General features: G+C 60.7%; 54 protein-coding genes and 2 pseudogenes (1 of these 56 running past the window's edge). 30 read left to right on the top strand and 26 right to left on the bottom strand.

Going from position 1 to position 56,708, the window contains the following annotated elements; translation table 11 throughout:
- A protein-coding gene (locus ATY75_RS15465; protein WP_088938270.1) for an acyltransferase crosses the window boundary here: on the top strand, positions 1 to 952 show its 3' portion. The gene continues 140 nt to the left of window position 1, outside the view; only the last 952 of its 1,092 coding nucleotides appear in the window; its start codon lies off the left edge, out of view; it ends in the stop codon at positions 950 to 952.
- Here the strand turns inward: ATY75_RS15465 and pdxA are convergent.
- The 4 genes from pdxA to ATY75_RS15445 all read right to left on the bottom strand — a co-directional run bounded on the left by pdxA (position 927) and on the right by ATY75_RS15445 (position 5,525).
- Positions 927 to 1,934, bottom strand: a complete 1,008-nt coding sequence (gene pdxA / locus ATY75_RS15460; RefSeq protein WP_088938269.1) for a 4-hydroxythreonine-4-phosphate dehydrogenase PdxA — start codon at positions 1,932 to 1,934, stop codon at positions 927 to 929. The two genes, ATY75_RS15465 and pdxA, sit on opposite strands and share 26 nt — an antisense overlap.
- A gap of 14 nt (positions 1,935 to 1,948) precedes the next feature.
- Positions 1,949 to 3,082 carry an iron-containing alcohol dehydrogenase gene (locus tag ATY75_RS15455; protein ID WP_088938268.1) on the bottom strand — a complete coding sequence of 378 codons (1,134 nt, stop codon included), beginning with the start codon at positions 3,080 to 3,082 and terminating at the stop codon, positions 1,949 to 1,951.
- 344 nt (positions 3,083 to 3,426) lie between these two features.
- Positions 3,427 to 4,611, bottom strand: a complete 1,185-nt coding sequence (locus ATY75_RS15450) for an exo-alpha-sialidase (protein ID WP_088938241.1) — start codon at positions 4,609 to 4,611, stop codon at positions 3,427 to 3,429.
- Positions 4,612 to 4,622: 11 nt separating this feature from the next.
- Positions 4,623 to 5,525 (bottom strand): dihydrodipicolinate synthase family protein, encoded by a 903-nt coding sequence (locus ATY75_RS15445; RefSeq protein ID WP_088938267.1) that lies wholly within the window; start codon positions 5,523 to 5,525, stop codon positions 4,623 to 4,625.
- 307 nt (positions 5,526 to 5,832) lie between these two features.
- On the opposite strand from ATY75_RS15445, the gene ATY75_RS15440 reads away from it, so the two are divergent.
- From ATY75_RS15440 to ATY75_RS15410, 7 genes are all read left to right on the top strand, one after another.
- A complete protein-coding gene (locus ATY75_RS15440; protein ID WP_088938240.1) occupies positions 5,833 to 7,470 on the top strand; it encodes an ABC transporter substrate-binding protein in 1,638 nt (545 codons plus the stop codon).
- Positions 7,471 to 7,602: 132 nt separating this feature from the next.
- The gene (locus tag ATY75_RS15435; RefSeq protein ID WP_064841815.1) at positions 7,603 to 8,559 is read left to right on the top strand and encodes an ABC transporter permease; all 957 of its coding nucleotides are present in this window, start codon (positions 7,603 to 7,605) and stop codon (positions 8,557 to 8,559) included.
- Between the two features lie 2 nt (positions 8,560 to 8,561).
- Positions 8,562 to 9,521, top strand: a complete 960-nt coding sequence (locus ATY75_RS15430; protein ID WP_088938239.1) for an ABC transporter permease — start codon at positions 8,562 to 8,564, stop codon at positions 9,519 to 9,521.
- The gene (locus ATY75_RS15425; protein ID WP_064841817.1) at positions 9,518 to 10,525 is read left to right on the top strand and encodes an ABC transporter ATP-binding protein; all 1,008 of its coding nucleotides are present in this window, start codon (positions 9,518 to 9,520) and stop codon (positions 10,523 to 10,525) included. Before ATY75_RS15430 ends, ATY75_RS15425 begins: the two co-directional genes overlap by 4 nt.
- Positions 10,525 to 11,517, top strand: coding sequence for an oligopeptide/dipeptide ABC transporter ATP-binding protein (locus ATY75_RS15420; protein WP_088938238.1), 993 nt, complete (start codon positions 10,525 to 10,527; stop codon positions 11,515 to 11,517). Before ATY75_RS15425 ends, ATY75_RS15420 begins: the two co-directional genes overlap by 1 nt.
- The gene (locus tag ATY75_RS15415) at positions 11,514 to 12,578 is read left to right on the top strand and encodes a four-carbon acid sugar kinase family protein (RefSeq protein WP_088938237.1); all 1,065 of its coding nucleotides are present in this window, start codon (positions 11,514 to 11,516) and stop codon (positions 12,576 to 12,578) included. Before ATY75_RS15420 ends, ATY75_RS15415 begins: the two co-directional genes overlap by 4 nt.
- Before the next feature lie 21 nt (positions 12,579 to 12,599).
- The gene (locus ATY75_RS15410; protein WP_088938236.1) at positions 12,600 to 13,364 is read left to right on the top strand and encodes a FadR/GntR family transcriptional regulator; all 765 of its coding nucleotides are present in this window, start codon (positions 12,600 to 12,602) and stop codon (positions 13,362 to 13,364) included.
- An 81-nt stretch (positions 13,365 to 13,445) separates the two neighbouring features.
- Here ATY75_RS15410 and ATY75_RS15405 read toward each other — a convergent pair whose 3' ends face one another.
- The 5 genes and pseudogenes from ATY75_RS15405 to ATY75_RS15390 form a co-directional block, all read right to left on the bottom strand.
- Entirely contained in the window at positions 13,446 to 13,724 is a 279-nt protein-coding gene (locus ATY75_RS15405) for a hypothetical protein (RefSeq protein WP_245317583.1), read from the bottom strand.
- Positions 13,725 to 13,758: 34 nt separating this feature from the next.
- Positions 13,759 to 13,847: pseudogene (locus tag ATY75_RS35065) on the bottom strand (DUF2934 domain-containing protein); the annotation flags it as partial.
- 73 nt (positions 13,848 to 13,920) lie between these two features.
- Positions 13,921 to 14,448: a DUF4142 domain-containing protein gene (locus ATY75_RS15400; protein WP_064841821.1), complete on the bottom strand. Its 528-nt coding sequence runs from the start codon at positions 14,446 to 14,448 to the stop codon at positions 13,921 to 13,923.
- Between the two features lie 122 nt (positions 14,449 to 14,570).
- Positions 14,571 to 15,029, bottom strand: coding sequence for a YetF domain-containing protein (locus tag ATY75_RS15395; protein WP_088938235.1), 459 nt, complete (start codon positions 15,027 to 15,029; stop codon positions 14,571 to 14,573).
- 10 nt (positions 15,030 to 15,039) lie between these two features.
- Positions 15,040 to 16,269 (bottom strand): protein-L-isoaspartate(D-aspartate) O-methyltransferase, encoded by a 1,230-nt coding sequence (locus ATY75_RS15390; RefSeq protein ID WP_064841823.1) that lies wholly within the window; start codon positions 16,267 to 16,269, stop codon positions 15,040 to 15,042.
- Positions 16,270 to 16,557: 288 nt separating this feature from the next.
- Here ATY75_RS15390 and ATY75_RS15385 point away from each other — a divergent pair, with 288 nt between their 5' ends.
- The 3 genes from ATY75_RS15385 to ATY75_RS15375 all read left to right on the top strand — a co-directional run bounded on the left by ATY75_RS15385 (position 16,558) and on the right by ATY75_RS15375 (position 19,084).
- Positions 16,558 to 18,456, top strand: a complete 1,899-nt coding sequence (locus ATY75_RS15385) for an APC family permease (RefSeq protein ID WP_088938234.1) — start codon at positions 16,558 to 16,560, stop codon at positions 18,454 to 18,456.
- Positions 18,457 to 18,530: 74 nt separating this feature from the next.
- On the top strand, positions 18,531 to 18,770 hold the full coding sequence (locus ATY75_RS15380; protein WP_088938233.1) for a hypothetical protein: 240 nt from the start codon (positions 18,531 to 18,533) through the stop codon (positions 18,768 to 18,770).
- A 50-nt stretch (positions 18,771 to 18,820) separates the two neighbouring features.
- Positions 18,821 to 19,084, top strand: coding sequence for a hypothetical protein (locus ATY75_RS15375; RefSeq protein ID WP_088938232.1), 264 nt, complete (start codon positions 18,821 to 18,823; stop codon positions 19,082 to 19,084).
- A gap of 51 nt (positions 19,085 to 19,135) precedes the next feature.
- Here the strand turns inward: ATY75_RS15375 and ATY75_RS15370 are convergent, their stop codons facing one another.
- Complete coding sequence (locus tag ATY75_RS15370; RefSeq protein WP_088938231.1) at positions 19,136 to 19,936, bottom strand: SDR family NAD(P)-dependent oxidoreductase; 801 nt, start codon at positions 19,934 to 19,936, stop codon at positions 19,136 to 19,138.
- Positions 19,937 to 19,947: 11 nt separating this feature from the next.
- A complete protein-coding gene (locus ATY75_RS15365; protein WP_088938230.1) occupies positions 19,948 to 21,117 on the bottom strand; it encodes a zinc-dependent alcohol dehydrogenase in 1,170 nt (389 codons plus the stop codon).
- 300 nt (positions 21,118 to 21,417) lie between these two features.
- On the opposite strand from ATY75_RS15365, the gene ATY75_RS15360 reads away from it, so the two are divergent.
- The 3 genes from ATY75_RS15360 to ATY75_RS34615 are packed head-to-tail and all read left to right on the top strand — an operon-like array spanning position 21,418 to position 22,003.
- Positions 21,418 to 21,639: a hypothetical protein gene (locus ATY75_RS15360; protein ID WP_088938229.1), complete on the top strand. Its 222-nt coding sequence runs from the start codon at positions 21,418 to 21,420 to the stop codon at positions 21,637 to 21,639.
- Positions 21,636 to 21,833: a hypothetical protein gene (locus ATY75_RS33935; RefSeq protein ID WP_143535307.1), complete on the top strand. Its 198-nt coding sequence runs from the start codon at positions 21,636 to 21,638 to the stop codon at positions 21,831 to 21,833. The genes ATY75_RS15360 and ATY75_RS33935 overlap by 4 nt, the downstream gene beginning before the upstream one ends.
- A complete protein-coding gene (locus ATY75_RS34615) occupies positions 21,830 to 22,003 on the top strand; it encodes a hypothetical protein (protein ID WP_171899849.1) in 174 nt (57 codons plus the stop codon). The genes ATY75_RS33935 and ATY75_RS34615 overlap by 4 nt, the downstream gene beginning before the upstream one ends.
- On the opposite strand, the gene ATY75_RS15355 is transcribed toward ATY75_RS34615, so the two are convergent.
- Both ATY75_RS15355 and ATY75_RS15350 read right to left on the bottom strand, forming a co-directional pair.
- A complete protein-coding gene (locus tag ATY75_RS15355) occupies positions 21,990 to 23,036 on the bottom strand; it encodes a Gfo/Idh/MocA family oxidoreductase (RefSeq protein WP_088938228.1) in 1,047 nt (348 codons plus the stop codon). The genes ATY75_RS34615 and ATY75_RS15355 overlap by 14 nt on opposite strands.
- Positions 23,033 to 24,022: a zinc-binding dehydrogenase gene (locus tag ATY75_RS15350; protein WP_088938227.1), complete on the bottom strand. Its 990-nt coding sequence runs from the start codon at positions 24,020 to 24,022 to the stop codon at positions 23,033 to 23,035. Before ATY75_RS15350 ends, ATY75_RS15355 begins: the two co-directional genes overlap by 4 nt.
- Before the next feature lie 178 nt (positions 24,023 to 24,200).
- On the opposite strand from ATY75_RS15350, the gene ATY75_RS15345 reads away from it, so the two are divergent.
- From ATY75_RS15345 to ATY75_RS15275, 15 genes are all read left to right on the top strand, one after another.
- Entirely contained in the window at positions 24,201 to 25,304 is a 1,104-nt protein-coding gene (locus ATY75_RS15345; RefSeq protein ID WP_190241363.1) for an NAD-dependent epimerase/dehydratase family protein, read from the top strand.
- Positions 25,301 to 27,343, top strand: coding sequence for an NAD-dependent epimerase/dehydratase family protein (locus tag ATY75_RS15340; RefSeq protein ID WP_088938226.1), 2,043 nt, complete (start codon positions 25,301 to 25,303; stop codon positions 27,341 to 27,343). Before ATY75_RS15345 ends, ATY75_RS15340 begins: the two co-directional genes overlap by 4 nt.
- Positions 27,344 to 27,381: 38 nt before the next feature.
- Positions 27,382 to 28,452 carry a glycosyltransferase family 4 protein gene (locus ATY75_RS15335; RefSeq protein WP_088938264.1) on the top strand — a complete coding sequence of 357 codons (1,071 nt, stop codon included), beginning with the start codon at positions 27,382 to 27,384 and terminating at the stop codon, positions 28,450 to 28,452.
- 2 nt (positions 28,453 to 28,454) lie between these two features.
- Positions 28,455 to 29,585, top strand: coding sequence for a glycosyltransferase (locus tag ATY75_RS15330; protein WP_088938225.1), 1,131 nt, complete (start codon positions 28,455 to 28,457; stop codon positions 29,583 to 29,585).
- Positions 29,582 to 30,673: a glycosyltransferase gene (locus ATY75_RS15325; RefSeq protein WP_088938224.1), complete on the top strand. Its 1,092-nt coding sequence runs from the start codon at positions 29,582 to 29,584 to the stop codon at positions 30,671 to 30,673. Before ATY75_RS15330 ends, ATY75_RS15325 begins: the two co-directional genes overlap by 4 nt.
- Positions 30,670 to 31,770 carry a glycosyltransferase gene (locus ATY75_RS15320; protein WP_088938223.1) on the top strand — a complete coding sequence of 367 codons (1,101 nt, stop codon included), beginning with the start codon at positions 30,670 to 30,672 and terminating at the stop codon, positions 31,768 to 31,770. Before ATY75_RS15325 ends, ATY75_RS15320 begins: the two co-directional genes overlap by 4 nt.
- Positions 31,771 to 31,782: 12 nt before the next feature.
- Positions 31,783 to 32,829: a UDP-glucuronic acid decarboxylase family protein gene (locus ATY75_RS15315; RefSeq protein ID WP_088938222.1), complete on the top strand. Its 1,047-nt coding sequence runs from the start codon at positions 31,783 to 31,785 to the stop codon at positions 32,827 to 32,829.
- Positions 32,830 to 32,849: 20 nt separating this feature from the next.
- On the top strand, positions 32,850 to 33,584 hold the full coding sequence (locus ATY75_RS15310; RefSeq protein ID WP_088938221.1) for a TIGR04290 family methyltransferase: 735 nt from the start codon (positions 32,850 to 32,852) through the stop codon (positions 33,582 to 33,584).
- A 30-nt stretch (positions 33,585 to 33,614) separates the two neighbouring features.
- Positions 33,615 to 34,529 (top strand): cytochrome c, encoded by a 915-nt coding sequence (locus tag ATY75_RS15305; protein ID WP_088938220.1) that lies wholly within the window; start codon positions 33,615 to 33,617, stop codon positions 34,527 to 34,529.
- Positions 34,530 to 34,686: 157 nt separating this feature from the next.
- Positions 34,687 to 35,796: a helix-turn-helix domain-containing protein gene (locus ATY75_RS15300; protein ID WP_088938219.1), complete on the top strand. Its 1,110-nt coding sequence runs from the start codon at positions 34,687 to 34,689 to the stop codon at positions 35,794 to 35,796.
- A 175-nt stretch (positions 35,797 to 35,971) separates the two neighbouring features.
- On the top strand, positions 35,972 to 36,379 hold the full coding sequence (locus tag ATY75_RS15295; protein WP_088938218.1) for a response regulator: 408 nt from the start codon (positions 35,972 to 35,974) through the stop codon (positions 36,377 to 36,379).
- A 33-nt stretch (positions 36,380 to 36,412) separates the two neighbouring features.
- Entirely contained in the window at positions 36,413 to 36,808 is a 396-nt protein-coding gene (locus ATY75_RS15290) for a response regulator (RefSeq protein WP_088938217.1), read from the top strand.
- 175 nt (positions 36,809 to 36,983) lie between these two features.
- A complete protein-coding gene (locus ATY75_RS15285) occupies positions 36,984 to 38,003 on the top strand; it encodes a chemotaxis protein CheB (protein ID WP_088938216.1) in 1,020 nt (339 codons plus the stop codon).
- 61 nt (positions 38,004 to 38,064) lie between these two features.
- Positions 38,065 to 42,042, top strand: a complete 3,978-nt coding sequence (locus ATY75_RS15280) for a CheR family methyltransferase (RefSeq protein ID WP_245317581.1) — start codon at positions 38,065 to 38,067, stop codon at positions 42,040 to 42,042.
- Positions 42,035 to 42,418: a response regulator gene (locus tag ATY75_RS15275; protein ID WP_088938215.1), complete on the top strand. Its 384-nt coding sequence runs from the start codon at positions 42,035 to 42,037 to the stop codon at positions 42,416 to 42,418. The genes ATY75_RS15280 and ATY75_RS15275 overlap by 8 nt, the downstream gene beginning before the upstream one ends.
- Before the next feature lie 25 nt (positions 42,419 to 42,443).
- Here the strand turns inward: ATY75_RS15275 and ATY75_RS15270 are convergent, their stop codons facing one another.
- The 12 genes and pseudogenes from ATY75_RS15270 to ATY75_RS15215 all read right to left on the bottom strand — a co-directional run bounded on the left by ATY75_RS15270 (position 42,444) and on the right by ATY75_RS15215 (position 53,797).
- Positions 42,444 to 42,707, bottom strand: coding sequence for a hypothetical protein (locus tag ATY75_RS15270; protein ID WP_088938214.1), 264 nt, complete (start codon positions 42,705 to 42,707; stop codon positions 42,444 to 42,446).
- Positions 42,708 to 42,842: 135 nt separating this feature from the next.
- A complete protein-coding gene (locus ATY75_RS15265) occupies positions 42,843 to 43,265 on the bottom strand; it encodes a c-type cytochrome (protein WP_088938213.1) in 423 nt (140 codons plus the stop codon).
- Positions 43,240 to 44,142: a cytochrome c oxidase assembly protein gene (locus ATY75_RS15260; protein WP_088938262.1), complete on the bottom strand. Its 903-nt coding sequence runs from the start codon at positions 44,140 to 44,142 to the stop codon at positions 43,240 to 43,242. The genes ATY75_RS15265 and ATY75_RS15260 overlap by 26 nt, the downstream gene beginning before the upstream one ends.
- Positions 44,139 to 44,741 carry a cytochrome c oxidase subunit 3 gene (locus ATY75_RS15255; protein ID WP_088938212.1) on the bottom strand — a complete coding sequence of 201 codons (603 nt, stop codon included), beginning with the start codon at positions 44,739 to 44,741 and terminating at the stop codon, positions 44,139 to 44,141. Before ATY75_RS15255 ends, ATY75_RS15260 begins: the two co-directional genes overlap by 4 nt.
- Positions 44,738 to 46,651, bottom strand: a complete 1,914-nt coding sequence (gene ctaD, locus ATY75_RS15250) for a cytochrome c oxidase subunit I (RefSeq protein ID WP_088938211.1) — start codon at positions 46,649 to 46,651, stop codon at positions 44,738 to 44,740. Before ctaD ends, ATY75_RS15255 begins: the two co-directional genes overlap by 4 nt.
- Positions 46,648 to 47,631: a cytochrome c oxidase subunit II gene (gene coxB / locus ATY75_RS15245; protein WP_088938210.1), complete on the bottom strand. Its 984-nt coding sequence runs from the start codon at positions 47,629 to 47,631 to the stop codon at positions 46,648 to 46,650. The genes ctaD and coxB overlap by 4 nt, the downstream gene beginning before the upstream one ends.
- Positions 47,628 to 48,221 carry a c-type cytochrome gene (locus ATY75_RS15240; protein ID WP_088938209.1) on the bottom strand — a complete coding sequence of 198 codons (594 nt, stop codon included), beginning with the start codon at positions 48,219 to 48,221 and terminating at the stop codon, positions 47,628 to 47,630. Before ATY75_RS15240 ends, coxB begins: the two co-directional genes overlap by 4 nt.
- A gap of 16 nt (positions 48,222 to 48,237) precedes the next feature.
- The gene (locus ATY75_RS15235) at positions 48,238 to 50,640 is read right to left on the bottom strand and encodes an FdhF/YdeP family oxidoreductase (protein ID WP_088938208.1); all 2,403 of its coding nucleotides are present in this window, start codon (positions 50,638 to 50,640) and stop codon (positions 48,238 to 48,240) included.
- A gap of 222 nt (positions 50,641 to 50,862) precedes the next feature.
- On the bottom strand, positions 50,863 to 51,387 hold the full coding sequence (locus ATY75_RS15230) for a sigma-70 family RNA polymerase sigma factor (RefSeq protein WP_088938207.1): 525 nt from the start codon (positions 51,385 to 51,387) through the stop codon (positions 50,863 to 50,865).
- Between the two features lie 382 nt (positions 51,388 to 51,769).
- Positions 51,770 to 52,009, bottom strand: a complete 240-nt coding sequence (locus ATY75_RS15225; RefSeq protein WP_190241362.1) for a hypothetical protein — start codon at positions 52,007 to 52,009, stop codon at positions 51,770 to 51,772.
- A 404-nt stretch (positions 52,010 to 52,413) separates the two neighbouring features.
- Positions 52,414 to 53,381, bottom strand: a pseudogene (locus tag ATY75_RS15220) (DUF3618 domain-containing protein); the annotation flags it as partial.
- Positions 53,381 to 53,797, bottom strand: a complete 417-nt coding sequence (locus tag ATY75_RS15215; RefSeq protein ID WP_088938206.1) for a phage holin family protein — start codon at positions 53,795 to 53,797, stop codon at positions 53,381 to 53,383. The pseudogene ATY75_RS15220 and the gene ATY75_RS15215, both read right to left, overlap by 1 nt.
- A gap of 61 nt (positions 53,798 to 53,858) precedes the next feature.
- Between ATY75_RS15215 and ATY75_RS34610 the strand changes: the two genes are divergently transcribed.
- Positions 53,859 to 54,260 (top strand): hypothetical protein, encoded by a 402-nt coding sequence (locus tag ATY75_RS34610; protein ID WP_190241361.1) that lies wholly within the window; start codon positions 53,859 to 53,861, stop codon positions 54,258 to 54,260.
- 425 nt (positions 54,261 to 54,685) lie between these two features.
- Here ATY75_RS34610 and ATY75_RS15205 read toward each other — a convergent pair whose 3' ends face one another.
- A complete protein-coding gene (locus tag ATY75_RS15205; protein ID WP_088938205.1) occupies positions 54,686 to 55,711 on the bottom strand; it encodes an HWE histidine kinase domain-containing protein in 1,026 nt (341 codons plus the stop codon).
- Positions 55,712 to 56,708 lie beyond the last annotated feature (997 nt).

Genomic DNA, 56,708 nt, shown 5'->3' with positions numbered 1-56,708 from the left:
GAGATATGCCCCCTCCGCTTATGTGGCCGTCGACTTTTTCTTCGTTCTCAGCGGGTTTATTATCGCGGAGATTTACGGAAAACGGCTTTCGCGCGGTCTGCCATTCCAGTCGTTCATGGCGGCTCGAATCAAACGTCTTTATCCGCTCTATCTGATCGGAATTTTAGTCGGTCTCGCTCAAATCATACTGCTGACAAGCTGGGGGCTGAGAGGACAAAGTGTCATTGACCTCATGGTGTCGACACTTGCCAACGGGGCTTTTCTGCCTAGCCCGATGTATTTCCTTCAAGCAAGCCCGATGCAGGGGATGTTTCCAATCAATGGTCCAGCGTGGTCGATGTTCTGGGAGCTGTTGATCAACATATTCTTCGCAGTATGGCTTTTCCGGCTCTCCATCCGCGCCCTTTGCCTCGTTGCCTTGCTCTCGGCTGCATTTTTGGTTTTTGTCGGTTTGAAGTACGGCATGTTGAACATCGGCTGGGAGTGGCCTTCCGCCATCGGTGGACTTCCGAGGGTGATGTTTTCATTTACCGCAGGGGTGGTGATCAGCCGTCTGTTCGGCGGCATGCCCGCCTGGAGGAAGGGATGGACCGCCTTAGTGCCATGCCTGCTTCTGATGATCTGCATCGCAGCGCCGGTCCCTTCCGTGCTGCGGCCTTATTACGATTTGATGTTCGCGATGGCCCTGGCGCCGCTCATCGTGATGCTTGGCCTGTTTTTGGAGATGCCGGCAAAATTGGAGGCGTTGGCGACATGGATCGGGTATATCTCCTACCCCGTCTACATCCTGCACCGCGGTGTGATCGGCGTTTTCAAGCCGGTTGCCGGCTCGATCGGGGTGAGTGGCCCTCTCGCCTTCTTCGTGCTTCTCGGCGCAGTCGTCTGTTTCGCCTATGTGACCGCTCGTCTCCTAGACAAAACGATGGCTAGACGGACACGCCGGGCTCGATAACATCCCGCCGCGGCGAGCGCGCCATCAGCCGGGCATAGGCGATGGCCGAGAGCATGTTGACGTGGTTGGCCTTGCCCGTGCCGGCAATGTCGAAGGCGGTGCCGTGATCGACCGAGACGCGGTCGATCGGCAGACCGAGCGAGACGTTGACCGCCGTCTCGAAGGCGACGAGCTTGATCGGGATGTGACCCTGGTCGTGATACTGGGCGATGACGAGATCGAAGGCGCCATTATAGGCGCGGGCGAAGACCGTGTCGGCCGAGATCGGCCCGACAACATCGATGCCCTTTGCCTGCGCCTGCTCGACGGCGGGTGCCAGGAATTCCGTGTCCTCGGTGCCGAACAGGCCGTTTTCGCCGCAATGCGGATTGAGGCCGGCAACAGCGATGCGCGCTTTCTTGCCGAGCCGCAGGAAATGCCGGTGGCCGGCTTCGATGGTGGCGAGAACCCGCTCCGTCCTCGCGCGCTCGATCGCCCCTTTCAGCGAGATATGGGTGGAGACATGGATGGTGTTCAGCCGCTCGGAGGCAAGCAGCATGAAGGAGCTCTTCGAGCCGGTGAGATGGGCGAGGAGCCCGGTATGGCCGTCATGGTGATGGCCGGCAAGGTTCATCGCCTCCTTGTTGATCGGCGCGGTGACGATGACATCGGCTTCGCCGGACATGGCGAGATCGACGGCGCGGGTGATATAGCGCACCGACGCGTCGCCCGCGACCGGGCTGACCTTGCCGATCTCGGGCAGGGCCGCGCCGAGCGGAACTTCATCGACGGCGATCCTGTCGTCGCCGGCGGCATCGGCGGGGCCGAACCGCAGGCCGGCGCCGGTGGCGCGGTCGGCGCGCTCCAGCGCTTCGACATTGCCGACGATGACGAAGTCGCGGCGCTCTTCTTTGGGAAGGGCCGCCAGGGCCTTGACGATCACTTCGGGGCCGACGCCAGCGGGATCACCGAGCGTCACGGCGACTTTCGCATTCCTGTCCATCATCAAAATCCCTTCTAGAACGCGGCTGCGTAGATCGAGCGAATGTCGGCGCGCGTCAGGTCGCGCGGATTGTTGTCGAGCAGACGGCGGATGGCAAAGGCGTCGTCAGCCATGGCGTCGAGATCGCTTTCCGGCACGCCGAGGGCGGAGAGTTTCATCTCGATGCCGAGTTCGGCGCAGAAAGCATAGGCCGCATCGAAGACGGATGCTGAGTTTTCCGAGGCCTGACGCCCAAGCGCCTCCATCACCGCTTTCGTCTTCTCAGGCGCAGACGGCGTGTTGAAGGCAAGCACATGCGGGAAGATCAGCGCATTCGCCGCACCATGCGCGACATGCCAGCGCGTGCCGAGGGGGTAGGCAAGCGCATGGCCGCCGGCGGTGTTGACCGGACCGAGGCAGAAGCCGCCGTAAAGCGAGGCGAGCGACAAGCCGGCGCGCGCTTCGGCGTCGTTGCCGTCCTTGACGGCGCGGGCGAGATATTTACCGACCAGCCGCGTTCCCTCGATCGCATAGATGTCGACCATCGGATGGGCCTTGCGGTTGGTGAAGGCCTCGACGCAATGCGCCATCGCGTCGACGCCGGTGGCGGCCGTCGTGCGCGCCGGCACGGTGAAGGTCAGGCCCGGGTCGATGACGGCGATATCGGCCAGCATGTGCAGGCTTTCCACCGCAAGCTTGGCCATCGTCCTGGGGTCGGTGACGAGTGCGCGGATGCCGGCCTCGCTGCCGGTGCCCGAGGTCGTCGGTACCTGGGCGAGTGCGACCTTGCGCGGCCCATGCACCTTGTTCGGGCCGACGACGTCATGCAAGGTCTGTGCGGAGCCGGCAAGAACGGCGGCAAGTTTTGCCAGGTCCATGGCGCTGCCGCCGCCGAAGCCGACGATCAGCTCGGCGTCGGCGCCGTTTGCCGCCGAGAGCACCTTTTCGAGGTTTGCCGTATCCGGCTCGGGCGTCACTTCGGCAAAGACCGTCACCTCGCCCTTCAATTCCAGCAGGTCGATGCGCGAGGCGTTGAAGGCATCGGAGATGACAAGCGTGCGCCGATAGTCTTTCTCGGCAGCCCATTTGCCGAGCTTTGCCGCCGTGCCGATGCCGAATTCGATCAGATGCGGCCGAACGATCGTGATTGGCGAATCCAAGCTGGCCATGAACCAGTCCTCCTGCGAGATCTTGCGGCGATAGTGTCGCTCCATTTATTGTAAAGTTGTAAGATCAATGTCAAGCCGGCATTCCACGGTGCGGAAATTTTTATCGTCCGATATGTGGTCCGTTACGCTTCGAGCTATCTTGCGCCTGCAATAATATACATAAATCAGCATGTTAATTGATTGATGCCGATGGAAATGCTTGCCGGCCATGAAGGACCGGCGATCATTCCCCGGTCTGCGCGTCTTGTCAATTTCCTGCCGCTTGGCTGGTGCTGAGCCTGCGGCCCAGCATCTTTTCGCGCGCGATTGGATGCAGGTTTACAATTTTCCGGCTGCCGCGTCGCTTACGGCAGCGATTGCGGGGCGAGGCGCACATATTTGATGGCGCGCCGGTAATAGGTGTAGGCGATGTGGAGCGTGCCGTCGCCGCCCTGGATGATCGAGGGATAGGAGAATTCACGGTTCAGCGAATCCTTGGAATTGTTGCTAAGGCAGAAGCCGTCGCCGGTATCGAGATCGACGCGATACGCAAAACTCTTGGCCCCATCCCCCGAGATCGCGAGGCTGAGCGGCGCCCGCGGAACACCCCAGATTGCCTTGCGGCCGATATCGGCGACAGTGGCGGTTTCTCCTGCTTCGGCACCCTCGATTTCGTCGTAAAGAGATTGGCGGCGCGCATCCGATGTGCTTGCGTTCGCATGGTTGTAAACCATTGCGATTGCTCCATCATTCAGGACAGTGGCCTGGATCGAGGAGTTGTTGTTCGGCAGTTCGGTCGGCTCGGGTACGCTCCAGGTTTCGCCGCCATCGGACGATCGACTGGAAAGAATGTTTTCGGCGAAGCGATTGCGATAGAAGGCGATCATATCGCCGCCGCCGAGCGGCAGGATATTCATGTGCACGGCGCCGATGCTGTCTGCAATATCGCGCATCTGCCAGCTCGCGCCGCCGTCGCGCGAGATCAGCACCGCTGCCGTATCCGCATCGCCGCTCCAGCGCTGGCCGTTAAGACCGACGCAGCGGAAGACCGGCAGCAGCCAGTCGCCCCCGCCGTTGACGACGATCTGCTGGCGAACGAAAGTGCCGGGGCTGTCGCAGAGGATGCGGACCGGGCCGAAGCTTCGACCGCCATCGTCCGATATGCGGCATTTGACAACGGAGCCGTCCTGATTGCCCGAGGTCTGCGAGGTATAGAGCAGCCAGGTCTTTCCGTCCGGAGCATTGAAAATCAACGGGTTTTGTTCGGATTTTTCCGGATCGTCGCTCATCTTCTCCGGCTCGGACCAGCGTTCGGAGCCCGGCGTCAACCGCGACATGTAAATCGAAATATCACCCATGCCTTCCATCGTGCCGCCGAACCAGACGCAGCTCAGCGTGCCATCAGGCAGAAAGGCGAGATTTGCCGCGTGGTTCTGGATGCAGGGGGAGGGCAGATAGGCATCGGCGCGGCCGGCGACAGAGGGATGGGGGGTAACGATCCCGGTCATCAAAGCGGGCACGGCTTCCGAAGGCAGGCCGGTGAAACTCATGGCGGATCTCCTCAGGGCAGCTTGGCGTAGCTTTCAGCGAGCGCGGCATAATCCGTCTCGCCGAGCGGCGTCAGCGGGGCGCGCGTGCGCTTCCAGGCGGGATTGCCGGTCTTTAACCCCACCATTGCCTTGATGGTCGGGATCTGGACGTAGGAATTGGACAGCGTGCGATAGGCGTTGATGCGCGCCTGCGCCGCCTCGACATCGGCGGCGCGCGCCTCGTCATGGACATGCTCGTAGACGGTGCGCAGCGAATCCGCCACCAGATTGGAGGTGGCCGTAATGCAGCCGGCGCCGCCGGCCTTCATCAGCGGCAGCAGCAGCGGATCGGCGCCCGCCAGCACCGAAAAACCGGGATGGGCGGCGATGATGGCCTGCATGTTATTGAAATCGCCGGCAGATTCCTTGATCCCGACGACAGTTTCCGGGAAAGCCGCGATCAGCCGGCCGATCAGCGGAATGGAGAGCGGCACGCCCGAGACCTGCGGAATATGATAGAGGATGACCCGCAGACGCGTGTCGGCGACCTTTTCCAGCACCTGTGAATAGGCGGCGAAGAGGCCGTCGTCGGAGACGCCCTTGTAATAGAAGGGCGGCAGCATCACCACCTTGGTGACGCCGAGCGACAGTGCGTGCCGGGTCAGTTCGACGGTCTCCGGAATGGCGACGACGCCGGTGCCAGGCAAAAGCCTGTCGGCCGGAATGCCGGCCTTCACAGCCGCTTCCAATATGGCGCGGCGCTCGGCGCCGGAGAAGGAATTGGCTTCGCCAGTCGTGCCGAGCAGGGCCACGCCATGACATCCCTCGGCCAGCAGCTGCCGGCAGTGATCGATGAAAAGGGGAAGGTCCGGCGTATTGTCTGCCGTCAGCGGCGTTGCGGCGGCGCTGAAAACGCCTGTAATCCTGTGGCTCATTTCGCCCTCCTCGGTGCGTCCCGTCTGTTCCGGCTGCACGGGCAATTGTCGTTCGTCTGTCGCGATGGATTGCAAAAAATTTTCCATCGCAACACTTTTGTCAAGAAGACAAAATGCTCTCATCCCGGAAGTAAAAATTATCCATTTGTTATTGCTGTGATATTTTTCGTCCTAAATTTTGCTGCAACATAAAATGCGATTTTTTGTTGACAAATTTACAATAACAAGAGAACGATATGGGACGGATTGTGCTGCGCCTGGCAGGTGCAGGGAGAGCGCTGCCGAATTCACCGTGGGAGGGAATGCCATGTCTTTTGATCAATCTGAGAAAACCAATCTATCGCGTCGCAACGCGCTGAAGCTCGGTCTGGCGGCCGGCGTTGGCCTGACCGTGTTCGGGATGAATGCCCGCATCGTGCTGGCCGATGAAGGCCAGGTCCTGAAGGTCGCCCATCCGGCCTTCGACCAGGACTGGTCGCCGCTGCGCGGCGGCGGCAGGACGTTCCGCTGGAATTCGATCTGGTGGGCGGCGCCGATGTATTTCGACAGCCAGGGTAATATCAAGCCTTACGTCTTCGCCAGCTGGGAATCGGCCGACAACACGGTGTGGACCTTCAAGATCGATCCCAAGGCTGTCTTCTCCGACGGCAGCAAGATCACCGCGGCCGACGTCAAGGGATCGTGGGAAGTCGCTTCGATGCCGAACACCAAGAGCCAGCGCGCCGACCAGGTGCTGAGCAAGGTCAAGGGTTATGCCGAAATCGCTGCCGGCTCCGGCAACGAGCTGACGGGCGTCGCGACCCCCGACGACGGCACGGTGGTGGTGACGCTCGCCGCCGCCGACCCGATCTTCTTCATGCGCCTGGCAAACCACATCGCGCCGATCACCAAGGCGTCGCAGTCGCGCGGCAGCGACGGCGAGGAGATCATCGACTGGTACAAGCCGGAGAACAAGCCGGTCTTTTCCGGCCCGTTCAAGCTGACGAGCATCGATATCGATGCCGGCAAGATCACATTCGAGCCGAACGAAAACTTCTTCGGGCAGAAGCCGAAGCTTGCCCGCATCGACATCACCTCGATCGAGGACAATGTCACCGCGACATCGCTGATCAAATCCGGTGAGTTCAACGCCCATACCGAGCTCGTCACCTCGACGATCATCCAGGATCTCGGCCCGGAATTCTCGGCCGGCCCGCTGATCCCGACCAGCCAGCACTTCTGGTTCAACATCTCCCGCGCGCCGATGGACGATCCGAAGGTCCGCCAGGCGCTGATCATGGCGGTCGATCGCGACGGGTTGTTCAAGGCGTCCTATCCGGATGGGCCGCACAAGAAGGCCGACCAGATCCTTAACTCGGTTCCCGGCGCCGACAATTCCGGCTTCGAGCCCTTTCCCTATGATCCGGCAGCCGCCAAGAAGTTGCTTGCCGAATCGAGCTATGGCGGGCCCGAACGCCTGCCGAAGCTCCTGTTTGTCGGCATCTCGGCGCCGGCCATCCAGGCCGCCGCCCAGTTCATCGCCGAGCAGTGGCGCCAGAATCTCGGCATCACGGCCGTCGACATGAAGCCGCAGCAGGACGCCTATGCCGGTCCGGACCAGAACTCGGTCCAGATTTTCCGCGACGACGTCGGCACCCGCGTTCCCGACGCCGTTTCCTATCTCACGGGCAGCATCGCCTCGACCTCGTCGAACGCGCAGAACAAGCTCGGCGGATACAAGAACGACAAGGTCGACAGCGCCCTTGCCGAAGCGGCGACCAAGGCCGCGGACGATCCGCAGCGCGTCACTCTCGCCCAGGAGGCCCAGAAGGCGTTCCGCGAGGATTGGGCCTTCATTCCATGGTATTCTCAAGCGATGTCGCGCTGGGCCACCAAGGAGGTTAAGGGCATGGAGAAGAACCTCGACTGGCAGATCGCCGAACCCTGGAACATTTCCATCGGCTGATTGGGACTATCGTTTCTGACAATGAGCGCGCGAGGGCCGCAAGGCCTTCGCGCAAGTTCGAGAAGAAGAGATGCGATCTGCCGGGCTTTAGCAAAGGGCGGGAACGCATCGTACAACAGGTGGGAGGTAGCCTTGCTGCGCTACGTGCTAACCCGGTTTGCCATCTGGATTCCGTCCGTACTGGTGGTGATGCTGGCGGTCTACGCGCTGGCCTTTTACGGCGCCGGCGACCCGATCAAGCTGATCTTCCTGCGCGCTCCCGGCGATGTCGCCTATAATCCGCAGCGCATCGAAGCCATCCGTGAAAGTGCAGGCCTCAACAGGCCCTTCATCGAGCAATTCGGGCTTTACATCTGGAACCTGCTGCACGGCCAGTTCGGCAATTCGCTGACCTCGGGCCGCGCCGTCTGGGCAATGGTCTCGGCCGCGGCCCCCGTCTCCTTCCAGCTTGCCCTCTGTGCCGTCATCCTGACGACCGTCGTCGCGATCCCGCTCGGCATGATCGCGGCGCTGAACCAGAATTCGCGCCTCGACTATGCCATTCTGGGTTCGGCGCTCTTTCTCTGGGCGATCCCGGCCTATGTCGCCGGTCCCTTGCTGATGGTCGGCCTCATCGTGCTCTTGCCGGGTGCGAGTGTGCCCTATGGCTGGGGCGGCATCTTCGATGTCCGCATCCTGTTGCCGCTGCTGGTGCTGTCCTTCCAGCCGATCGCGCTGATCGTGCGCCAGACCCGAGCCGCCGTCATCGAGGTGCTGTCGGAGGATTTCGTCCGCACCGCCCGCGCCAAGGGCGTGCCGGAGATCGTCGTGGCGCTGCGCCATATCCTGCGGCCGGTGCTGACCCCCGTCGTGACCCAGCTCGGTCTCATCATGATCACCATCGTCAACGGCGCGATCTTCGTCGAGCTTGTCTTCGGCCTGCCGGGCCTCGGCCGGCTGACGGTGCAGGCGCTGATCAATTCCGATTATCCCGTCATTCTGGCGATCACGCTGATCGGGTCGTTCCTGGTAATGGTCTCGAACCTTTTGGTCGATGTGCTCTATCCGTTGCTCGATCCCCGCGCCAATGATGCAAGAAGGAGCCGCTGACCATGTCCGCAATCCCTCTTTCCACCCCTGAATCCATCGAGGAGCAACCGGTCAGCCTGTGGCGCGACGCCTGGTATCGGCTGAAGCGCAACAAGCTCGCCGTCTTCGGCCTCGTCGTGGTCCTGATTCTCGCCTTCACGGCGATCTTCGGGCCTTACCTCACGCCCTACGACTATCTGAGCCAGGATCTTAACGCCCGCAACGCGCTGCCGTCGATGAGCCATCTCTTCGGAACCGACGACCTCGGCCGCGATGTCTTCAGCCGCGTCGTCTTCGGCACGCGGACCGCCTTTCTCGTTGCCGTCATCGTCACCTTCTTCGCCGTGCTGATCGGGCTCACCCTTGGCGCCGTCGCCGGTTTCTTCGGCAATCCTTTCGACCGCGCCATCATGTGGCTGACCGATGTGACGATGTCGGTTCCCAACCTGCTGCTTGTCGTCGTCATCAACGCCTCGCTGAAATCGCCGATCACCCGCTGGATGGAGGCGCGCTACCTCGAAACCCTCAATCCTTTCTACCGCCAGACGATCTGGGTGGATTTCATCCTCGTCTTCGGGTCGATGGCGCTGATCTCCTGGCCGCCCTATGCGCGCCTCGTGCGCGCCCAGGTCCTGTCGATCCGCAGCCGGCCCTATATCACCGCGGCCCAGGCGCTCGGCCTGTCGAACTGGGTCATCATCAAGCGCTATGTCGTGCCGAATGCGCTCGGGCCGCTGATCGTATCGGTCAGCGCGGGTCTCGGCACGGCGATGGTGCTGGAAAGCGCCTTCAGCTTCCTCGGCGTCGGGGTCAATCCGCCGACGCCGAGCTGGGGCAACATGATCTCGGACGGCCTTCGCGTCTGGCAGCATTATCCGCATCTTCTCGCCGCTCCGGCGGCCGTGCTCGGCCTTGCCTCGGTTGCCTTCAGCTTCCTCGGCGATGGCCTCAACGACGCGCTCAATCCGCGGGGCAGCAAATGATGGACACGCAAAACAGAGAACGTCTGCTCGATGTCAGGAACCTCACCGTCGAGATCGACGGCCGCAACGGTCCGGCCGTCGTCGTCGACGGCATCGACCTCCATGTCGACAAGGGCGAGACGCTCGGTGTCGTCGGCGAATCCGGCTGCGGCAAGAGCCTCACCATGCTAAGCCTGATGCGGCTCTTGCCGAACAAGATCAAGGTCGCCAAGGGAACGGCCACCTTCGCCGGCCGCGACCTGCAGACGATGTCGAATGGCGAGCTGCGCAAGGTGCGCGGCGGCGATATCGGCTTCGTCTTCCAGGATCCGATGACCTCGCTCAATCCCGTCATGCGCGTCGGCGACCAGATCTGCGAGCCGCTGATCTATCATCGAAAAATGAAAAAGGCGGAGGCCCGCGCCCGCGCCGTCGAACTTCTGCGCCTCGTCGGCATTCCCGGTCCCGAAGAGCGGCTGCAGGCCTTCCCGCACGAGCTCTCCGGCGGCATGCGCCAGCGCGTGATGATCGCCATTGGGCTTGCCTGCAATCCCAAGCTCCTGATCGCCGACGAGCCGACCACGGCGCTCGACGTTACCATCCAGGCCCAGATCGTCGATCTGGTGAAGGATCTGCGCGCCAAGCTCGGCATGTCCGTCGTCTGGATCACCCATGATCTGGCGCTGATCGCCGGCCTCGTCGACCGCGTCGCCGTGCTTTATGCCGGCACCGTCGTCGAAGACGCGCCGGTCGACGAACTCTATGCCCGCCCGAGCCATCCCTATACGCGCGGCCTGCTTTCCTCGATCCCGAAACTGTCCGATCCGCCGGCAAGCCGGCTCTCTTCGATCGGCGGCACGCCGCCGGAGCCCGGCCGCCGCCCCAAGGGCTGCCCCTTTGCGCCGCGCTGCCCGCTCGTCGAGGCGATCTGTCACGAACGGGTGCCGCGGCTCGAACCCTTGAGCGGCAGCAGCAATCACCGCGCCGCCTGTTTCGTCGTCCAGAGAATGCAGGAGGCCGCGTGATGGCTACGCAACCGCTGCTCAAGGTCGAAAACCTGGTCAAGCATTTCCACGTCAAGCTCGGGGCTTTCGGCGAACGCTCGGCGACCGTCTATGCCCTCGACAATGTCGATCTCGACATCATGGAAGGCGAGACGCTGAGCCTCGTCGGTGAATCCGGCTGCGGCAAATCGACGACCGGCTTCACCATCCTCAATCTCTACAAGGCGACCAGCGGCAGGGTCGTCTACAAGGGACAGGACCTCGCCACACTCGACGAGAAGCAGATGCGGCCCTTCCGCCGCGACCTGCAGATCGTCTTCCAGGATCCCTATTCGACGCTCAATCCGCGTATGACGGTAGGCGAGGCGATCGGCGAGCCGATCCTCTTTCACAAGCTTTGCACCAAGGCCGAGCTGAAGGACAAGGTCGCGGCGCTGCTGACCGATGTCGGCCTGCCCACCCGTTTTGCCCAGCGCTACCCGCACGAACTCTCAGGCGGCCAGCGCCAGCGCGTCGTCATCGCGCGCGCCCTTGCCTGCCAGCCGAAATTCATCGTCTGCGACGAGGCGATCTCGGCGCTCGACGTGTCGATCCAGGCGCAGATCATCAACCTGCTGCTCGATCTGCAGGAGAAATACGGGCTGACTTACCTCTTCATCGCCCATGACCTCGCGGTGGTGCGCCATATCAGCACCCGCGTCGGTGTGATGTATCTCGGGCGCCTCGCCGAGCTTGCGACCCGCGAGGAGCTCTTCGACAATCCGCTGCATCCCTATACGAGAGCGTTATTGTCGGCCGTTCCGGAGACCGATCCGGAGCATGAACGCACCCGCCAGCGCCAGATCCTGCAGGGTGATGTGCCGAGCCCGCTGAACCCGCCCTCCGGCTGCCGTTTCCACACGCGCTGCCCGATCGCCATGGATGTCTGCAGCAAGGTCACCCCGGTCTGGAAGGAAGCCAAGCCCGGCCATCTCGTCGCCTGCCACGCGGTCAATACGGAAGAGATCGCATGACGCTGAAGGCCGCGATCATCGCCGACGATCTGACGGGCGCGCTCGATACCGGCACGCCCTTTGTCGAGGCCGGCCTTTCGGTCGCGGTCGCCGTCGACGTCGATGCGGCGCAGGATGCAGTTGCCACCGGCTGCGATGTCGTGGTCGTCAATACAGCGTCGCGGGCGCTTGGCGAGCGCGAAGCCGCCGAAAGGGTGCGATCGGCGACGAAGGTGTGGCGTGATGTGAAGCCTGCCGTCGTCATGAAGAAGATCGACTCCCGGCTGAAGGGCAATGTCACGGCGGAAAGCCTGGCGCTGGCGGATGCGCTCGGCCTGAAGAATATCCTGGTGGCGCCCGCCATTCCCGATCAGGAGCGCTTGACCTACCGCGGTTGCGTCGTCGGCCGCGGTGTCGACAGGCCGCTGCCGGTTGCCGATCTGTTTGCGGGCCGCGCGGATAATGTTGTCGTTGCAGATGCCGAAGACGATACCGATCTCGATCAGATCGTCGAGGGGCATGTCTGGCTGACGACGCTTGGCGTCGGTGCGCGCGGCCTCGGCGCGGCATTCGCCCGTCGGCTCGGCGAAACCGGGCGGCGGCCGGCGACGGAATTTACGGCAACCCCGCGCACGCTGTTTGCCTTCGGCTCACGCGATCCGATCACCTTAGCCCAGATGAACCGGCTCGAAGCCTCCGGCGCCTTGCGAATGGTGGTGGACGCGCCGATGGGGCAGATCGAATGCGGGGAAGGCCTGGCGCTGCCGGTGCTGCTGCGCTGCAGCGGCGAGATGGCGGCCGATGCTGCGCTCGTCGCCGGTGATTTTGCGGCCGGCGTCAAAAGGGTGATCGACGATACGAGACCCGATATGCTGATGGTCGGCGGCGGCGATACGGCGCTTGCGGTTTTCCAGGCGCTTGGGGTCAGGGTGCTCATGCCGAAGGGCGAGATCGAGGCGGGCGTTCCCTGGTTCGATGTCACGGCCGCCGACGGGCGGTCTTTTCGGTGTGCCGTCAAGTCGGGGGGCTTCGGTAGGCCGGATAGTTTGTTAAAGCTGGTTCTTCGGAATCAGGCGGCATAAGATACCGCCGGGGAGAATGACGTGGTTGAAGTGAACGGCGAATCTTTGAACGCGGAAGCCGGCCCGCCGGGCAAGCCGGAGCGCGGCAAGGCCGTCAAACTGGTCGATCGTGTCTTCGACCAGTTGCTCGAGCGTATCCGCGGCGGAAACTATCCGCCGGATTCACGCCTGCCCGGCGAACATGAACTTGCCTCGATGCTGGGTGTTTCCCGCCCGATCGTCCGCGATGCACTGGCCCGCCTGCGCGACCAGGGCATGGTCTATGCCAGGCAGGGCGCCGGCACCTTTGTCAGCGCCCACGGATCGCCGACGACGCAGCTCGCCTATTCGCCTGTCAAGACCATTGCCGATATCCAGCGCTGCTACGAATTCCGCCTGACCATCGAGCCGGCCGCTGCCTATTTCGCCGCCAAGCGCCGCAACGAGCAGGCGATCCAGAAGATCGCCAGCGCCCTTGCCGATCTGCGCGAGGCGACCAGCCATCAGCTTCATCGCACAGACGCCGATTTCATCTTCCACCGCGCGGTGACGGAAGCAGCCAACAATCACTATTATACGGCCTCGATCGATGCGCTGAAGGCGCATATCGCCGTCGGCATGCATCTCCACGGCCTTTCTCTGCTCGGCCCGCGTCAGGGGCTGGAGCAGGTCTATGAAGAGCATAACGCCATCTACAAGGCGATCGCCGATGGGCGGGCCGACGACGCGCAAAGGCTGATGAAGACACATCTCGAAGGCTCGCGCGACCGGTTGTTCGAGGGCAGGGCGCTCGACCTGTCCTTCTGAAGTGCATGCCGGAGCGTGGCGGAGGCCATCATCAGGAGCGATGGTTTGCGTTGGACGCCAAGCGGCGAGTCGCGATCCGCCTTAGGCCGATTGATATGTGAGGCGTCCCCAAGCCGGGTCCCATTCCACCCCTTCTGCCAATTCGACGAAGACGGGGTTATGGCTGTTGCCATTGTGGGATGCTGCCATCTTGAAGGCCGCCTCAGGCTCCATCTCTTCACCGGGAAATATCGCGTCGTCTTGATTGCTATCAGCAACCTTGCGAACATAACCTCGGATCTCGTTGCCCGAATGGTAGAATTTGACAATCAGCGAGCCGGCCGGGGCGACACCTGAGTAATAGCGCACATATGTCGGCATAGCTGCAGCCGGATCAGCCGCGATGGCACTGGCCCTATACCAATGAGCGAGATCTTGGCCCGCCGGACGTCCTTCGCGTTCCCAAATCCGGTAGGCGCGGATTTTTCTCTCGTCGTCATTCATCATCGCCTCCGACAGAAATTTGATCGCCTGGAGGAACCTCGGCATCGCCACGATACCGAAGCTCTATCACTGCTTACTTGTTAAGTTCCTTGGCCATCTGAAGATGATGTTCGAGAGCAGGGCGTGTGCTTGCCGCCCATGCCTTCAGCTCGGGATTGTCCCCTTCATCGCCATAGCGCTTGAAAAGATCGACGGCATCTTCATGAGCTTCTTCCTGGTCCGAATGATATTGCTTGTTGAAATCATCTCCCTGCAGGCCGTTGAGCTTGTCCAGCATGCTTTGCTGAGCCGACGTCATGGCGTCGGGAAGGGTGGCCTTGACCTTGCCGCCGGAGATCAGTGCCTTCAGTTCACCGCTGGTCTTCTGATGGTCGGCAACCATCTGCTGGGCAAAGGCTTTCGTCGCATCGTCGCCACGCTCGGCAGCCAGTTTGCTGGAAGCGATTTCGAACATGTCGCTGGCTGCTGCTTCTTTGACGAAATCCTCGGTTTTCGGCGGAACGCCCATCAACGAATTGACGCCGGTCTTTTCGGCGGCCGACTGCGCGAAGGCAGGAACGGCGAGCGAGAGGGCAAGTGAGGCAATGATAAAGCGTTTCATCGGGATCTCCTGGGTTGGTCACCGCTAAACTATTGGAGAGGCCGAGAGTTCCCGTGTCCTCGCGCCGGGCGAGGCTTGCACGATGTGATCCGGAAGATCGGGTTGGCCAACGCAAGGACGGTTCAATCGTCAGCAGGATTTCGCTTCTTGATGATGCTGATGTTGCCACTCACCTCAAGGATCGCAAACTTGATTTCCGCTACGCTCTCGATGCCTTCCTGGTTTCGCGCCGCTTCCATGACATCTTCTTTCTGCAGCCGGGAGCCCTTAAGCGCGCGTTCGTCGTAAACGCCGTCCGCCACGAGTACGGTCGGCACGCCATCGACGATATGCGCTGCGGGGGGCCACCACCTCTTCACATAGGACAGACCGATGTCTGTGGTGAATAGCGTGAGGATCAAGATGACGGCGTTCGTGATGGAGAAATCGTCCCCCAACATCGCCTGCTGCGTGGTTTCTGAAATCACCAGCACGATCACAAGATCGAATGGCGTCATTTGCGCCAACGTCCGTCTGCCCGAGAGGCGAATGATCACCAGCAGTGTGAAATAGATCGCTAATCCGCGCAGTACCGCGTCCACGTTGTCGCCCTCAGGGAAAGATGAAGGTCGATTGCGTCCGGATCTCTTCGCCGATGCCGATGGTGGCGCGGCGGGAGCCGACGAGCTGTGTCTGCAGACGGAACACGACCTGCGTCCGCCCGGCCGGATCGCCGGGGAACATATAGCCTATCCTGCCTTCGCGCGCGAAGGTCGCCCTTTGCGGTGGGTCGACGCCCTCGACTGAAAAGGTTTGAAGAAACTCGGCATCCATCGTGAAGATCCTGTCTTCGGATGACGGCGCGAAGTTGACGACCATATCCTCTGGCGCATTCCACCGGGAGATGACGGGAAAGTCGACAGAGCCATCGGCTAAAAAGAGCATCTGCCGTGAAAACAGGCCACCTCTGCCGAGCAAACCCAACAGGCAGGCCAGCAGAACCAGCACAAAGACGATCCAGGAAATGCGTTGAACTGCCCAGAACCTCCGCTGGAATTTGCCATGATCGAGCACACCTTCCGGCAGGTCTGGCGACTTTTGTCTTTCTCCCATTCGCTCTCCCTGCTGATTTTGCAGAAAACTTTGCTCCGATGCATAAGTTCCCTGCAACGGGACGGTCGCAGTGTACATCGGGTGTGCAGCGCTCCAGGCTTCTTGGCCGATCAAAGGAACGAAGATCACCCCGCCGAGATCTTCTTCCTCGAAAGCGGCGGCCCCGGTGCGCGTGACGCGTTTTAGCCGCTGGGTATTGCCGTGGCCAATCGGGATGATGAGCCGCCCGCCGAGGGCCAACTGCTCCTTTAAGGCGGACGGCACCTCGGGTGCGTTCGCAGAAACGATAATGGCGTCGAACGGCGCAGCTTCGGCCCAGCCCAGGCTGCCGTCTCCGATCCGGACATCAATGTTGCTATAACCCAGCGGCGCGAACCGTTCACGAGCCTGAAGCGCCAGCCGTTCATGGCGTTCGATGGAGTAGACGCACGTCGCTATCCGGCTGATGACGGCCGAAGCATAGCCGGAGCCCGTCCCCACCTCGAGCACGATATCGCCGCAGTTCAACCCGGCCTTTTCGATCATCAAAGCGACGATGAACGGCTGCGAAATCGTCTGGCCTTCGCCGATCGGCAGCGGTGCATCCTCATAGGCGGATTCTTCAAAACCAGGATCTACGAATTTCTCGCGCGGCACAGTGCGCATGGCGCTGATGACCTGTCGATCGTGTATGCCCCGGCGCGTGAGTTGATGGTCCACCATGTGATCTCGAATGCGGGTCATGTCCATGGATCATCTCCACCGTCTTCGACGGCCCGGAAAACTGCATGGCTGCAATCGCTAGCCCTGTCGGGTGGCAGGGATCCGAAAGTGCGCCAGCGCCGCGCCGATACTGGTAAAGATGGGCTGGGCCGTGCGCGGGTCAAATGTTGCGCGAACGCACGCGGCTTTCAGAGATCGTGAACACATGCGCGCTTGCTGCAGCTGCGTAATCCAAAGCGAGGTTTGCATCCGGATTTTCGGGGAACTCGAACGATTGCCCGATGTTGGGATGGCTCCATCGACGAGGACAAAAAATTGAACCTAAGTAAGCTCCTGCTCGGCCGGCGTCTCGCCAACCGCGAGCACGAAGACAAGAAGATCGGCTGGAAAGAAGCAATCCCCGCAATGGGTCTGGACGGCCTCGGATCATCATCCTACGGCCCGGAAGCAGCTCTGACCATCCTCATTCCGCTCGGCGCGCTCGGTCTGGTCTATATCGGACCTGTCATGGGCTGCATCGTCACGCTGCTGGCGATCCTTTATTTCTCCTATCGGCAGACCCTTGCCGCTTACCCCACGAGTGGCGGCGCCTATGTGGTGGCGAAGGAGAATTTGGGGGAATATCCGAGCTTGCTTGCCGCCGCAGCTTTGATGATCGATTACGTTTTGAACGTTGCTGTGGGCGTTTCGGCGGGGGTGGGAGCACTCGTATCGGCGATGCCGGGCCTTCACCCGTACATCCTGCCGCTGTGCCTCGGAGTCGTTCTCCTTGTGATGCTTGCAAATCTGCGCGGAACGGGGGAGGCGGGCTGGCTGTTTGCGTTGCCGACCTACGTCTTTATCCTCTGCTTCCTGGGCGCCATCGGCTATGGGCTCGTCGGGATCGTTTGGGAAGGCCAACCTGCGCCCGTCATCGCGCCGCCGCCGCTCGGGCCTGTAACACAGGGAGCGACGATATGGCTGCTCATGCACGCCTTTGCCAGCGGCTGCACCGCCATGACTGGCGTGGAAGCCGTTTCAAACGGAATGGGATCGTTCCGGCAACCCGTCATGCGTAACGCATATATTACCCTGACCGTAATCGTCGTCATTCTCGGCCTGCTTCTTAGTGGTGTCGCCGCTATCGCCACTACCTACAAGATCGGCGCAATGGATCAGACGAAAGCGGGCTATCAGAGTGTTCTGTCGCAGTTGATTGCTGCCGTCGCCGGTCACGGCGCTTTCTATTACATTGCGATGGCAAGCCTTCTCAGTGTCCTATGCCTGTCGGCCAATACCAGCTTTGTCGGCTTTCCCCGCCTTTGCCAGATGGTTGCCGCCGATGGCTATCTGCCCAAGGCCTTCGCTCAGCCAGGGCGTCGGCTGATGTTCACCGTAGGCATCGTTTTTCTCTCTGTGTTTGCCGGGCTGCTGCTGATCGTCTTTAGAGGGATCACCGACAACCTCATTCCACTTTTTGCGATTGGCGCGTTCCTGACATTTACCGTCTCCCAGGCGGGGATGACGATGCATTGGCGACGCCAGTCAAAAAAATATCCAGCGAAGCTGACGATGAACGCCGTCGGCGCGATTTCGACAGGGGCAGCGCTCATCATCATTCTGGTTGCAAAATTTGTGGAAGGCGCGTGGATCACACTGATTGCGGTGCCGGTAACCATCGTCATTTTGAAGTCGATCAAGGGCTACTACAGGTCGCTTCAACGCGAACTGCGAAAACCGGGTCCGATCAGAGTTGACGATATCGAGCCGCCGACGGTTCTCGTCGTCACCGAACGGTGGAACAGATTGAGCGAACGCGCCATTAAGTTTGCCCTGACAATCTCGCCTGACGTGGTCGCCGTCCATTTCGTTCGTCTCGGCGGACCAGATCGCGACGAAAGCGAAAAGGCCATCCGTGAGGAATGGCAGGTTGAAGTGGAGGAGCCGCTTGCCGCACGCGGACTGACGCCGCCGAGGCTCATGCTCATTCCCGCTCCATACCGGCAATTGCATGAACCTCTCTTGCGGCTGATCGAAAAGCTGGATGCCGACAGCCCGGAGAGGCGGGTGGCGGTTCTCATCCCGGAAACGGTGAAAGACAGGTGGTGGCAGAACCTGCTGCACATGAACAGGGCCGGCCGGCTACGGGCAAAACTGGTCAGGCTCGGCGGTCCCCGCCTGACCGTGGCGACGGTTCCCTGGCGGTTATACCGGGAAGAGCAGGCGGCGACATAAGCAGTCTTGCTCCGTGGTCGAGGGAACTTCGTGCGAGGAGTGAAGTTGGAGAGGCATCAGCGAAGAGGCGTTAAATGTCCCCCAATCCACTCATGAGCGAACCCGTTGAGGATTTTGCCTCTCGCTTGGAGGCTATGGTCGACGACGAGTTGTTCGCGACCATGAGCAAGCTCGAAAAGGCAAGCGAAGCGGCCGACGATGCAGAAGAGACCCTCGCCCGGATCGCCTTGACCGAAACCGAGATCGAGCGTCGCTATCCCGGCGAACTGCTCGCCCCGTACCGCAATTGGAAGCAAAGACAACCATTGTTGTGACCGCTTCGTTGACGGCTAGATCACATAACTTCGAACAGACGGAGGCATCAATGAGCAGTTCTGAGACGACGACGGACCACAAGACGATCCAGAAATGGGCGGAAAAAAGAGATGGCAAGCCGGCCGTTATCCGCACTAGCGAAAAAGGCGGTGTGCTGCGCATCGATTTCGGGGAAAAGGAAGAGGAATTCGACGAAATCGGTTGGGGCGAGTTCTTCAAGATCTTCGACGAAAACAAGTTGGCTTTTCTCTATCAGGACAAGACCAGGGACGGGAAGACCAGCCGGTTCAACAAATTCGTCGAGCGCGAGTAAGCAGCTGGAGGACGACGCGGACCGGATCGCCGCGTCGTCTGCACAGCCGCTCTATTTATTGCCGGAACCCGGCTCTGCCATTTTCGAATGCTGGTGGGCCAAGATGCTTGCCGGCGTGACATTGGCAACGGCTGCCTGCAATTTATTCTTCCAGCCGCTGACGACGTCGCCTTCGCCGTCGATCATCGCGTCATAGCCGATCCGTGCGACCTCGCCGGCATCATCCTTCTCCGCTTGGCCGATGGCCGTATCCATGAGATCGGCCCGCTTGAAGAACTCGGTCTCCGTCGCCCCCGGCATGAGGCAACTGACGGTTACGCCTGATTCCTTCAATTCCTCGCGTAGGGCAAAGGAGAAGCTGTTGATAAACGCCTTGGTGCCGTTATAGACGGCCTGATAGGAGCCGGGCATGAAACCGGCGATCGAGCCTGTCAGCAGAATGCGGCCTTGGCCGCGGCTGCGCATCTGGTTGCCGATCGCATGGATCAGATAGATCGTGCCGGTGATGTTGGTATCGACGACCTTGCGCGCCTCGCCGAATTCCTGGTCGAGGAAGCCCTTGCCGAGGCCGCGCCCGGCATTGGCCATCAGCAGATCGACCGACCGGCCGCTGGCGGTGATGCGCTCGACGAGCCGATCCACGCCTTCGAGCGTCGATAGGTCGGCTTCGACGGCCTCGACCGTCGTGCCGAACTCCTTGAGATTTGCCGCCGCCAAGTTGATGCGCTCCTCATCGGCGGCAATGATGAGATCATAGCCGTCCTGCGCTGCGCATTTCGCCAGTTCGTAGCCGATGCCGGTGGATGCGCCGGTGACGACGGCGAGGCCTTTGCCTGATTGACTGCGAGCCATGATGCGTCTCCTTACGGTTTCAGGACAACCTTGATGCATCCGTCCTGCTTGTCGCGGAACGTCTTGTAGAGAGCAGGCCCATCTTCCAGCGTACCGCGATGGGTGACGACGAAGGAGGGGTCGATTTCGCCGTTCTGAATCCGCTCCATCAGTATCGGCAGATAATGCTGGACCGGCGTCTGGGCCATCTTGAAGGTCAGGCCGCGATTGATCGCCGAGCCCATGGGGATCTTGTCGAGGAAACCGCCATAGACGCCGACGATCGAGACCGTGCCGAAGTTGCGGCAACAGTGGATGGCCTGGCGCAGCACGTGCGGCCGATCGGTTCCCATGAACAGGGCGACCTTGATGCGGTCTAGCCGCGAATCCCAACTGGCGGCGGCCTCGGCTTCGGTTCCGACGGCATCGATGCAGGCGTCGGCACCACGACCATCGGTCAATTCCATGATCTTGTCGTAGATGTCCTCATCCATGAAGTCGATTGGGATGGCTCCGGCCACCTTGGCAAGCGCCAAGCGCTCAGGCACGGAGTCAATGGCAATCACTCTCGCGGCGCCCAGCAGGAAAGCCGAGCGGATCGCCATTTGGCCGACGGGTCCGCAGCCCCAGATCGCGATCGTGTCGCCGGGTTGGATATTGCAGAACTCGGCTGCCATGTAGCCTGTAGGGAAAATGTCCGAAAGGAAAAGCACCTGCTCGTCGGAAAGCCCCTCCGGCACCTTGATCGGACCGACATCAGCATAGGGCACGCGCAGATATTCCGCCTGTCCGCCGGCATAACCGCCGAGCAGATGCGAATAGCCGAACAGCCCCGCCGGTGAATTGCCCCAGAGTTTCGTGACTTTCGTGCGATCGGGGTTTGAGCGCTCGCAGCCGGAGTAGAAGCCGCGCTTGCAGAAGAAACATTCGCCGCAGGAAATGGTGAAGGGAACGACGACGCGATCGCCGACCTTGAGCTTGGTATTGTCCTTGCCGACCTCGACGACCTCACCCATGGTTTCGTGGCCCATGACGTCGCCACTATGCATTTCCGGCATGACGCCGTCGTAAAGATGCAGATCCGATCCGCAGATCGCGCAGGCGGTGACCTTGATGATGGCGTCGCGGCCGTCCTCAACCTTAGGATCGGGAACGCTCTCGCAGCGGATATCATGCTTGCCGTGCCAGGTCAGAGCTTTCACGATGGTTTCTCCTCAGCAATTCTCGACGGCGCTCCAACCCCAGCTTGGCGCAAAAGTTCCCGGAGATGCGAGGATGCCCGTCGCGTCGATCCACATGGTCGAATTGGGAAAATAGGGTGGACATCCGTTGACCTCGTCGAGGCGCTGATGTCGCAACGATCCCGTCGCGATGTCCGGCGCGACAGCCTCCTAGGAGTTGTCGGGCCGGCCGGAACTAACACTATCGTCTGTTGTTTGGCTTATCCGGACGTTCCTTCTTGTTCGAAGCAAAATCATTTTAACTCCTGATTGGAGGATGTGATGAACAAACGCGCAAAGACCTTGACCGGCACGAACGAACGGCCGGAGAACGAGACAATCGCTCAAAGCGGATTCGGTATTCCTGACGACAGCGGCCCGTTGGTTGAGCCGACGGAGGCGGCAATCGACCGCGTGAAGGCTTCGCGGCTGCGCGGTCGGCGCAACGAGCTGAAGGAAGAACTCGACGAACAGACCGATCTTCCGCAGAGGGGTGCGCCATGAACGAGACGAGAAATAGCTGGGACAGGGGCTTGGCCACACCGCATGAGAATGCAAAGGCGCCACGAAGGATGATGTTGTTCGTCGTGACAATTTTCGTTCTGGCTTGCGTAGCTGCGCTCGCCTTTACATTGATCACCCATCCCAGTGAACCGGACGAGGCATCGCCGACGCCGGCGACGGAGCAGGCGCAATGAGCGCGGGCTCGGACAAAGATCCGATCCAGCGGCCGGCATCGTCCTCCGCTGAAAAGCGCACCAGGCTCAATGCCGGGAGGATAGCGCTCATTCTGATCGGAACGGTCGGCGTCGTCGCGTTCGTCCTTTATGCCACAATCGTCCTCTATGGTCTCCTCAAGGGCACCTAGGGGCTCTCCCATTTTGCGCGTAGATCCGGTCGATCGCTTCCGCAACTGCGACAAATTCTTCGCATGCGATATCATAGCGCTGACCTGCAGCCAGTCGTCTCGCCCAACCAACGGCTGCCCGTCCACCCCAGTCGTCCGGCGGCTGGGTGAGCGTTTCGTGCGATGTGCCGAACAGCCTTGCGACGGTGAAATCATAGAATGATCCACCGACATTCTCGAACGAGGCGCCACCTTCGGTTCCGAAGAACTTGGCACTGATAGCCGCATCGCAGCCGGCCTGAAGCCGCCACGAACATGTGAGGCGAATGACCGCGCCGCCGTCAAGCGTCAGCGTCGCACAGGCAAAATCCTCGACTTGGCTGCTGTCTGCAAGTCTTTCTCCGCCAGCTCTGAGTTCGCTGGTGACGGCAGTGACCGACGGAAAATCGAGGCACCATAAGGCCAGATCGATGAGGTGGACCCCGAGATCGATGACACAGCCGCCGCCCGATAGGGTCTTGTCGTAGAACCAGGGTTTATCGGGACCGTAGGCATTGTGAAAGGTCAGATCGGCTGCGAATACCTTGCCGAGAGCGTTGGCGCGGATGAGTTTATGGATCTGCTGCATGCCTTGCGTATAGCGATAGGACAGGTCGACAGCCAGCAGTCGGTCGGCTGTTCTGGAGGTATCGACGACAGCTTTGACCTCGGATGCCGTCCGCCCCAGCGGTTTCTGACAAAAGACGGCCAAGCCCGCCTCAAGGGCACGGATCGACTGTTCGGCATGGGCAGCACTCGGTGTCGCAATGACGATGCCGTCGAGCTGTTGGTCGAGCAGTTCGTCGAGCCCGGTGGCAATCCGGGCATCGGGAGCCAATATCTGCGCCTCCCGCGTCATCTCGGCCGAAGGATCGGCGACCGCGACAGCTTCAGCTATACCGCTGTCGAGGATTGCTTTCATCCGGTGCCGGCCGATCCATCCGACGCCGAGAAAGCCGAGTTTTATGGGCTTGGCGGCTAAGGCTGCCGTCTTTGGTGAAAGCAACTCGTTCATCGATATTGCACCAGCGCCTTGAGAAAACCGTCCGGGCGGTCGCGCGTGGTGTTCAGCGCTTCATCCAGTCTTTCCAGTGGATAGACGTGCGTGTAAAGCGGCTGCGGATCGATCCGCCCATGGCGCACAGCCTCGATGGCCTCCCGAATGCCCTGCATATAAACGGCCGGGTCGCGCTCATGGGCATTGATGACGTCGAGGCCGCGCCAGTTCCACAATTGCATGTTCACCTGGCGAGGCCCATCCTGATGATAGCCGGCGACGATCAATCGCCCGCGTTCCCTGGTAAGCTCGCCTGCCAGGTCGAGCGGCCATTGTTTGCCCACGGCCTCGATGACGCGGTCGCAGAGATTGCCGTCCGTCAGCGTTTTGACGTTCTCGATGACGCGCCAATGATCGTCCATGAAAATCGTTTGGGTTGCTCCCATCCTTCTTGCCACCTCGAGCGAATAGGCCCGGCGTGAGATGGCGATCACCCGCGCTCCGGCGGCGGCTGCAAGCTGCGTGAGAAGGGCGCCGAGAAAGCCGATGCCGATGATGGCGACGATCTGGCCGCGTTCGATATTGCTGCGGCGGAAGATGTTCATGGCGCACCCAAGCGGTTCGCCCGGAAACGGTTTGCCGTCCAATTCTCGGGGCAGTGCCGCAACCATCGAGGCATCGGCGATGTCGTGCGTGGCGTAGGCATGGTAAGAAAGAGCCGCGACGCGGTCCCCGACCTGCAGGCCGGCAACGTCGCTGCCCATATCATCTATGACGCCCCAGCCTTCATGGCCCAGTCCGCCGGCCTCCGTCGGGAAGGTCATCCATTCGGGTCCTGCCCATGGGGTGAGGTTCGATGCGCAGACGCCGCAGCCTTCCAAGATGATCCTGACTTGGCTGGGACCGGGTTTCGGCAGGGCGCGCGTCTCGACCGCGAGTTGCCCCGGGCCCGTTACGATCGCAGCGCGCATGAGATCGGCCGTCGGCCTTGTCGCAATGTCCATCAGATCTCCTCCAGGTGGCATCATTCGAACTGCGGCCCGTTGGAAGAGTTCCGGGGGAAGTCAAAGAAGTCATAGATGATGAAGTCAATAAAGATGTCATTGATGAAGGAACTTTTCCATGAACGCTCGGTTCGGCCGCTATCTCTGAAGCAAATTGTTCGACCGGACGGACCCAATAATGATGATTTTGATAACAGGGGGGTGCGGCTTTATCGGCCGCCATGTCGCTGAAGAACTTCTGAAAAACGGCTATAAGGTGCGTGTTTTCGATGCGCTCATTGATCAGGTTCACGCCGATGCGGAGGTAAGCGTGCCCGACGGTGCGCAGGTCGTCCGAGGCAATGTGATGGACAAGGACGCGGTCCGCGCGGCGCTTACCGACGTCGACGGCGTCATTCATCTTGCCGCCGAGGTGGGTGTTGGGCAATCGATGTACGAGATAGCCCGCTACGTCGGCAGCAATGACCTTGGGACGGCTGTGCTGTTGGAGGCGATGATCGGCCAGCCGGTCCAGAAAATCGTCGTCGCCTCCTCGATGAGCGTCTATGGCGAAGGGCTCTATTTGACTGAAGATGGTCAGCGGAACGGCTATGTCAGGCGCCGCGCCCATCGTCTGAAGCAAGGCAGGTGGGACCCAGTTGGACCGCACGAGGAGCAACTCATGCCGATCGCCACCGACGAGGAAAAACCCGTTGACCTTGCCTCCATATACGCTCTGACAAAATACGCTCAGGAAAAGCAGGTCCTGATCTTCGGTGAAGCCTACGGCAAGGACGCCGTCGCGTTGCGGCTCTTCAATGTCTTCGGCGCCGGGCAGGCGCTCTCCAACCCCTATACTGGCGTGCTTGCAAATTTCGCCTCCAGGCTTGCCAACGGGCAGCCGCCGATGATCTTCGAGGATGGCAGGCAACGGCGCGACTTCGTCCATGTGCGGGATGTGGCGACGGCGTTCCGCCTGGCCTTGGAAAGGCCGGCGGCAGCCGGTCACGTGATCAACATCGGCAGCGGCCAGGCCTATTCGATCGCCGATGTCGCGGCGCTTCTCGCCGACGCCATGGGCGTGCCCGATATCAGCCCCGACATCATGAACAAGGCTCGCTCCGGCGACATCCGAAATTGTTTTGCCGATATTTCGAAAGCCCGCGAACTGCTTGGTTTCGAACCGAGATACCGACTTGAGAATGCGCTTGGTCCTTTCGCCGCCTGGGTCCGTCAAACCGGCGCGGTCGACCGCGGCGCCGAGATGAAGCGTCAACTGGAAGAGCGGGGGCTGGTTTCATGAAGAAAATCGGCTCTGGACGGCCTGCCAAGCAGGAGACGAGGCAGTTCGGCTTCGTCGAGTGGTTCCGACCGGGGGAGCACGAGCGGACAGAAGCCGTGCTGCCGGATATTCTGGCAAGCGGCGCCAGTCATCTGCGAACACACCTCTCCTGGGCCGAATACTTGGCACCGGGCGGTCAGCAATGGTTCGATTGGATGATCCCGCGCGTTGGAGCGCAAATCGATCTTCTACCCTGCATCCATTACACACCGCCTTCGCTCTCACGAACGGGCAGGTCGTCAGGCGCCCCGGTCGACCTCAAATCCTATGCCGATTTCGTCGACCATATCCTGACGCGCTACGGCCGCTATTTCCGTCACATCGAGCTCTGGAACGAGCCGAACAACCTGCTCGATTGGGATTGGCGTCAAGACAGCGATTTCCTGCTTTTTTGCGAGATGGTCGGAGGCGCAGCCTACTGGGCCAAGCAGAGAGGCTATAAGCCGGTCCTTGGCGGCCCGTGCCCCTTTGATCCCTATTGGCTCAATCTCATGGGCGTGCGCGGTGTGCTTGGGGTCGTCGATGCCGTCGGTTTCCACGGCTTTCCCGGAACCTGGGACAGTGAAGAAGCCACCTGGGGCGGCTGGGACATGCATCTGGGCGAGATGCGCGGGATAATCGACCGATACAATGGCGATGCCGAGATATGGATTACCGAAGCGGGCTACTCCACCTGGCGCAACGACGAGATCGAACAGGCGCGGCGCTTCATAAAGGCGCTCAACGTGCCGGCCGACCGGATGTATTGGTATTCCTGGTGCGATGTGCCGCCGGACGTCCCTGTTCAGGAAGGCTTGTGGTTCGATCCGCGGCACTATCATCTTGGAGCTGTTACCCACGACAACAAGCCGAAGCTTTTGGCTCGTCTTCTAATGGAAGGCGGCGTCAGCAAGCTGGCGGAGGTTGCCGCCCTTGCAGCGCCGCACATCGCCTCCGACGCTACACCTGTGGTCGTGACCGGCGGCAGCGGCTTCGTCGGCTCCAATCTCGCCGACAGCCTGCTTAGCGATGGTGAAGACGTCATCATTCTCGATAATCTTGGGCGCTCGGGCGTCGATCAAAACCTCTCCTGGCTGATCGACAGACACGGCGCGCGGGTGCATCCGGTCCTTGCCGACGTCCGGGACCTGATGGGGATCGAAGCCGCCTTCAAGGACGCGAAAGCTGTCTTCCACTATGCCGCCCAAACAGCTGTGACCACCAGCATTGGTGATCCGCTTGCGGATTTCGAAACAAATGCGCGCGGCACCCTCAACGTATTGGAAGCGGTGCGCAAGGCAGGTAGACAGGCGCCCGTCATCTTCGCGAGCACCAACAAGGTCTATGGCACCCTCGACGATCTCGGGATGGTCGAGGGCGACGATCGATATGTTCCCGAAAACGAGACCATAAGGACAAGGGGGATTGCCGAGGATCGGCCGCTCGATTTCTGCACGCCCTATGGCTGCTCGAAAGGTGTCGCCGATCAGTATGTCCTCGACTACGCCAAGTCCTACGGCATTCCGGCTGCAGTGCTCAGGATGAGCTGCATCTATGGGCCGCGCCAGTTCGGGACCGAGGATCAGGGCTGGGTCGCTCATTTCCTGATCCGGGCGCTCGCAGGTGAAGCCATTTCCGTCTACGGCAGCGGCAAGCAGGTGCGCGACGTTCTTCACGTGGAGGATGCCGTGGCTGCCTACCGGACGCTGCTGGCCAATATCGACCGTGTCTGCGGGAATGCTTTCAACCTCGGCGGCGGGCCGAAAAACGCCGTCAGCGTACTTTCGGTGCTGCGCGAAATCGAGGAGGTGACCGGGCGCCCGGTCGAGACCAGTTTCGGCCCCTGGCGGGCCGGCGACCAGTTCTACTTCGTTGCCGATACCGAAAAGCTCGAAAGGGAGACCGGATGGGCCGCCGGCGTCGGATGGCGCGATGGGCTGCGGCATCTGGCCGAATGGCTGATTGCCAATCGTTTCGGCGGTCAGCAGATCCGCAGGGAAAAGCGCAAGGTAATGGCATGACCACACAAAATCGACGCCCGGGGCACCGCCGCGTGCTGATGACGGTCGACGCCGTCGGCGGGGTCTGGTCCTATGCCATGGACTTGGCCGCAGGATTGAAGCCCCGCCATGTCGAGGTTGTCTTCGCAGGGCTTGGACCCCGACCCACGACGGAAAAGATTGCCGAAGCAAATAGGCTTGGTACGCTTGTCTGGCTGGAGGCGCCGCTCGACTGGATGGCCGGGGATGAAGCGGCGGTTGCCGAGGTGCCCCGTCTGATCGCTGATCTCGCCCGCCGAAAGAAGGTAGATCTTCTTCATCTCAATTTGCCGTCGCAGGCGGCGGGCATCGAAACGAACCTGCCGGTGATCGTGGTCTGTCATTCCTGTGTCGTGACCTGGTTTGCGGCGGTGCGTGCCGCCAAGGTGCCGCGCGACTGGCAATGGCAATATCGGCTGAACCAGGCCGGTTTTGCACGTGCAGACGCGGTGATCGCACCAAGCGGCAGCCATTCTGCGGCGATGGCGGCGGCCTATGGACCGATCGCCAACCTCAGCGTCGTCTACAATTCGGCTGCGCTCGAGCCTTCCAGCGAGACCAAACAGAATTTTGTCCTGGCAGCCGGCCGCTGGTGGGACGAGGGAAAGAACGGCGCCGTGCTCGATGCGGCGGCGGCCCTGACCCGCTGGCCGCTGAAGGTGGCCGGCGCAAATCGTGGCCCTGACGGGCAATACCTGCCGTTTCGCAATGCCGACCATCTGGGCGAGCTCTCGCGCGAACGGATGATGGTTCTGGCGCGGCAGGCGGCCATTGTGGTTTCGCCGTCGGTTTACGAGCCTTTCGGGCTGGCGGCTTTGGAAGCGGCGAGGGCGGGCGCGGCCTTGGTGCTCTCCGATATTCCGACCTACCGCGAGATCTGGAACGACGCCGCGCTGTTTGTCGATCCGCATCAGCCCAAAGCGTTCGCCGATGCCTTCAACCGCCTCGCCGATGACCCTCAGCAACGGGTTGCGCTTGGCCTGAAGGCGCAGGAGCGATCGGCGAGGTTCAGCCTCGAGGAACAGGCGCAAGCGATGTACGCGATTTATTCCGGCAGGCTTGGCCACGCCTTTTCGACAGCAGCGGAGTGATCATGAAGTTCGTTTTCTATACTCATTCGCTGATTTCCGACTGGAACCACGGCAACGCGCATTTTCTTCGGGGAGTGATGCGCGATCTGCAACGGCGCGGCCATGAAACGCTGGCATTGGAACCGGAGGATTCCTGGAGCCGTGCCAATCTTGTCAGCGATCAGGGGTCTGCGGTCATCGCAAAATTTCATGAGACCTTTCCGCAGCACCGCGCGCAGATCTATGGCAAGGATTTCGATCATGAAGCCGCGCTTGGCGATGCTGATGTCGTCATCGTCCACGAGTGGACGCAACCCGATCTGGTCGAGCGTCTCGGTCGCATCCGGCGCCATGGCGGCACCTTCACGCTGCTCTTTCACGACACGCATCATCGGGCAGTCTCGGCCGAAGGCGATATCGCCGGACTGACGCTGACCGATTACGACGGTGTGCTGGCTTTCGGCGAGACGTTGCGGGAGCGCTATCTAAGCGCCGGCTGGGGCAAGTCCGTGTTCACCTGGCATGAAGCCGCCGACGATGCTCTGTTTCGACCCATGCCGGAGGTTCTAAGAACCGGAGACCTCATCTGGATCGGCAACTGGGGCGATGGTGAGCGGTCCGCCGAAATCGCCGAGTTTCTGGTCCATCCTGCCAAGTCGCTCGCCCTGACCGCGACGGTACGGGGCGTGCGCTATCCCGATCATGCGCTCGATGCCCTTCAGAGCGCCGGTATCGCCTACGGCGGATGGATCGCCAATGCCGACGTTCCCGTCGCCTTCGCCCGCCATAAGGTCACGGTGCACATTCCGCGCCGGCCTTACATCGAGCATCTGCCGGGTATTCCGACGATCCGCGTCTTCGAGGCGCTCTCATGCGGAATTCCTTTGATATCGGCGCCTTGGGACGACGCTGAGCACCTTTTCAAACCGGGCACAGATTTTGTTCTGGTTCGCGACGGCGAGGACATGAGAAAAAATCTGCGCGACGTGCTTGCCGACCCCTGCTGGGCCGCAAGTCTTGCTGCATCAGGCCTCGTGGCGATCAAGGCGCGCCACACCTGCCGGCATCGTGTCGACGAGCTTTTTGAAGTCCTGGCTTGCTGCGGCACGAACCGGGTCACCACCAATCTCCAATCGCCGGAGGCTGCAGAATGAAAATCGCTTTTTACGGTTCGAGCCTGGTCTCCGCCTATTGGAATGGCGCAGCCACCTATTATCGCGGCCTGCTGCGGGCGCTGGCGGCCAAAGGATATGACATCACCTTCTACGAACCCGATGTCTATGATCGGCAAAAGAACCGCGACATGGATCCGCCGGACTGGTGCAAGGTCGTGGTCTACGAAGGCACGATCGGCGCCCTGAAGGCCGTCAGCGGCGCTGCGGCTGAGGCCGATATCGTCGTCAAGGCTAGCGGCGTCGGTTTCGAAGACGATCTGCTTCTCGAGGAGGTGCTTGCCCATGCGCAGCCGCATGCCCTGAAAATCTTCTGGGACGTCGATGCGCCTGCAACGCTTGCCGAACTCAGAGCCAATCCCGATCATCGGCTGCGCCGGGGGCTCGATCGGATCGATCTCGTACTCACCTATGGCGGCGGCGATCCGGTGGTGGAGGCATACCGCTCCGTCGGAGCGGCGGACTGCGTGCCGGTCTATAATGCGCTCGATCCGCAAACGCATCATCCGGTGCCGGAGGACCATCGTTTCCCGGCCGATCTGGCATTCCTCGGCAATCGCCTGCCGGACCGCGAGGCGCGGGTCGAGCACTTCTTCCTGGAGCCCGCCTCACGTCTGCCGGACCGGGCGTTCCTGCTCGGCGGTTCCGGCTGGCAGGACAAGCCGATGTCGCCCAACATCCACTATCTCGGTCATGTGTTGACGCGCGATCACAACGCCTTCAACGTGACCCCGATGGCGGTTATCAATATATCGCGCGCCAGCATGGCGGAGAACGGCTTCTCGCCGGCGACCCGCGTCTTCGAAGCAGCCGGCGCCGGCGCCTGCCTCATTACCGACGCCTGGGAGGGCATCGAACTCTTCCTGGAGCCCGACCAGGAAATCCTGGTCGCGCGCGACGGACAGGACGTGGCGGACCTGGTTGCCGGTTTGTCGCGCCGATCGGCTCGAAGGATCGGCGAGCGCGCGCGTCAGCGCGTGTTGGCCGAGCACACCTACGCCAATCGCGCCGAAACCGTGGACAAGATTTTCCGCGCTCGTCTTGGCGCGCGGATGGAGGCCGCCGAATGATGCGATCGCTCGACATCGTCTTCCTCGGCCTTTCACTGTCTTCTTCCTGGGGAAATGGCCACGCTACGACCTATCGCGCCCTCGTCAAGGGGCTGCGACAGGACGGCCACAGGGTTCTGTTCCTGGAACGGGACGTTCCCTGGTACGCCAGCCAGCGGGATCTTGCCTCACCGGATTTCTGTGAACTCGCTTATTACGCCGACATCGACGCCATGCTCGAACTCTATCGACACAGGCTGCGCCATGCTGATGCGGTGATCGTCGGGTCCTACGTGCCCGAGGGTGTGGCGCTGATCGACAGGCTCGGCAGCGTGGCGCCAAAAAGCCTGTGCTTTTACGACATCGACACGCCTGTCACGCTCGCAAAGATCGACCGTGGCGACGAGGAATATCTGGCGCTGCGGCAGATCCCACTCTTTGACGCCTACTTCTCCTTTTCCGGAGGAGAGGTGCTGACCCGACTTGAGATGCGGTACGGTGCGCGGAAGGCTGTCGCACTTTACTGCTCGGTCGACGAAGGCCGCTATGCCAATACCGGCGAGCCATATTGCTGGGATCTCGGCTATCTCGGAACATATAGCCTCGATCGGCAGCCGACTTTGGAACGCCTTCTTCTGGAGCCGGCGCGTCTAGTGCCATCGATGCGCTTCGTCGTCGCGGGACCGCAATATCCCGCCGAGATCGACTGGCCGAGCAATGTGGAGAGGATCGAGCACCTGGCGCCCGCCGATCATCCCAGTTTTTACAGTCGGCAACGGTTCACCTTGAATGTGACCCGTAGCGACATGATCGCCGCAGGCTGGTCGCCGAGCGTGCGCCTGTTTGAAGCGGCCGCCTGCAAAACGCCGATTATCAGCGACTTCTGGCGCGGTCTTGACGAATTGCTGCCCGATGGCGAGGCTTTGATCATTGCAAAGGGGCCAGCCGATGTCGTGGCGGTGCTGAGGGATCTCGCGGACGCCGATCGTATCGCCATTGCTGCTGCCGCCAGACGGCGGGTCTTAACTGGTCATACTGGCGCCGCCCGCGGCGCCGAACTCGTCCGAGCCCTATCGGAGCTGCCGGCAAACCGAGCTTGCGAGCGTATCTCAGCGTGAAGGAGAGTATCGATGCTGCATGTCAATCGTCGCGGAAATCGCAAGACTGTTCTGGTGGCAGGAGGAGCCGGCTTCGTCGGTTCGCACCTCTGTGATGCGCTCCTTGGCCGCGGCGATTTCGTCATTTGCGTCGACAGTTATATTACCGGCTCGCCAGATAATGTTCGTCCGCTGACAAACCATCCGCGCTTTCGGCTTATCGAAAAGGATATTTGCCAGTTCCTGGAAATCGACGAGCCGCTGGACCAGATCTACAATCTCGCCTGCGCAGCATCACCGCCACAATATCAGGCCGATCCTGTCCACACGATGATGACCTGTGTCGCAGGGACGGGAAATCTGCTTGCGCTTGCCGAGCGTCACGCCGCTTCCTTTCTCCAGGCGTCCACGAGCGAGGTCTATGGCGATCCGGTCGAGCATCCCCAACGTGAGGATTACCGCGGCAATGTCAGTTGCACCGGACCACGCGCCTGCTATGACGAAGGAAAGCGTGCTGCCGAAGCGCTCTGCTTCGACATGTTGCGGGCCGGCCGCGTCGATGCGCGGGTTCCCCGCATTTTCAATACCTATGGCCCTCGCATGCAGGCCAATGACGGCCGTATCGTCTCCAACCTGATCGTGCAGGCCCTGTCAGGCAAACCCCTCACCATCTACGGAAGCGGCTTGCAGACACGATCCTTCTGCTATGTCACCGACTTGGTCGGCGGCCTGATGGCGTTGATGGACAAAAGACCCAATCCCGGCGTGCCGGTCAATCTCGGCAATCCCGGCGAATTCACCATCAACGAGCTCGCCCAGATGATCCGCGCTATGGTGCCGACCCCCACGGAGATCGTTTACGAGCCGTTGCCCACAGACGATCCCCAGCGCCGCCGTCCGGATATCGCACGGGCGATAGAGCTTCTCGATTGGCGGCCGACCGTGCCGCTTGCAGAAGGGCTGAGCTACACGGTCGAATGGTTTACAAACAGTCTCCCAACGCGCCCGCGGCGGCAGGCAACAACATCTGGCCGTCTTCTGAGGCCGGATTCGTCGCAAGCCGCCCCCGCTCAAGGCTGATTGGAGAACGGAGGCAAACGATGATGAACCTGGCTCTGAAGCGCCGCGTGACAGAACTTGGCCCCTGGTTCCAAAACATGAGGTTCGGAGAAGTCGAAACTGCGCCGGATCATTTCCTCGGCGACTATCCCGCATTCAAATGGGAGCGCTTTAAACATGTCGTGCCGGAAGATTTGGACGGGCGCAGCGTGCTCGATATCGGCTGCAATGCCGGCTTTTATGCGCTCGAGATGAAGCGCCGCAATGCCGGGCGGGTGCTCGGCATCGACACCGATTCACGCTACCTTGAGCAGGCTCGTTTTGCTGCCGCTCATTTCGACCTCGACGTTGAATTCAGGCAAATGTCGGTTTACGAGGTGGCAAAGCTCGCAGAGACCTTCGAGCTGGTGCTCTTCATGGGAGTGCTTTACCATCTGCGCCATCCGTTGCTGGCGCTCGATCTGCTCCACGAACATGTGGTTAACGATTTGATGCTGTTCCAGTGCCTGCAGCGCGGAGACGAGCGCAATGCTCTCCCGGAAGAGAATTATGACTTCTCGGAATGGGCCGTATTCGACCAGCCTGACTTTCCAAAATTGTTCTTCATCGAGCAGCGTTATGCCGGTGATCCGACAAACTGGTTCATTCCCAACAAGGCGGCCGCCGAGGCGATGTTGCGCAGCGCCGGCTTTTCGGTAGAGGCCAATCCGGAGCGAGAAGTCTATCTTTGCCGCCGAGGCCGGCGGCCCTACATGGTCGAGCCGCCGCCGGCGTGAGGCGACGGACCAACAATCTGCGGGTTCGAGATGCTGAAAGGTGCCCGGCTATTTCTGATTGCCATCGCTGCGATCCTCATCGTCGTCTCCACGACTTGGCTGCTGACCAAGCCGCACCAGCCTTTTTCTGCTGACGATCCGAGGCTGACACCAGGAAACGCCGAGCGCGGCCGGCTGGTGTTTGCAGCGGGCGGCTGCGCCTCGTGTCATGCGTCTCCCGGCCAGCCGGATCGCTTGAAATTGGGGGGCGATCTGGCGCTGGCCTCGCCCTACGGGACCTTCAGGATCCCCAATATATCGCCTGACCCCCTGGCGGGCATAGGATCGTGGTCGGTCGCGGATCTGGCCAATGCCCTGGTAGCCGGCGTATCGCCGTCAGGGCAGCATTATTATCCGGTCTTTCCCTACCCGAGCTATACCGCGATGACGCTTGACGACATCCGGGATCTCTACGCCTTCCTGCATACGCTCGAGCCGATTGCCGATCGACCGCAACCGCATGACTTAGCCCTGGCGTTCCGCATCCGGCGGTTCGTGGGCTTCTGGAAGTTTCTGTTCTTCCACGAGCGCCGATCCGAAGGCCTGCTGAACGGTGATCCCGTGCACGATCGCGGCGCTTATCTCGTGGAGGTGCTCGGCCATTGCGCCGAATGCCATTCGTCGCGCAACATCTTCGGCGCGATAAAACCGAAAACACGGCTTGCCGGCGGAGTGAGTTCGGAAGGCGTCGGTTTCAACCCGAACATCACGCCGGAGGGCATCGGCTCATGGTCTGACAACGATATCGTCGAAATGCTCAAAAGCGGCAAGACGCCGGATCACGGCTATGTCGGCTGGTCGATGGCAGACGTCGTTAGAAATACATCGGAATTTTCTGATGCCGACCGCGTCGCTATTGCCCGATACCTGAAATCCCTGCCGCCGCGCCCCACGCCCCATCCTTAGCGACAGATCTGCTGTCGGAAAGGCGCTTCCCAATCGTGGTCTCTCCCACGGGCGTCACCGACCGCAATTTCGCGATGATGGATTGGGGCGAGATGGAACAGGTCGCGACCCCAGACGTTTCGTCTCGAATAAACCATCGCGTCAGGAGGTAGGCGGCATGAATTCGGCTTGCGATGAGCCGGCCAGGGTCGCGCTCGTGGTCGAGGACGATTACGTCCTTGCCAGCGACCTCGCGTCCAAGCTGTCAGACGCCGGAATGAAGATCGTTGGGCCGGCGCCAAACGTACAGCGTGCGCTGGACTACATCCACGATTCCGCGCAAATCGACGTTGCAGTCCTGGACATCAATCTCGGTGGCACGATGGTGTTTCCTGTTGCCGATGCGCTGACCAAGCGCAATATCCCTTTCTTTTTTGCAACCGGCTACAGCCGGGATGTCGTTCCTCCCCGTTTCGCCGATCGGATCTTCGTCGAAAAGCCGTTGGAAATGAGGGAAGTTTATGACGCCCTTTCCGACTGTCGAAACCAGGAAATGTCATCGGGGGAGCAAAAAAACCTTGTCCTGTCGGCGCTTTCTCCGCCTGAAATAGAATTGATCACGCCGCATCTGAAGCCGGTTCGGCTTGTTCAAGGCGAGATCCTAGAAAAGCAGTTTTGCGAGACTTCAGCGGTTCGCTTCATCGAAAGCGGCGTAGTATCGCTGGTCGCCGTATCCCTTGAGGGCTCACAGGTAGAGGCCGGCCTGATCGGGCGTGAAGGCATAACTGGTACGGGGTTGCTCGAAGGCGATTGGCTCACGCCTTATAATCTTATCGTGCAGATCGAGGGGTCTGCTCAACGCATCGACGTCGACAGCTTCCTCCGTGTCACGCGCAAGGCGCCGCAATTGCGCTCTCTTTCATCGTCGTTTGCCAGATCACTCGGAATCCAGATCGGCTATACCGCCTTGGCCAATGGCCGATATTCCATCGAGCAGAGACTGGCACGCTGGCTGCTGATGCTCAGTGATCGCGTGGACAGCCAGGTCCTCAATCTTACGCATCAATATATGTCTTTCATGCTCGGCGTCCGGCGGTCCGGCGTGACAGGTGCCCTCCATGTTCTGGAAGGTGAAAAGCTTATCAGGTCCGTACGAGGAAAGGTGATTATCGTCGATCGCGACGGCCTCATCCTCAAGGCTCACGGGTCCTATGGGATACCCGAGGGGGAATACCAGCGCTTGATGGGGTTTTCATTGAGGATCCCCGGAGAACGTCGCAATGAATAAGGCCGATCACGACGCGACGTTTGCGGTCTGCCCATCCTAAAGGCGAAGATGAAGTCCATGGTCTCCCCCACGGTCAGCAGCTCCCACCTCCGTAGAGTCCCGCAGATATTTAATCCGGTCGACCGGCGCAACTTTTGCCTTCAGCAATAGTTCGGCAGCCAAAGGAGGCCAGATCATGCAGAACTCGCTTTCCCTCGCAGGGCGCTTCTACCTGGTCGTCGAAGACGAGTATCTTGCGGCGTCGAGCATGATGACGGCGCTTGAGGACGAGGGCGCCGAGGTCGCCGGACCCGTCTCGAATGTTGCAGGTGCCTTGGAGCTTGTCGGCGAGCGGGCCTTCGATCTTGACGGGGCTATACTTGATATCAATCTACGAGGAGTGATGGCTTACCCGGTCGCCGAGAAGCTTGCAGAATACAGGATACCATTCGTATTTGTTACCGGTTACGAGTGTGGTTCCTTGCCGGAGCATTTCAAGGCGATGCCTTGCCTCAACAATCCATGCAATGAAAAAGAACTACTGGTGGTGCTTGCCGGCCTGCCAGCACGCCAGAAGCGGCCTGGAGTGCATCCGGTGACTTGATGCAGAACTCCCGCCTCGTTGCAAAGGTGCCCGGTGGAAAAAAGTAATCTAGCGAAACTCTTTTCGGGAAAACGCGTCCTGATCGTTGAAGACGAATATTTCCTTGCCGACGAGACCCGCCGAAAGCTGGAAGACCTAGGCGCGGTTGTCATTGGACCGACGTCGAACGTCAGCCGGGCCCTCGATCTTATCGACAGGGAACATATCGATGCGGCGATCCTGGACGTTTATCTCGGTGACGAGCTGGTATTTGCCGTCGCCGATGAACTGGAGGCCCGAGATATCAACTTCGTCTTTGCCACCGGCTACGACCCCGCCCACATTCCGGTGAAGTACAAGGGGTTTGCGCTCTGCGAAAAGCCAGCCGAGCTCGAGCAGATCGCCGTCGCACTTTTTCGTCCAGCCGACGGTTCCGAACGGCTGAACTGATCGTTTGGCCGCGGAACTTCCCTTGAAGGCAGAAGGCCGATCTCCCGACGGTTGAGGTTGCTGTAGAGCTTCCCAGCTCGGACCTTGGTCCCTAAAGAATCGAGGCTGACTGAGCTGCCCGCGGAACTATGAGGCCTCGCCGACTGTTGAGCATGATCATGAAAGGTCAAAAGTCATGTCAACTGCGACCAAGGATATCATCGCAATCGGCGGATCGGCGGGAAGTGGCGCCGTCCTCAAGACGCTGGTTGCTGATTTGCCCGCCGACCTTCCGGCAAGCGTCTTCGTCAGCACCCATATTCCTGCAAACTCTCCCGGGTTTTTGCCGGAGATGCTGGCGGCCAGATGCAAGCTTCCCGTGACGCAAGCAGTGGATGGCCAGCCGATCGAGCGTAGCCATGTCTATCTCGCAGCCCCCGATCGCCACCTGCTGCTGATGGGCGAAACGATAATGTTTGGAGCCGGCCCTCGGGAAAACATGGTTCGGCCTTCGATCGATCCGATGTTTCGTTCCGCTGCCCTGTCATTTGGTCCGCGGGTCGTGGGGCTTATCCTGACGGGAAAGCTCAACGACGGAGCGGCCGGACTCCATGCAATCAAATCCAATGGCGGTACGACCGTCGTGCAGCATCCTCTCGATGCGGAGGCGGATCAGATGCCGCTGGCGGCACTTGAGGCGGTGGAGGTCGATCATGTCGCCTCGGCCGCTGAACTCGGCAGGCTTCTGACCGGGATCGCGGGAAGCGACGCGGGGCCGGAACTTGATGTGCCGACCGACGAGTTGCGGCTCGAGGTTGAAATCGCTGCAGGGTCGCGAACCGGCAGTGCCGAACTTCGCAAGATCGCATCGCCGACCGCCATAACCTGCCCGGACTGTCACGGGGTGCTTTCGGAGGTTCGGGGGTCCCGCCCTCTGCGATTTCGCTGCCAGATCGGCCACGCCTATACCGCTGACGCGCTGGCTGCGCATATCGATGAGCTTGACGAGGCGATCAGGATTGCCATGCGGGTGATGGAGGAGCGCGTGACCCTCGTGGAGCGCATGGCGCGTGACGCGCGTGAGACCGGTCGCACCGCTGTTGCCGAACTCTATGAAGCGAGAGCCATAGAGTATAAACACTATTCCGCAACCCTGCGCGACGCCGCCTTGACGTCGCTGCGACACGGTCGCGCGTCACGTTTCCAAGACGTCTGATAAAGGTGTATCTTTATGCCGTGCCGAACGTTTAAGGTCGGTGCAACACAGGCATGGATCGATGATGGCGTACGACGAGCAGGATAACATGGAACAATCGGCGGGCGCGCTGGAACGGGATCAGCACGAACAGCCGCTCGTGATCGTCGGCATTGCAGTTTCGGCCCAGTCGCTCCGCTCGCTCGAACAGATATTCTCGGAAATCGGTGTGGATCTGGGCGCATCCTACCTTGTGGCGGTTTATCAGCAGGAGGGTCTCAGTGCCGCGGCCGTCCTGGAAATGCTCGGCCGACAGGAGAGACTGGCGGTGTCGGTGGCGGTGGATGGAGAGCGCATCCTTGCCAACCATATCTACGTCGGCGGCTCCGACGATATGATGACGTTGGAAGACGGTCAAATTCGCATCCGGCCGGCCTCCGAACCCGTCGGCCATCGTGGCACGATCGACACGATGTTGATTTCGCTTGCGGAACACGCCCACGAGCGCGCCGTTGCGGTGGTCCTTGCGGGGCTAGACAGTGACGGTACGGCTGGCGTCGCTGCAACCAAGAAGTTCGGCGGCCTTTCGATCGTGGAGATCGGCGAAAGCGAAAATGGACCTCTCGAGGAAGGCAGGGGGGCAGCGGCGATTGCGGATCTGCGTCTGCAGGCGCAGAGCATTGCAACGCAGATCGCGCTTTATGCCAGCAATGTTATCGAGGAAGAAGAGGCGGGACTGGACGAGGAGGCGTCCGGCGCGATCGAGGCGCAGATTACGCAGATCGCCACGGTTCTGCGCAATGTCACCAGCCATGACTTCCATGGATACAAGCGCGGGACATTCACGCGCCGCATCCAGCGACGCATGCAGGTGCTGCAGATCGGCAACATCGATAACTACATCGAGCGGTTGCGCGCCAGCCGTGACGAGGTTCAGAACCTCTTTCAGGACTTGCTGATCGGCGTTACGCAGTTTTTTAGAGATCCCGGCGAGTTCGACGCGCTTGAGCGCGAGATTCCGAGACTGTTCGAGGGCAAGGAGCCGACCGACCAGCTGCGCGTCTGGGTGCTCGGTTGCGCGACCGGCGAGGAAGCCTACTCGATCGCAATGCTGCTGCGCGAGCATATGGCAACCATGGACTACCCGCCTGATGTGCAGATATTTGCAACCGATCTCGATGCCCGGGCTTTGGGTATTGCGCGCGCGGGCCGTTATTCGGCTGCGATAACGTCCCAGGTCCAGCCGGAGCGGCTCGCTCGCTGGTTCGTGCGTGAAGGCGACACTTATTGCGTCGTCAAGGAACTGCGGGAGATGTGCATCTTCTCGCCGCACAACATCGTCAAGGACGCGCCGTTTTCCCGCATCGACATCCTGTCGTGCAGAAATCTGCTGATTTACCTCGACGGCGAGCTGCAAAACAGGGTTATTCCGATCTTCCACTTTGCCCTCAGGCCAAACGGTCTCCTGTTTCTGGGCTCGTCGGAGAATGTCACCCGCCACGCCAAGCTTTTTACGCCCGTCGACCGTAAAAACCGCCTGTTTCGACGGTTGGAAACGGCGACCCGCATCATTCCGGATTTCCCGCTCAGCCCACGCCCGCGCAGCCCCGACCATCCGCTCTCGACACCCGCGCCCATGCTGCAGACCGGCCGGCTGTCGGCAACCATCAGCCGGCAGGCGGAGGTCGTCGCCGAGCGCTTCGCGCCCGCCTATGTGGTCGTCGATTCCCACTATGACGTGCTGCATTTCTCCGGACGCACCGGGCGCTACCTCGAGCCGGCATCGGGAACGGCGACGCTCAATCTCTTGAGCCTTGCACACCGCGATCTCAGGCTCGACATGCGGTCTGCCTTGCAGCGTGCCGCCACCGAAGCCGTCAAGGTTGAGGTTCCCAGAGTGCTGCTGCGTCAGGATGATCGCACCTACGCCGTTAATATTATCGTCGAACCGCTCGGCAGCGGCGACGTCACCTCGCTGATCGTGCTGTTTCAAGACGCGGGGCAGGTGGCCGAGGGAACGGCGCCTGACGGGGGACGGCTGACAAGCGAAGAGCATGTCCAGCGGCTGGAGACCGATCTGCGTGTGACGCGTGATCGGCTTCAGGCGACGATCGAAGAATTGGAATCCACCAACGAGGAACTCAAATCCTCCAACGAAGAATATCAGTCGATCAACGAAGAGCTGCAGTCGGCCAACGAGGAGATGGAAACCTCGAAGGAAGAGCTTCAGTCTGTCAACGAGGAGCTGCAGACCGTCAATGGTGAGCTCGCCCATCGTGTGACCGAACTCGATCGCACCAATTCGGACTTGAAGAACCTCCTCGAGGCGACGCAGATTGCCACCGTTTTCCTCGACAATGACCTGCGCGTCAGGAGTTTTACGCCGGCAGCGACGGAAATCTTCCATCTGCTCGACACCGACGTCGGCCGCCCGCTCGACCATGTCGTATCGCGCGTCACTTATCCGGAGTTGCTGGACGATGTTCGTCTCGTCCTCAGAACGCTGGTGCCGGTCGACCGGAAGGTCAGCGACCCTGCCAATGACCGGCACTACGCCGCCCGCGCGCTGCCCTATCGCAGCGTCGACAATTATATCAGCGGTGCTGTCGTCACCTTCACAGACCTGACTGCGACCTATGAGGCGGAAGTCGCGCTTCGACGCAGCGAGGAACGCCTGCAGCGCGTCTTGGAGACGGATGCGGTCGGAGTATTTTTTCTCAATCAGGACGGCGTCATCTTCGATGCCAACGACGTGTTCTTGAAAATGTCCGGCTACAGCCGCTCACAAATGGAGCGCTCTGAGTTGCACTGGCGCCGGCTAACGCCGGATGAGCATCTAGCCGAGACCGAAGCGCAGATGGAAGCCGTCAAAGAGACCGGCAAGATCGGGCCATATGAGAAGGAATACTTCCTGGCTGACGGAACGCGTCGCTGGATGTTGTTTGCCGGACGCGATCTCGGCGACGGCACGATCGCCGAGTTCTGCATCGACATCTCGGCACGAAAACAGGCCCAGGCAGCTTTGCGGCAGGGGGAGGAGCAGTTCCGGCTGTTTGGCGAAGCCTCTTCCGACGTGTTGTGGATCCGTGACGCAGAGACGCTGCAATGGGTCTATCTGACCCCGGCTTTCGAGGCCATCTATGGTGTCGACCGCGAGCAGGCCATGACCGGCAACAATTTTCGCAGCTGGTCCGAACTCATCATTCCCGAAGACCGCGAACAGGCACTTTCCGAGATCCGCAGGGTGCGGGATGGTGAACGTGTGGAGTTCGAATACCGCATCAGGCGCGCCTCGGACCACGAGATTCGCTGGTTGCGCAGTGCCGACTTCCCGCTTTTCGGAGAGGACGGCAATGTCAAGCAGATCGGCGGCATCGGCCGCGACATCACCGATGAGAAAGCCTCGGCCGACCGAACCAAAGTCCTGGTCGGCGAGCTCCAGCATCGCACGCGCAACCTCATGGCTGTCGTGCGGTCAATGGCCGACAAGACAATGCGTTCGAGCACCGATCTGGCGGATTTCCACGAGAGATTTCGCGACCGCCTTGATGTGCTGGCGCGGGTGCAGGGCTTCTTGTCACGTCTGCAGGAGGGCGACCGTATCACCTTCGACCAGCTCATCCGCTCGGAACTGGCCGCTCACGGCGTGCCGGAAGGGGAGACGAACCGCATTACGTTGCAGGGTCCCGAAGGCGTCAGGCTTCGCTCGACCACCGTTCAGACGATGGCATTGGCGATGCACGAGCTTGGCACCAATGCCGCCAAGTACGGAGCGCTCAGCCAGCCCCAGGCGCATTTGGCGATCAATTGGCGGGTCGAACAGCCAGACGGAAACGGCAAGCCTTGGCTGCATGTCGACTGGCGGGAGAGCCGGGTGAAGATGCCGCCGGCCAATTCCGGGCCGCAAGGGGGCGGCCAGGGACGCGAACTGATCGAACGCGCGCTACCCTATCAGCTCGATGCAAAGACGTCCTACACAATTGGCGATGACGGGATCCATTGCATGATCGCAATCCCGGTGTCTCTCAGCAATTTGAGCGAGGATGACGCTTATGGCTGATGGGGTACTGCGCGGTTGCCATGTGCTGGTCGTCGAGGACGAGTTCATGCTCGCGGAGGATCTGTCCCTGGAACTGGCTGATGCCGGGGCCGTGGTGATCGGCCCGGCACAAACACTGGAGCGTGCGGTGGAGCTGCTGGCGAGGCCGGATGCGCTTGACGCAGCCGTGCTGGACGTCAACCTGCAGGGTAAGCCGGTATACCCGCTTGCCGATGCGCTCTTTGAGCGCAAGGTTCCGTTCGTCTTTACGACAGGCTATGACGCGTCTATCTTGCCGGCGAGGTTCCGGTCAGTCGATTGCTGTTCCAAACCCATTGATATGGGGCGACTGTTGGAAGCCTTGCAAACCGCTATCGTCACCGCACGAGCGGGTTGAGCCGGCGCGCTATCAATCATTGCATCTATGAGGCCGGAGTCGTCCGGCTGATGCTCGTCTCCCGCTCTCCTCGCAACGCAAGCAGTTCGGCTTTGAGCCTGTCCAGGTGAGCAAGATGCATGACCTGTGACTCTTCGAAATTCACCAGAAGCCGTATCGCTTCCGTCGCATCGACGCCGCGATCGGTCATTTCAGCCACGATCTCCCGCTGCCTGGCAATGTGTTGTCCGCCCAGGGCAACATGCTCTCGTGCCTGCTGCAAATGTTTTTCTACCATTGCCCTTTCCATGCTTGAGCTCCTTCTTCCTCCGACATCATGCGCCCAATCTCGCCCTTAAGAAACGATAATCCGCTGATCCCAATGTCGGGGCGCTGACGGAAAAGCTGCCGGCTGCCAAACGCAGAATGGCAACGTTGGTGTGCGCTAGCGCGCGTAGAGATAGGCGGCCAGGTCGCGCGCCTCCTGTTCGGATATTCCGGTGGGTGGCATGGCGGTCTTCGGAGAATGGGTCTGCGGGGCGACGATCCAGTCAACGAGATTGTCGGCCGAATTGTTGAGCACACCGGCGATATAAACCCGCTCGCGCAGCCCATTAAGATCGCCGCCGACCTTGCCGTCGGCACCCTCGATGCCAGGGATCGTATGACATCCGGTGCATCCGTATCGGCGAAAGATCATCGGCGCGCGGGCCGGATCGCCCTTCGTCATGGCGACAGCGCTGGCTCGTCTTTCGGATCGCTCACGATAGTCGTTGGTCAAAGCCAATGCCGCAGTCAGGCTCAAGACACATGCGCCTACGATGATGAACGAACGAAGGGAATTACTGGGCGATGATGTGCGTTCCACCTGCGCCTCGCTTTCCAGAGCCCTTGATCCAAAGGGCGATTAACGCCAGTGCCACACCAGCATAGATGACCCCTGCCGGAACCCACATCACCAGGCCTGCCATTTGCTGGTCTTCAAACGGCGAAAGCCCCCATTGCGCCGCCCCTTGTGTCTGCAGGCCATAGAGCACCTGTGGCGAAAGCGCGATGAGGGCGCCAAGGATGCTCATGTGCAGCATGGTCAGGAAGAGATGCCAGGCGGCGAGCCCCCTGTGGGTCTTCCAGATGACGGACCACCAGAACAGGATGGCGGTTGTGAAAAAGCAAAGATGCTGCAGCCGGTGAAGAGGGACGCTCCCGACGGCGGCGTCAAAGAGGACAGGCGCGTGCCATGCCCAGATCGCCAGCCCATGGACGACGGTCGCCACCGTGCCGCTGCTGAGAAAGGTCCATGTCCGCCGTAGTGCGTTTGTGGCAAGAACCTGAGCTGCCCTGCGCCTGACCATCCTTGGAAGTCCCCAGAGCAGCATCGCTGCCGGGCGCGCTAGAACGATGAGCGGCGCGGAAACGGCCATGACCAGTTCGTGCTCGATCATGTGGGCGGTAAACAGCTGTTCGCCCAGCCAATGCAGCGGCGAGACAAGTGCACCGGCAAGCACGAGCCAGCCGCTCCAGAAGGTAACAGCCCGATGCGCGAAGGCACGGCGGCCAGCGGGCGATCGGGGTCGGAAGCGAAGGCTGCCGCAGGCAAAAAGGACAGCGCCAAGAGTAAGTGGCGCAAGTATCCAGGGATCGGCCGTCCATGCAAGTGAACTCGCGTGGGAATGGCCTTCATGCCCGAGTGCCGGCTGGCTTGCCGCAATGGCAGCAAGAAACGTGAATGCGCTTGCTGTTCTCATAGCCGCGGCACCCAATAGATGCATCCGTAGATGGGAAGCCAGGTCAGGACGACAAAGTTCCAATAGAGCGCGTTGTCCTCGACGTCGCCGTAGCGCCGTGGATTGTCAGCGTGTTTTGAGAACATCAGGCAGGCGAGGACGACGGTATCGACGAGGTCGGTGACGATGTGGGTCGTGTGCAGGCCAAGCATGGTCCAGACGATCGATCCATAGGCATCGTCGTCCCAGCTGACATGAAGGGCAGGAAATTCGAAGGCGCGAGGGATAAGGGGAAGAAGGCCGAGAATAGCCATGACGATCAGTCCTGCCCGCACCTTGCGAAGGTCTTTCTGCTTCGCCCACCGCGACACCAGAATGTTCGGCACAACACTGGCGACAAGCAGCACGGTCAGGATCGTTCCGGCGGTAAGGTCCGGAGGAGGGGCTTCGATCGGCCACTGTGGCGCCAGGCTCATCAGATAGAAATAGATGGCGATCGAAAGCGCAAATCCCGTGCCTTCGATCAGCATGAAGGCGCTGGTGCCCCAGAAGGTCAGGCTCGCACTGCCCATGCCATGGAGGGGAAGATCCGACAGATCGAGCGCCATGCGTTCTTTCATGACTCGTCCTCCGGCGTTTGCTTGGGCCAGAACCATCCGGTCAGCGTAATCGCCACGGGGATAGCACCCCAGATGACTGCCCATGGGCTGAAGATCGAGGCAATCAGCATGATGCTCGTGGCAATGGCTGCCAGAAACGGCCAGATAGAGTCGGCGGGCGAGGCCTCCCGGGCTTCCGGATCCGCCGCTGCGACGCTGCTGACGATCAGTTCGCGCCGGTCGAGCCGCAGGCCGGTTGCGACCGGCAGCGTCTCGCCCGACGTCCAGAGCGGCTCGCGGGATTCGACCACTGGAATATGCCGGAAATTATAAGGGGGCGGGGGTGAAGGCATCGCCCATTCCAATGTCGAGGCGTTCCAGGGATTGGAGCCGGCCTCCGGGCCATGGCGGACACTGCGCAGGACGTCGATGAAGAAGATCAGAAAGCCGGCGGCGAGGATGACGGCACTGAGGCTGACGAAGAGGTTAAAGCCCGCCCAGGGCAATTCCGGCGGATAGGTGTAGACGCGCCGCGGCATGCCTTGCAGGCCGAGAACATGCATCGGGAAGAAAGTGAGGTGGAAGCCGGTGAAGATCAGCCCGAAGGCCCAGCGGCCGAGCGTCTCGCTCATCATCCGGCCGGTCATCTTCGGGAACCAATAGTATATCGCACCGATGAGCGGGAAGACGGAACCGCCGATCAGCACATAGTGAAAATGCGCCACGACGAAATACGTGTCGTGGACCTGCGTATCGAAGGGCACCGACGCCACCATCACCCCGGTCAACCCGCCGATGACGAAGGTGATGAGAAAGCCGATGATGAAGAGCATTGGTGTCTTGAAGATGGGGCGGCCGTCCCACAATGTTGCCAGCCAGCAGAAAATCTGGGTTCCTGCTGGAATGGCGATTGCCATGCTCGATGCGGTGAAGAAACTGCTGCCGACGCGCGGCAGGCCGGCAACGAACATGTGGTGTACCCAGAGACCGAAGGCGAGAACGCCTGTCGCGATCATCGCCAGCACCAGCGGCAAATAGCCGAAGGTCGGGCGCTGCGTGAAGGTGGAGATCATCGCCGAGACCATGCCGACGGCGGGCAGGAAGATGATATAGACCTCCGGGTGGCCGAAAAACCAGAACAGATGCTGCCAGAGGAGAGCGTCGCCGCCTTCGGCCGGATTGAAGAATTGCGTGCCGACCAGCCGGTCGAGAATGAGCGACGAACTGGCGAGCATGATCGCCGGCATGGCCATGATGACCAGAAATGCGGTGACCAGCATCGACCAGACGAAGATCGGGATCCGGTCGAGCGACATGCCAGGTGCGCGCAGTTTGAAGACGGTCACGACGATTTCGACGGCAACGGCAAGGGCTGAGACCTCCGTAAAGGTGATCATCTGGGCCCAGATGTCTGCCCGCTTGCCAGGGCCATATTGCGGTCCCGCCAGGGGCACGTAAGCAAACCATCCGACATCGGGGGCGGTGTCGAGGGCGAGCGAAATCCATAAAAGCAGCCCGCCGGCGAGAAAGATCCAGTAGGAGAAGGCATTCAGCCTGGGAAAGGCGATGTTGCGGGTGCCGACCATCAGAGGAACCAGATAGACGGCCATCGCCTCCATCACCGGCACGGCAAACAGGAACATCATGTTGCTTCCGTGCACGGTGAAGATCTGGTTGTAACGGTCTGCGCTGATGAAGCGGGCCTCGGGGAAGGCGAGCTGCAGGCGCATTGCCAGCGCCAGAACGCCGCCGAGCATCAAAAAGACGAAGGCGGTGGCGATATAGCGCCGCCCGATGATCTTGTGGTCGACGGTGGAGAGAGCGCCCAGCACGCCTGTCGGCGTCGACCAGGTGCGCCGGAGGGCGGCTTCGGCCTTTTCGTCGCCGGCTGCCAGATCGGTAGGGGAGGGAATTTTGCCGAACCACCTCATCGCAGGGCCTTCATATAGGCGCTCAATTGGCGCAGCTCTTCGCTGGAAACCGGGACCAGCGGCATGTTGTTTCCCGGCTTCAGCGTTTGCGGATCGGCAATCCACGCGGCAACTGATCCCCGCGTATTGTCCAGCAGTCCGGCGGCGATCATGCTCCGGCTGCCGACATGAGTGAGGTCGGGGCCCGTGGTGCCCGAAGCCTCGGTGCCGCGGATCGTGTGGCAGGCGGCGCAGGGCTTGCTCATGAAGACGAGCTTTCCCGCCGCGGCTTCGCTATCTGCCGGAGCGGCCGCCGCGCCCCTTTGCGCTTCCAGCCACCGGGCGTGGTCATCGGGCTCCTCCGCAATAACAAGCAACGCCATATGGCTGTGCTGAAGGCCGCAGAATTCTGCGCACTGACCGCGGTAGACCCCGGCTTTGCTTGCATGGAGCGTCAGGGCATTTTCGCGTCCGGGAACCAGATCCTGCTTTCCCGTGAGGTTCGGCACCCAAAAGGAATGGATGACGTCGCTTGCCTCCAGGCGCAGGCGAACGTCTGTCCCTACCGGTATATGCAGCTCGTTGGCGGTCTGAAATGTCCTTGCCGGATCGGGATCGAGGTAAGTGAACTGCCACCACCATTGCTGGCCCCGGACGAGGATCGTCGGGGGATCTGCTTTCCCACGATCGAGACCGGGCGTTGCGTAGAAGCTGGCAGCGGTCAGGAAGGTGATGACGACGAAAGTTGCAACCACTGCGCCGGCGACGACCCTGCCCATGGAACGCTCGGTCTGCGGACGCGGCCTGTCTGGGGCGCCAGGGCTTCGGACCAAAGCCCAGGCCATGACGCCCATGACCAGCACGAAGACGATGCCGCAGACGGCGACGAACAGAATTATGAGGTTCTCGAGCGCCAAGGCGGACGGCCCATCGGCATCCAGCGCCGATTGGGTGCCCGCACAGCCGGAGAGAAAGAGCACGCATGCCGGAGCAATTTTCAAGGCTGGACACCTCGATCAGAGCGGACTCCAGCCGGTCCTTCCTCGAAAAGACCCGCGGCCGGAGCGCGGTTTTCGGATGGTCTCGTATGTTTGTCGTCGTTCCGGCTCGGGGCGGTATAGGATGCGGAATAGGCACCGATCGTCCTGACATAGCCGGCAAGCTGCCAGATCTGGTCGCTCGTCATTTTATTCCCGTAAGATGGCATGCCCTGGGGCCGGCCGTCGCGAATGGAGGCCACGACCGACACCATTTCGGAACCGTAGAACCACCACCCGTCGAGAAACGAGGGCCCGGTTCCACCGCGTCCATCTCCATGGCAACTAGAGCAGCCGAACCAGGAATAAAGACGCTTGCCCTGGCTCAAATCAAAGGCCGTCGCCTCATAGGGTTTGCCGAGCGCGAAATAGACATCGGGCGGCGTGCCGCCGATGCGGTCGGGCATCAGCTTGAACTGATCGAGAGCGGTGGTGACCGGCGGATCGGCCCGGTACTGGCGGGGGTGTCTCGCCCAACCGATCGCCGCGCCGATAAGCAGCATGCAGAGGAGAGTTCCTGCCGCAATCCAATGGAGACGTCTGCTCTCGCTCATCGCCGCAGCTCTTGGATCAGGATGGCGAAGGGGCGTCGGAGAGGCTGAGGCTCACCGGCAACAGCTTGTAGGATGGGGTCTTGGCTTTCGCATCGTGGTGGGCCAGCGGAAAAAGCGGATTGGCCTCCGGGTAATAGGCCGCGCAGCATCCCGCTGGCATATCGTGTCGGGCGACCCTGAAGCCGGTGACACGGCGCACCGTGGCGTAATCGATAGCCGTGGTCAGGTCGACGACGTCACCGTCCTTAAAACCCAGCCGCTGGATATCGTCTTCGTTCATGAAGACGACCTTCCTGGTGCCATCGACACCGCGGTAGCGGTCGCCATAGCCGTAGATCGTCGTGTTGAACTGGTCGTTCGAGCGCAACGTCGCGAGATTGAGAACGCTGCCGGCCGCCGGATTGATGTCGAGCTCCGGAAAGAGCCGTGACGGCGTTATGAAATTGGCTTTCTTGTTTGCCGTTGCGAATTTGCGCTGCCGCGCCGGGACCGGCCGCGGAAAGCCGCCCGGCTGGAACATGCGTTTGTTGAAGTCTCTGAAGGTTTCGGGATAGGTCGCCTCGATCGCGTCGCGGATCTTCGAATAATTGCCCACCCATTCGTCCCAGGGGACCTGGCCCTTCGAAAGCGTCGCCTTGGCGATGCCGGCGATGATCGCAGGCTCCGAAAGGAGTTCCTTGCTGGCGGGCTTAGCCCTTCCGCGCGATCCGTGGAAATGCGCCACCGAGCTTTCGATGGAGACGGCTTGCGGACCGCTTGCTTGTTCATCGATCTCCAGCCGGCCGAGACAGGGCAGGAGATAGGCGATCTCGCCATGAATGACATGACTGCGGTTGAGCTTGGTGGCGATCTGGACGCTCAGGCGCAGCTTTCGCCAGCCGTCTTCCATAGCTTCCGTTTCGGGAACGGCGCGCAGAAAATTACCGCCCAGGCTGACGAAGGCCTTCGCTTCGCCCTGCATGATCGCCCTGCAGGTATCGACGGTCGAGCGGCCCTCCCAGGTCGGCGGGTCGAACTGGTAGAGTTCCGAAAGCTTGCCGAGCGGCGCCAGACCCGGCTTTTCGGTTATTCCGACCGTGCGCTGCCCCTGGACGTTCGAATGCCCGCGCACAGCACAGATATTGGCGCCGGGTTTGCCGATATTGCCGCGCAAAAGAGCCAGATTGACAACCATATGAACGTTTTGAACACCCATTACATGCTGGGTGAGCCCCATGCCGTAAATCATCAGCACGGCTTCGGCCTTGGCATAAGTGTTTGCCGCCTGGGTCATCTGTTCGCGGGTCAGACCAGACACCCGCTCTAGCTCGGCCCAGTCATGTCCGCGTGCTGCATTGGCAAATTCTTCGAAGCCCGACGTGTGGATCTGGATGAAATCATGGTCGAGCACATGTCTCCGGTCGGCTGCCGCCATGGATGCGGCAAAGGCGACCGCTGCAGCATTCGACGGATCTTTTGGCACGGCGTCGGCGCCTGCGACCTTGCTCGTTCCCGATGCCTTCAGCGCGTCGTCGGCTTCGATCAGCGCCTTGGAGACGCCGAAGAGCGCTGCAATGTCGCCGCCGTTCCTCACCTGGTAGTATTCCGAGGAGATCGGGGTCGAGCGGCCGGTCAGCATCTGCCCCGGCATTTGCGGGTTGATGAAATGTTCGAGGCCGGGTTCGCGCAGCGGATTGAACGTGACGATCTTCACGCCTCGGTCGACGGCATCCTGCAGGTCGTGGAGCATCCTCGGCGAGGAGGTGTTGACGTTCTGGGCCATATAGAAAATGCAGTCGCAGTTTTCGAAATCGGAAAGGATTGCCGTGCCGACGGAGGAGCCGATACTTTCGGGAAGCGCGACCGAGGAGCTTTCGTGACACATGTTGGAGGAGTCGGGCAGGTTGTTGCTGCCGAAGATGCGGGCAAACAGCTGGTACATGTAGGCAGTTTCGAGCGAGGCCCGTCCGGAGGTGTAAAAATCGACCTGCTGCGGAGCGACGGACCGCAGCTCTCGGCCGATTTCTTCGAAGGCCTCGGCCCAGCCGACGGGTTCGTATTTGTCGGTTGCGCTGTTCCAGCGCATCGGGTGGGTCAGGCGGCCCTGCTCCTCAAGATCGTGATCGCTCCATCCTTCCAGCTCATGCAAGGTATGGGCGGCGAAAAAGGCGCGGTCGGCACGCCGGCTGGTGATCTCCCAGGCGGTTGCCTTCGCGCCGTTCTCGCAAAACTCCATGGGATGAGGCTTGGCAGGCTTGGCCCAGGCGCAGCTGACGCACATATAGCCGTCGGCCTTGTTTTGATGGGCAAGCAGGGATGGTCCGGATCGCGGCACGTGCTCGCGCAGAAGGATCTCGCCGGTGGATCTGGCCGCTCCCCATCCGCCCGCTATATGACTGCCTTTGCCGATCTTGGGGTGTTTCTTCGATCTCGCTGACATATTCGCCTCTCGACAATTTCTGCGCAGGAATTGTGACCGACATTCCGTCACGTCGAACTCCGCCGCAGACCAACGGTTCCCCGCGGCGTTCGAGCGATGTGCGCCGGGCCGTTTCCGGTTGGGAGACGATGAGTGCCGGCGTTGCATTTGCTTCGTTGAAGATGTTGGGAAACGCCGCGCGCCAACCGGCGCTCACCTTCGATTGGCTACAGGAGAGGACGTTCAGTCGAAGCTGTTTCCGAGCATCGACAGCAATGACCCGCGGGCCCGATTAACGCGGCTTTTCAAAGTGCCGAGCCGGCAGCCGCACAGTTTTGCGGCATCCTCGTAGCTCGTTCCGGTTGCCACCAGTAGCAGCGCACGGCGCCTATCGTCTGGAAGTTGCGTCAGGGCTTGTTCCAGTTCGCGCTCGCGCAGTGCCCATTCCTGACTCGGTGCAATCGCAATCTGTTCCATCGCGGCGTCCATAGCGGTTGGCTCGCGCTTCTGGCGGCGGTAATTGGTGCAAAACGTATTTCGCATGATGGTGAACAGCCAGGATTTCAAAGACGTGCCGGGCTGGTAGAGATGGAGCGAGTTCAATGCCTTCAGCAGGGTTTCCTGCACAAGGTCATCGATATCGTCTTCGCCGCGCAGGAACCGCCGGGCAAATGCACGCAATGCCGGCGTGAGCTGGACGATCTCCGACTGGATGGCGGACGGCGTTTTGCAGCTTGACGCAGAGCTTGTCGGGAATGAGGACTTCATTTGTCCCTCCTTTGATGAGAGGGAAAGCTGCGTTGGAGCTCTTCGTTGCTGTACGATAGCGGACCAAAGTCCGATCCGCCCGACGATGACGGTTTTGCAGGACATCGGCGGCTTCGGAACCGGCGAATAGGTAAAGCCAGCAGTTCGTTTTTGACCGGCCGGAAGCATTTGGCTCGGCGGGGCGGCTGTCGACGGCGTCACCTTTACGGATGGCTGCATGGGTCGGAAACATGGGATGATGAGCTGCATGTGAACCGCAAGGGACGCGTGCCCAACACACTAATGAAAGCGAACGACGCCGCGCGACGCAATGTTTCGTCACAAGATGGAGGTGCCAGATTGTCGTATTTCAGGCAAACCGTGTCTTCCCGCCACTCGTGCTTTATACTTCTACCTCGCCATACAGTTGACCGCACATCGTCAGCGAAAGGCGCATTGCTGCCACGCGCTCTTCGGCATCTTGAGCCGAATAGGCCCATATTTCGCTCGCCCAGCTCTTTCCGCCCATCTCGTATTGCAGGGCAAACCGGTAGAGCTTGCGATTGTCGCCGTCCGTGGTCACGAAAGCCGCATCGGGAGCGTTGCGATCGTGTCTTACTCTGGGGAACATCAGGACATTCACGACATGCTCCTTCGCTGGATCTTATCAGGTGGCACCTGGCATGAAACGCCGCACCGAGGCTTAACCGAGCCGTCCGGCTTTCGTTCCCTCTCCTCGCAGAGCCGGCACAAGATGGTTTCGATTGACCGTGGACGGTGTCGGCAACGACGGACCTCTGCTGCCCGCACCTGCTGCAGGTCAGCGACGTGGACGTGGCAGTACGCTGATTGACAGTGACTTTCGCGTCAGGCCCTTCGCCCCGCGACGATTTTTGAGTTTCGAGAGATGACGTTCCTGCGCCCTCTTGATACCAAACCTGGTCGAGGCGCTGCAAAGGCCTCTTGTCTCGGGCAAAGAGGGTCTGCTTGCCCCACGGCTTGGGCCTCGTCAGCCCGGTGTCTGTTCTCGCCGCTCGCTCGTCCACCTCTCAGGGCATCTACTTCGCTCGAACGCGATCCTTAATCTCGTCATGGGCTTCCGACGCCACCTCGACGGCGCGTTCATAGACGTCCGACGCAACGGCTTTTCCGCGATCGACAAGCTCGGCGGTCTCGGCGCCCAGCGCTTCCTTGGCAGCATCTGAGGCTTCTCCCGCCAACTCATCTTCCGTTTCCGTGCTCGGTAGTGCCGCGCCGATAGCAGCGCCCACAGCAAAGGCGAGCGCTCCCCCGACCAATGGCTGATCGCGAAACTGTGTGAGGATCATGGTGTTGAGCTTGGCGGTCTGATCTTGGAGATCTGTCGCGGCAGAGGCGGTTCGGCCGGTCAACGAGCTGGCGGCACCGGCTGCGCTATCGGCAAGGCCTTGCGCGGTCGTCTTCGCCTGCTCCCATTTTTCTGCAGCCCAGCCGGATGCTGCGTCGAACATCGCCCCCGTCTCATCGAGGATTTGATTGACCTGTTTGCCGCTGGCATCGACAAAACCGCGATAGGTCTTGCCTGTCTCGTCCACAAAATGGCCGGCGCGGCGACCCGTCTCGTCCGTCAGCGCTTTCAGCTTCTGGCCGGATCCATCGCCGAAATGACTGTATCGCACACCGCCGATCGAAGCCGGTGGTCCAAGGCGGCGCACCGGCCCTTGCACGGGATAGAGGGCATATTCGGGCTCCGTCGAAGCAGAAGCGGTCGTCGACGAAGGGGCGCCTTTGGCCATAAGCCAGGCCAGACTGACGCCCATCAGTGCCACAGGAAGTGGATTTTCTTTAAGAGCCCGTCCAAGGTTCCCGACGAACGCGCTGCCCTCACTATTCCTTGCGTAGGCAAGAACCTCGTCCACCAGTTGGCCGGGCGACATTCGCTCCTGGATCGCGTCTATTCGATTTCCAAGCCGCTGCCGATCTTGCTCAATTTCTCGCTGGAGTTCGGCCGATGTTTTATCTGTTGACGTTTCCATCAGAGTTTATCCTTCACGGTTTGCACGTCACGGCCAAGCGAAGTCGTGGTTCGTTCGAGCGTCAGGTTGTTGCGTCGGAAGACGGCGAGACCGCGTGCGATCATGATCCAGGCAATGATGCCGATCACCGCGCCGACGATGATGGACGCGAGCGCATTGGCCGTCGGTTCGGCAAAGCCTTGGGCGACGAGCACCGCCGCCACACCGCTGACAATGGCGCTTAAGAGAACACCGACCGCCCCAATTGCCATGACCAGTCCGATAAGGAGAATTTCGATACCGCTCAAAGCATTCGATAGCTTTTCCGAGGCTTCGGTTTTGGCCAGATCGATTTCCTTGCGCAGAAGACCAGTGACGTCACGCAAGAGTCCGCCGATCAATTCGGACAGAGGCGTGTTTTCCGCGGGCTTAGCCATTTGACATGCCCTCCCTTTCAGAAACCGACCTCGCCGCTTCCGATGGCCCGGTTGGTCGGGCTTGATCACTCCGTTTCGAAGATGCGACCAAAAAGCGACTTGCGGTCAAACCGGCAAGCGCTGCGATTCCGAGAAAAGCCATTGGCTGCCTGCGCCCAAAACTCTCGGCCAGATTGGCGATCTCGCCGAGATCCTTGCCCTCTATCCTTTTGGCAACATTTGCGATGCTTTGGCCGATTTCGCGAGCGTAGCGGCCGACCTGCCGCTGATCAGAGGCTTCCAGTTCCGCCCCGACCTTCTCGAGAGCCTTTGCTATGCCGCTCACCTGATGGGCGGCAAAGTGCGCCTGCTCGGAAACCACCTCGTCGACCTTTTCGATGACGGCGCCGGATCCCTCCTTGATCATCTCCTTCGTCGAGTTGACATCTTCGGTGAGTTTGTTTTTCAGGCCGGTTGCCGGTGAGGCGTTCGCAGACGGACTGCGTTCTCCTGCCGGAACGGAAAATTCGTCTGTCATCGACGGCTCCATGGCGTTGATCCTCGTGGGCGCCCAACCGCGATCTTCTAGCTTTGTTCCCGCTGACGGACTGTCAGGCTCCAGAAAACCCGTGGCGTCGCGACCCTGGGAGGAATGCGCCTGCTTCAGGTATCAGCACACATTCCTGTCCCTGACGAAGCAGGGCTTGCGTCCAGAGACGCCGCCGTCAATGTCCACTCAACAGAGATTCCGCGCTGACTTATGGAGAGGACGCGGCTGACCGTCCGCGGATTTGAGATCTTGCGCGCCGGCCGCCGCCAGGTGAATATCGGGCGCCGCGCCGCGCCTGCCACATGCGAAAGAGTTACAAAGCATCGGCAGACGATATCGCCGCGATTGGAACCACCCGCTCACCCCTCGCCATGATTGGAGCCGGAATAGCTTTGAGCCTGCAGCTTCTCAAGCGACGCATCGAGCCTGATGGTAAAGCCCGTTGCAGCGTAATCGAGAAAGACATCTCCGAACGCGGCGAGGCTCGATTTCACAAGCCGGGAGCCAAAGCCCTTCTTTATTGGTGTCTCCACGACAGGCCCGCCGCGCTCTTCCCAAAGCAGGGTAAAGCGATCGTCGCCTGCGTTTCGGCGCACCGACCACTCGATCTCGACAAACCCCGTATCCACCGATAGAGCCCCGTATTTCGTCGCATTCGTCACGAGCTCGTGCAGCACGAGGGAGAAGGCAAGGGCCGCCTGCGGGGTGAGATTAACGGAAGGGCCGCTCGCTCTGACGCGGTTTGGCTCAACTGCAAGATTGATCGCCGTCGCCTCGACGATCGTCTCCATGGCCGCCGACCGCCAGTTTTTCTGCAGCAAAATATCATGCGCGTTTGCATAGGCATTGATGCGTGCCGAGATCGCTTGCTCCGCCTCCTCGATGCTGCTCGCGCTTCGGAAGGATTGATTGGTGATCGCCTGGACGACGGCCAAAGTATTCTTGATGCGATGAGAGAGTTCGTGCATCAGGACTCGCTGACGCTCCTCGTTTTCCCGCTGCTCGGTGCAATCTCTGAGGATCTTCAGGAAGCCTTCGAGTTCTCCATCATCCGACCTCAATGCCATCATCTGGCCAGACGCCCAGAATAACGAGCTGTCCTTTCGAACGTGCCAGCGCTCATCATCTCCGTGTCCTTGCGCCAGTGCGGCGGTCATTTCCTGTTGAGGAACCCCCGCCTCCCGATCTTCCTCCGTGAAAATCGCGGCCACGGGCCGGCCGATAATTTCAGTCTCGTCCCACCCGAGGATCCGGCGTGCACCTTCATTCCATGTGGTCACGAGACCATCGAGATCCACAGCAATAATCGCATATTCAATGGCGCTCTGGAGGAGTGCTTCAAGGAAGCGCTCACGAGCGCGACTGGGATGGGAAAAGCGGTTCATGATCGTGTTTCGCGCCTCATTCTCCAGGTCACGAGCGAATGGCTTTTTCGATCCTATACCGGACGCTGCCGCATTGCCATCGGAGCCCCAGCTAAGTCCATCCCTACCGATAAGCGCACTCGTCACTGGTATCGAAAAGAGGTCTCTTTCTTCTCGCCGTGGCGGAGCGGCGGCGAATTGTGAAGCATTGGCTGAAGACAATTTGAATAGGCAGGCCGCACAGAAGCGGTTGGAGAGGGAGGGGACCAAAACTTGCCTCTGCGCGGCCCGAACCCCTGCGAAGGGGTGGATCGCGAAGAGTGCAGCGCATGCGCTTTCCAGCAATCCAAGCGCCTAACCACCGTCCGCGACGGCGGTTCCCGCAAGTTCGCACGAATCCAAGATCAGCAGCTGAGGCGGACCGCACGACGACTGCGATAGGGGTCGCAGCATACAGGAGACTGATTGTCGTACGGTCCTTTTGCCTAACAAGGCCGCGGCGTCTGGGTTCCCAGCGGCGGACAGGGGGCGAGCGTGTCCGCGTCGAGACAGGAGGTTCCCTCTACGCGATCCAGGGCAACAACTCGTCCGAAGTAAATTCGGCTACGACCATCAAACTGTGAAATGTATCTTTCCCACCCTGGGTCTCCTTTGGATTCCCCTGTCATAACCAATCCCACGGTGGCCGATGGCGTTAGCGTGGCGCAGATCACCAGTTCGGCAATCACGGAAGCATCTGCTTTTTTAAAGATGATGCCTTTCAGCTGCTTGCTATGGGAGAGGCAGCTGTCCGCCCGTCACTCGCTAAATTCCGTCTCAACGCTAATATTTTGCGTGCGGATGAGGCTAGCTGCTGCTTGTCACGCATTGTTGGGAACTGATCGTCTTCCTGGATGTTCGGGGGAATTCAAATGACAGGCCCGAGGAAGCAAGTGCTGGATCATGGGCAGTTAATCAAGCGTCAGAAAGTCCTCGCCGATTTCGGGGAATTTGCGCTTCGCTCCGACGATCTGGATGC

It is taken from the genome of Rhizobium sp. N122, from assembly GCF_002211295.1.
Taxonomy (GTDB): Bacteria; Pseudomonadota; Alphaproteobacteria; order Rhizobiales; family Rhizobiaceae; genus Rhizobium.
Note: the sequence above shows the minus strand (reverse complement) of the source record. Positions and strands in the feature narration are given on the sequence as shown.

Bases quoted from the DNA above. Each gene is read 5' to 3' on its own strand.
- pdxA (WP_088938269.1), bottom strand. From the start codon at position 1,934: ATGGACAGGAATGCGAAAGTCGCCGTGACGCTCGGTGATCCCGCTGGC.
- ATY75_RS15455 (WP_088938268.1), bottom strand. From the start codon at position 3,082: ATGGCCAGCTTGGATTCGCCAATCACGATCGTTCGGCCGCATCTGATC.
- ATY75_RS15450 (WP_088938241.1), bottom strand. From the start codon at position 4,611: ATGAGTTTCACCGGCCTGCCTTCGGAAGCCGTGCCCGCTTTGATGACC.
- ATY75_RS15445 (WP_088938267.1), bottom strand. From the start codon at position 5,525: ATGAGCCACAGGATTACAGGCGTTTTCAGCGCCGCCGCAACGCCGCTG.
- ATY75_RS15440 (WP_088938240.1), top strand. From the start codon at position 5,833: ATGTCTTTTGATCAATCTGAGAAAACCAATCTATCGCGTCGCAACGCG.
- ATY75_RS15430 (WP_088938239.1), top strand. From the start codon at position 8,562: ATGTCCGCAATCCCTCTTTCCACCCCTGAATCCATCGAGGAGCAACCG.
- ATY75_RS15425 (WP_064841817.1), top strand. From the start codon at position 9,518: ATGATGGACACGCAAAACAGAGAACGTCTGCTCGATGTCAGGAACCTC.
- ATY75_RS15420 (WP_088938238.1), top strand. From the start codon at position 10,525: ATGGCTACGCAACCGCTGCTCAAGGTCGAAAACCTGGTCAAGCATTTC.
- ATY75_RS15415 (WP_088938237.1), top strand. From the start codon at position 11,514: ATGACGCTGAAGGCCGCGATCATCGCCGACGATCTGACGGGCGCGCTC.
- ATY75_RS15405 (WP_245317583.1), bottom strand. From the start codon at position 13,724: ATGCCGACATATGTGCGCTATTACTCAGGTGTCGCCCCGGCCGGCTCG.
- ATY75_RS15400 (WP_064841821.1), bottom strand. From the start codon at position 14,448: ATGAAACGCTTTATCATTGCCTCACTTGCCCTCTCGCTCGCCGTTCCT.
- ATY75_RS15390 (WP_064841823.1), bottom strand. From the start codon at position 16,269: ATGGACATGACCCGCATTCGAGATCACATGGTGGACCATCAACTCACG.
- ATY75_RS15380 (WP_088938233.1), top strand. From the start codon at position 18,531: ATGTCCCCCAATCCACTCATGAGCGAACCCGTTGAGGATTTTGCCTCT.
- ATY75_RS15375 (WP_088938232.1), top strand. From the start codon at position 18,821: ATGAGCAGTTCTGAGACGACGACGGACCACAAGACGATCCAGAAATGG.
- ATY75_RS15370 (WP_088938231.1), bottom strand. From the start codon at position 19,936: ATGGCTCGCAGTCAATCAGGCAAAGGCCTCGCCGTCGTCACCGGCGCA.
- ATY75_RS15360 (WP_088938229.1), top strand. From the start codon at position 21,418: ATGAACAAACGCGCAAAGACCTTGACCGGCACGAACGAACGGCCGGAG.
- ATY75_RS33935 (WP_143535307.1), top strand. From the start codon at position 21,636: ATGAACGAGACGAGAAATAGCTGGGACAGGGGCTTGGCCACACCGCAT.
- ATY75_RS34615 (WP_171899849.1), top strand. From the start codon at position 21,830: ATGAGCGCGGGCTCGGACAAAGATCCGATCCAGCGGCCGGCATCGTCC.
- ATY75_RS15355 (WP_088938228.1), bottom strand. From the start codon at position 23,036: ATGAACGAGTTGCTTTCACCAAAGACGGCAGCCTTAGCCGCCAAGCCC.
- ATY75_RS15350 (WP_088938227.1), bottom strand. From the start codon at position 24,022: ATGGACATTGCGACAAGGCCGACGGCCGATCTCATGCGCGCTGCGATC.
- ATY75_RS15345 (WP_190241363.1), top strand. From the start codon at position 24,201: ATGATGATTTTGATAACAGGGGGGTGCGGCTTTATCGGCCGCCATGTC.
- ATY75_RS15340 (WP_088938226.1), top strand. From the start codon at position 25,301: ATGAAGAAAATCGGCTCTGGACGGCCTGCCAAGCAGGAGACGAGGCAG.
- ATY75_RS15335 (WP_088938264.1), top strand. From the start codon at position 27,382: ATGACGGTCGACGCCGTCGGCGGGGTCTGGTCCTATGCCATGGACTTG.
- ATY75_RS15330 (WP_088938225.1), top strand. From the start codon at position 28,455: ATGAAGTTCGTTTTCTATACTCATTCGCTGATTTCCGACTGGAACCAC.
- ATY75_RS15325 (WP_088938224.1), top strand. From the start codon at position 29,582: ATGAAAATCGCTTTTTACGGTTCGAGCCTGGTCTCCGCCTATTGGAAT.
- ATY75_RS15320 (WP_088938223.1), top strand. From the start codon at position 30,670: ATGATGCGATCGCTCGACATCGTCTTCCTCGGCCTTTCACTGTCTTCT.
- ATY75_RS15315 (WP_088938222.1), top strand. From the start codon at position 31,783: ATGCTGCATGTCAATCGTCGCGGAAATCGCAAGACTGTTCTGGTGGCA.
- ATY75_RS15310 (WP_088938221.1), top strand. From the start codon at position 32,850: ATGATGAACCTGGCTCTGAAGCGCCGCGTGACAGAACTTGGCCCCTGG.
- ATY75_RS15305 (WP_088938220.1), top strand. From the start codon at position 33,615: ATGCTGAAAGGTGCCCGGCTATTTCTGATTGCCATCGCTGCGATCCTC.
- ATY75_RS15300 (WP_088938219.1), top strand. From the start codon at position 34,687: ATGAATTCGGCTTGCGATGAGCCGGCCAGGGTCGCGCTCGTGGTCGAG.
- ATY75_RS15295 (WP_088938218.1), top strand. From the start codon at position 35,972: ATGCAGAACTCGCTTTCCCTCGCAGGGCGCTTCTACCTGGTCGTCGAA.
- ATY75_RS15285 (WP_088938216.1), top strand. From the start codon at position 36,984: ATGTCAACTGCGACCAAGGATATCATCGCAATCGGCGGATCGGCGGGA.
- ATY75_RS15280 (WP_245317581.1), top strand. From the start codon at position 38,065: ATGATGGCGTACGACGAGCAGGATAACATGGAACAATCGGCGGGCGCG.
- ATY75_RS15275 (WP_088938215.1), top strand. From the start codon at position 42,035: ATGGCTGATGGGGTACTGCGCGGTTGCCATGTGCTGGTCGTCGAGGAC.
- ATY75_RS15270 (WP_088938214.1), bottom strand. From the start codon at position 42,707: ATGGAAAGGGCAATGGTAGAAAAACATTTGCAGCAGGCACGAGAGCAT.
- ATY75_RS15260 (WP_088938262.1), bottom strand. From the start codon at position 44,142: ATGAGAACAGCAAGCGCATTCACGTTTCTTGCTGCCATTGCGGCAAGC.
- ATY75_RS15255 (WP_088938212.1), bottom strand. From the start codon at position 44,741: ATGAAAGAACGCATGGCGCTCGATCTGTCGGATCTTCCCCTCCATGGC.
- ctaD (WP_088938211.1), bottom strand. From the start codon at position 46,651: ATGAGGTGGTTCGGCAAAATTCCCTCCCCTACCGATCTGGCAGCCGGC.
- ATY75_RS15240 (WP_088938209.1), bottom strand. From the start codon at position 48,221: ATGAGCGAGAGCAGACGTCTCCATTGGATTGCGGCAGGAACTCTCCTC.
- ATY75_RS15235 (WP_088938208.1), bottom strand. From the start codon at position 50,640: ATGTCAGCGAGATCGAAGAAACACCCCAAGATCGGCAAAGGCAGTCAT.
- ATY75_RS15230 (WP_088938207.1), bottom strand. From the start codon at position 51,387: ATGAAGTCCTCATTCCCGACAAGCTCTGCGTCAAGCTGCAAAACGCCG.
- ATY75_RS15215 (WP_088938206.1), bottom strand. From the start codon at position 53,797: ATGGCTAAGCCCGCGGAAAACACGCCTCTGTCCGAATTGATCGGCGGA.
- ATY75_RS15205 (WP_088938205.1), bottom strand. From the start codon at position 55,711: ATGAACCGCTTTTCCCATCCCAGTCGCGCTCGTGAGCGCTTCCTTGAA.